Raw genomic sequence first — 55,446 nt, 5'->3', positions numbered from 1 at the left:
ATGGCTGGGAGCGAGATCGGCGGTAGCCGGCTCGCGCGCCGCCCATTCCGCCGGGTCGACCTTCACGGTGAGCGTGCCGGCGACGGCATCGACGCGCACGATGTCGCCCTCGCGGATCCGCGCGATGGCGCCGCCATCGGCCGCCTCGGGGGTGACGTGGATGGCGGCCGGCACCTTGCCGGAGGCGCCGGACAGCCGCCCATCGGTGACGAGCGCCACCTTCTGCCCGCGATCCTGCAGCACGCCGAGCGGCGGCATCAGCTTGTGCAGCTCCGGCATGCCGTTGGCCTTCGGGCCCTGATAGCGCACCACCGCGACGAAATCGCCGGTGAGCGTGCCGGCCTTGAAGGCGCGCTGCAACTCCTCCTGCGAGTGGAACACTTTTGCCGGCGCCTCGATGATGTGGCGCTCGGCGGCGATGGCCGAGGTCTTGATCACCGCGCGGCCGAGATCGCCGGAGAGCAGCTTGAGCCCGCCGGTCGCCTGGAACGGGCGCGAGGCCGGGCGCACCACGTTCTCGTCGCCGCTTTCCCGCGCGCCGTCGCGCCAGTCCAGCGTGCCCTCGGAGGTGAGCTTCGGCTCCAGCGTATAGGCATCGAGGCCAGAGCCCCACACCGTCTCGACGTCCCGATGCAGCAGGCCGTCCGACAGCAGCTCGCGGATGACGAAGGCCATGCCGCCGGCGGCGTGGAAATGGTTCACGTCGGCCTTGCCGTTGGGATAGACGCGGCACAGCAGCGGCGTGATGTCGGCGAGCTCGGAGAAATCGTCCCAGGTGAGCACGATGCCCGCCGCCGCCGCCATCGCCACCACATGCATGGTGTGGTTGGTGGAGCCGCCGGTGGCGTGCAGGCCGACAATGCCGTTGACGAAGGCCCGCTCGTCCAGCATGCGCCCGACCGGGCGATAATCGTTGCCCAGCGCCGTCATCGCCATCGCCCGCTCGGCGGCGGCGGTGGTGAGCGCGTCGCGCAACGGGGTGTTCGGGTTGACGAAGGAGGCGCCGGGCAGATGCAGGCCCATGATCTCCATCATCATCTGGTTGGTGTTGGCGGTGCCGTAGAAGGTGCAGGTGCCCGGCCCGTGATAGGCTTGGCTCTCGGCCTCGAGCAGCGCGTCGCGGCCGACCTTGCCCTCGGCGAAGAGCTGGCGGATCTTCGCCTTGTCGTCATTTGAAAGGCCCGAGGTCATCGGCCCCGCGGGGATGAACACCGCCGGCAGGTGGCCGAAGGACAGCGCGCCGATGACCAGGCCCGGCACGATCTTGTCGCAGATGCCGAGATAGACCGACGAATCGAAGGTCTGGTGCGACAGCGCCACCGCGGTCGACAGCGCGATGACGTCGCGCGAGAACAGCGACAGCTCCATGCCGGCCTCGCCCTGGGTGACGCCGTCGCACATCGCCGGCACGCCGCCGGCCACCTGCGCGACGCCGCCCGCCGCCCGCGCCGCGGCGCGGATGAGGTCCGGGTAGCGCTCATAGGGCTGGTGGGCCGAGAGCATGTCGTTATAGGCCGTGACGATGCCGAGATTGACGCCGGCGCCCTCGCGCAGCATCGCCTTGTCGCCCGGCCCGCAGGCGGCGAAGCCGTGCGCCTGGTTGGCGCAGCCGAGCTTTTGCCGGCTCGGCCCCTTCTCGGCGGCGGCGGCGATGCGGTCGAGATAACGCGAGCGGCTGTCGTGCGAGCGGCGGACGATGCGCTCGGTGATCTCGCCGAGGCGGGGCTTCACGCTGGACGATTGAACGGTTCCGGCCATGCGGATCTCCTCGGGACGTGACGGGTTCGGACGGCGGTCAGGGACACCAGAAGATGTCGGGCGCACGGGCCGCGCGCAGCACGGCACGTACCGGCATCTCCTCCACGGGCCCATCGGCCAGCGCCGCCTGCAGCACCGGACGCTTGGCCTCCCCCTCGATATGGAGCGCCAGGCCATCCGCCGCCAGCAGCACCGGCAGGGTGAGGGTGAGGCGCGGCTCGCCGGCGCCCGGCGCGCGCATCGGCAGCAGGCCGAGCGTGCCCTCCGGGTCCAGCGCCTCGGACAGGCGGTCGCCGCCGGGGAAGAAGGAGGCGGTGTGCCCGTCCTCGCCCATGCCGAGCACCGCGCAGGCCAGCGGCCAGTAGAGATCCTCCAGCGCCTCGTTGATGGCGAAGAAGCCGTCCTCCGGCGTCGGCGCGTCATTGGCGAGCGGCACGAAGCGCGCCGCCGCCGCCGGGCCCTTGAGCAGGTGCTCGCGCACCAGCCGGGCATTGGAGCGGTCCGAGGTCTCGCGCACCCAACGCTCGTCGACGAGGGTGATGCCGATCTTCGCCCAGGGCAGGTCGCGGCGCGACAGCGCCTCGAAGAAGCGGGTCGGCGTCCGCCCGCCGGACACGGCGAGGCTCGCCCCGCCGTCGCGGGCGACGCGGGCGGCGAGCTTGCCGGCGACGAAATCGGCCAGCGCCTCGGCGAGGGCGAGCCCGTCGGGGAACAGGCGAAGGGCAGGAGTGTCGGTCACGTCATCATCCTCTGCGGCGTCGCGCTCAGTCTTTCCCGGGCGGCCGCCTCACGCGCCGTCTTCCAGCCACGTCCGGCCGTCGCGCTCGATCAGCGCGATGGAGGCGGAAGGCCCCCAGGTGCCGGCGGTGTAGGGCCGCGGCGGCTCCTTGGCATTGCGCCAGGCGTCCAGGATCGGGTCCACCCACTCCCATGCCGCCTGCACCTCGTCGCGGCGCATGAACAGCGTCTGGTTGCCGCGCACCACATCGAGGATGAGCCGCTCATAGGCGTCCGGGTTCCTCACCTTGAACGCCTTGGCGAAGCTCATGTCCAGCGGCACATGGGTGAGGCGGATGCCGCCGGGGCCGGGATCCTTGATCATCAGCCACAGCTTCACGCCCTCGTCCGGCTGCAGGCGGATGACCAGGCGGTTGGATTCGATCGGCCCGACATTGGCGCCGAACACCGAATGCGGCACCGGCTTGAACTCGACCACGATCTCCGAGACCCGCGAGGCAAGGCGCTTGCCGGTGCGCAGATAGAAGGGCACTCCGGCCCAGCGCCAGTTGCCGACCTCGGCCTTGAGCGCGACATAGGTCTCGGTCTGGCTGCGCGAGGAGCCGAGCTCCTCCAGATAGCCCGGCACCGCGCCGCCCGCCGAGGCGCCGGCGCGGTACTGGCCGCGCACGGTGAGGGTGCCGGCGTTCTGGTCGTCTATGGGCTTCAGCGCGCGCAGCACCTTCAGCTTCTCGTCGCGCACCGCATCGGCGTCGAGCGAGGAGGGCGGCTCCATGGCGACGAGGCACAACAGCTGCAGCATGTGATTCTGCACCATGTCGCGCATGGCGCCGGCGGTGTCGTAATAGCCGGCGCGCTCCTCGACGCCGAGCGCCTCGGCGACGGTGATCTGCACATGGTCGATATGGGCGCTGTTCCACAGCGGCTCGAACAGCGCGTTGGCGAAGCGCAGCGCCATCAGGTTCTGCACCGTCTCCTTACCGAGATAGTGATCGATGCGGTAGACGCGGTCTTCCGGGAAGATGCGGCCGATCTCGGCATTCAGCGCCAGCGCCGAGGCGAGATCCTTGCCGATCGGCTTCTCGATCACCACCCGCCCGTCCTCGGCGAGGCCGTATTTGCCGAGCTTCTCGCAGATCGGCCCGAACAGCTCCGGCGCCGTGGCGAGATAATAGACCTTGATGCGCTCGCCTGCCGCCTTCATGCGCTCGGCGAGCTTGTCCCAGCCCTCCTCGCGCCCGGCATCGGCGGAGACATAGCTGATGCGGGCGAGGAAACGCTCCACCAGCTCCGGCTGCAGCTCGGCGGCCGGGATGTGATCGTGGAGCGCCTGCAGGGCGAAGGCGCGGAAATCCTCGTCGCTCAGCGGGCGCCGCGACACGCCGATGATCGTGGCCTCGGCCGGCAACTGCCCGTCAATGTCGCGATGATAGAGCGCCGGCAGCAGCTTGCGCCGCGAGAGGTCGCCGGTGGCACCGAACACGGCGATGACGAACGGCGCCACCGGAATAACGCGACTGGTCATGAAACGGACTCTCCCTCAACCTTCGCCGGCACGCCGCCGCGCAGCCGGAACGTGCACCGCCTCGTAGCAAAAACGATTCCGCGCGGCGACACCATCGCCGGCGGGCGCCATCCTGCTCCGCGCCGGATGCAGGGCCGTGACAGGAGCCGGGTCCCGGAACCGGCGTGGAAATGACCAGGCGCGCGCGGAAAAAGTTGCTGCGCCGCAACATCAACGGCGGCATTGCGCCGATAATCGGGCGGAAACAAGGCCGGGATTGCGACAAGCGGGCGATCCCGACGCGAAGCGGCGAAATCCACCGGACAACCGGCCTCGGCACACCTAACGCTGGGGAATACGCCGCAGGGGAATTGAAATATGTGAGCGGGCAATGGGTTACTTAATGGAATATGCCGGAACGGAATATAAATTATTACGTATACCAAGAACGGTATACCAGATGCCTGAATATTAAATATGTAATGCCTTCTTACCTTGCGTCGCACCACACGAAATTAGAATTATCTCTTGGCATTACAGGCATCTTGGTACAACTTATTCCAAGGACAGAATGGTGCGGAGACAAAAGCAAAGCAGCCGGCTGTCCCTGTGCCGCACCTCATGGGCTTCGACTTCGCGTCAACGTCGTCGACGCCCTGAAGACGAGCGGCTCCAAGTAAAAATTACCAAACAAGAAAGCCGTCAGAAACAGAACGGCAAGAGACCAAACCCCGTGGGAAGGAACGCCAAATGAAGAACTTGCATGCTCTCGGCCTCGGGACGCTGACCGCGCTCGGCCTGGCGGCGATGTCGATGGTGCCGGCGGCGGCGGAGTGGAAGCCGACCAAGCCGGTCGAGTTCATCGTCCCGGCCGGCACCGGCGGCGGCGCCGACCAGATGGCCCGCACGCTCCAGGGCATCATCGCCAAGCACGAACTGATGCCGACCCAGCTGATCGTCATCAACAAGTCCGGCGGCGCCGGCGGCGAAGGCTTCCTCGACGTCAAGAACTCGAAGGCCAACCCGCACAAGATCGTCATCACCCTGTCCAACCTGTTCACCACCCCGCTGGCGACCGGCATTCCCTTCAACTGGAAGGACATGACGCCGGTGGCGATGCTGGCGCTGGACGAGTTCATCCTGTGGGTGAACGCCCAGGAGCCCTACAAGACCGCGCAGGAATACGAGGCGGCGATCAAGGCGGCGCCGGACGGCACCTTCAAGATGGGCGGCACCGGCTCCAAGCAGGAAGACCAGATCATCACCGTCGCCGTCGAGAAGGCGCTCGGCAAGAAGATGACCTACATCCCCTACAAGGGCGGCGGCGAGGTGGCGGTGCAGCTGGTCGGCGGCCACGTCAACTCCACGGTCAACAACCCGATCGAGGCGGTGTCCCAGTGGCGCGGCGACAAGGTGCGCCCGCTCTGCGTGTTCGACAGCAAGCCGCTGCCCTACACCGACAAGATCCTCGGCGACCTGTCCTGGTCCTCGGTCCCGACCTGCAAGTCGGCCGGCCTCGACGTGGAATATGTGATGCTGCGCGGCATCTTCATGCCGCCGGGCGTCTCCGAGGAGCAGGTCGCCTATTTCGTCGACCTGTTCAAGAAGGTCCGCGAGACCCCCGAGTGGAAGCAGCTGATGAAGGACGGCGCCTTCAACCAGACCTTCATGGCCGGCGCCGAGTTCAAGGACTGGCTGACCAAGGCCGAAGCGACCCACAAGGGCCTGATGCAGGAAGCCGGCTTCATCGCCGCCGCCAACTGACGCCGACCCGTCACGGCCCGCGCCCCGGCGCGCGGGCCGCCTGACGACCCGGCGGCCCATCGACGGGACCACGGCTCCGGCGGATCCAACCTCCGGGGAAAACGGGTTCCGGCATCGATCGCCAGCAGCCCCGCCCGGCAAGCGCCGCCCGCCGGCGCCGCGCGCGGGACCATCGGCGGCGCAGAGAACATCGCGTCAAACGAGAATGCGCCGACCCGGCACCGGCGGGAGACATCCCGCCGGACGGTCGAATCGTGATCAGCATCGCGGAGCAAAACATGAGCGAACTACCCCATGGCGCCGGCACGGGACCGTCGCAGCGCAGTGCCGAGATCGGCGTCGCGCTGCTGACCCTGGCCTTCGGCCTCATCGTCGTCTACGGCAGCTACATCGTCGGTTTCGGCTGGGGGGCGGACGGCCCGCAGGCCGGCTTCTTTCCCTTCTATGTCGGACTGATCATCGCCGGCTGCAGCCTGATCAACCTGGTGAGCGGACTGCGCGAGGATGCCCGCGAGCTGTTCACCGAGTGGGGCCAGCTGAACCAGGTGCTCAAGGTGCTGGTGCCCACCACCATCTATGTGGCGCTGGTGCCGTTCCTCGGCATCTACCTGCCCTCGGTGCTGCTCATCGCCCTCTTCATGAAGTGGCTCGGCAACTACAACTGGGCGACCACCCTCGCCGTCGCGTTCGGCGTCCCGGCCTTCTTCTACGTCACGCTGGAGCGCTGGTTCCTCATTCCCCTGCCCAAGGGGCCCATCGAAGCCATGCTCGGGCTTTGACGTCACAAAAAAGCTGAACGAGGCCGGCCGCGGGGCCGCCTCCCAGGGGAAGCGCTCATGCTCGAGAATTTCACCTATCTCTACCACGGCTTCGGCATCGCCGCCGATCCGTTCAACATCCTCCTGATGGCGGTCGGCATCCTGCTCGGCGTCATCATCGGCGTGCTGCCGGGCCTCGGCGGCGCCAACGGCGTCGCCATCCTGCTGCCGCTCACCTTCTCGATGTCGCCGACCTCGGCGATCATCCTGTTGACCTGCATCTACTGGGGCGCGCTATTCGGCGGCGCCATCACCTCGGTGCTGTTCAACATCCCCGGCGAACCCTGGTCGGTGGCCACGACATTCGACGGCCATCCCATGGCGCGATCGGGACGGGCAGGCGAGGCGCTCACCGCCGCCTTCACCTCCTCCTTCGTCGGCGCCTTCGTCGCCATCGTCATGATCACCATGATCGCCCCGCTGGTCGCCCAGTTCGCGCTGCGCTTCGGCCCGGCGGAAAAATTCGCGGTGTATTTCCTCGCCTTCGCCTCCTTCGTCGGCATGAGCAAGGAAGCCCCGTCGAAGACCATCGTGTCGATGATGATCGGCTTCGCGCTCGCCGCGGTCGGCCTCGACATGGTGACCGGCCAGCTGCGCCTCACCTTCGGCTTCGAGGAGCTGCTCAACGGCTTCGACTTCCTCATCGCGGTCATCGGCCTGTTCGGCATCGGCGAAATCCTGCTGACCATGGAAGAAGGCCTCGAATTCCGCGGCAAGGCGGCGAAGATCGACGCCAAGGTCGTGTGGCACACCTGGAAGACGCTGCCGAAATACTGGATGACCTCCATCCGCTCCTGCATCATCGGCTGCTGGATGGGCATCACCCCGGCGGGCGCCACCCCGGCCTCCTTCATGGCCTACGGCATCGCCAAGCGGGTCTCGAAGAACGGCAAGAACTTCGGCAATGGCGAGATCGAGGGCGTCATCGCCCCCGAGACCGCCGCCCACGCCGCCGGCACCTCGGCCATGCTGCCGATGCTGGCGCTGGGCGTGCCCGGCTCGCCCACCGCGGCGGTGCTGCTCGGCGGCCTCCTGATCTGGGGTCTCCAGCCCGGCCCGATGCTGTTCGTCGAGCAGGCCGAATTCGTGTGGGGCCTCATCGCCTCCATGTATCTCGGCAACATCGTCGGCCTGATCCTGGTGCTCACCACGGTGCCGCTGTTCGCCTCGATCCTGCGCATCCCCTTCTCGATCATCGCTCCGGTGATCCTGGTGATCTGCGCCATCGGTGCCTACACGGTGAACAACAACGTCTTCGACGTGGTGATGATGCTGGTGTTCGGCGTCATCGGCTATGTGATGAAGAAGACCAACTACCCGCTGGCGCCGCTGGTGCTGGCCATCGTGCTCGGCGACGCCGCCGAGGAGGCCTTCCGCCAGTCGCTGCTGGCCTCGGGCGGCGCCATCAGCGTCTTCTGGTCGAACCCGCTGGTGTCCTCGATCATGGGCCTCGGCCTCGTCGCCGGCCTGTGGCCGCTCATCTCCAACCTGTTCAGCCGGCTGCGTACCCCGCAGCCCGCCTGATCCTGGAGACCGCAACCGGGCTCGCCGCGCCTTTCGCGCGGCGGGCCTTCGATCCGCCGGAACGGATCGGCCGCATGCCCCCCACGCCGTGACACGCCGACAAGGCGGCCGGCCGGCATGTCGGCGCCAGTCACGCATTCGGGGAGTGGGAGGCAATGCCAATGACCAACATCAACGACGCCGGGATCCACCGCTCGCGCGGCCCCGCCGTGCCAGCCATCCAGAAGACGCGAGCCGTACGATGAGCATCGAAACCAGCATCCAGCGCGTCGGAAGCGGCGCCGCCAAGCTCGCCGTGGCCCCGCTCGAAGACACCTCGACCTTCAAGAACCGCGCCTATGCGGCGCTGAAGGACGTCATCGTCTCGCTCAACATCTACGACCAGCCCCACGAGGTGCGACTCGACGAGCGCCAGCTCGCCCAGAGCCTCGGGGTGAGCCGCACCCCGGTGCGCGAGGCGATGGCGCAGTTGGAGCGGGAGGGCTTCGTGCACTCGGTGCCGCGCCGCGGCATCTATGTGGTGCGCAAGACCAAGCGCGAAGTGATCGAGATGATCCAGGTCTGGGCGGCGCTGGAAAGCCTCGCCGCCCGGCTGATCACCCAGCATGCCAGCGACGAGGAGATCGCCATGCTGCGGGCCATGTTCGCCACCTTCGAGGACGGCGCCCCCCACGCCAAGCTCGACGAATATTCCGAGGTGAACATCCAGTTCCACCAGACCATCATCGCCATGGGCGGCAACGGCATCCTCGTCAATCTCGCCGAGAACCTGTTCACCCATATGCGGATGATCCGCCGCAAGACCATCGCCGAGGAGGATCGCGCCGACCGCTCGATCCAGGATCACCTCGCCATCATCCAGGCGCTGGAGGCCCGCGACACCGACACCGCCGAGGTGCTGGTGCGCAACCATGCGCTCGGCCTCGCCGATCACGTCGCGCGCTACGCGACCTATCTCGAATAGCGGCCGCGCGCCGGGCGCAGGACGCCTCGCGTCCGGCGCCCGGCACTCGTCGTTTCCAAGTACTGCGCCCGGCGGGTTCCTCGACCTCGCCGGGCTTTTTTCATGCCGCCGGGCCTTTTCCGGCCGCGCGGTGTGTCCCGCCTGCACGCACGCGCCGGGATCGCGCCACGCCCATGCGGCGATGATTGCGCGGCCGCCGCAATTCCGATAGGCAAAAAGCGGGGTCGGCGAGCGGCCCCGCCTTATCCCCATCCCTTGGTTCGACCGGGGTTTCCGAGGCCTCGCCGCTGGAGCTTTGCGCCGGCATGCTGCGCAGTTTGACCGATTTCATCGCCGAGATCGCCGGCGGCACCCGCGAGCCGGCGTTCGCCGAGAACGATTATCGCCTCGCCGCCGCCGCGCTGCTGGTGCATGTGGTGACGATCGACGGCGTGATCGGCGACGCCGAGCTCGAAAAGCTCAAGCGCATCCTCGCCTTCCGCTTCAGCCTGAAGGAAGAGGAAGCCGAGCACCTGCTCGAGGCCGCCATCGCCCGCGACGCCGAGGCGGTGGACCTCTATGCCTTCACCAGCGTGCTGAACCGGGCGATGGACGAGGAAGGCCGCAAGCGGGTGATCGAGATGATGTTCGAGGTCGCCTATGCCGATGGCGGGCTGACCGAGTTCGAGGACAATCTCGTCTGGCGGGCGGCCGAGCTGCTGAACGTGTCCTCGCGCGACCGGGTGGAGATCCGCAAGCGCATCCGCGAGACCTCCGACGAGGCCTGACCGGCCGGACATCGGCGCCTTGCCCCGCAAATCACGTCGAAACGCTGGGTTTTGACGCCGGGCGCCTTGAAACCGCTCGAAAATCATGTCGTCATGGCTGACATATGCCGCAGCGCAGCGTTGCGGATTCGCGCCGACGACGAAAAGAATGGGTCAACTGCTCGCCTCCCGACCGGCCGCTTCCGACGTGCTGGTCGTCCTGCATCAGGAACATTCCTCGCCCGGCCGCGTCGGCCGGCTCCTGGTCGAACGCGGCTACCGGCTGGACATAAGGCGCCCCTGCCTCGGCGAGGCCCTGCCCGCCACGCTCGAACATCATGCCGGCGCCGTCATCTTCGGGGGGCCGCAGAGCGCCAATGACTGCCACGATTATGTGCGCGCCGAGATCGACTGGATCGGCATCGCGCTGAAGGAAGCCAAGCCCTATCTCGGCATCTGCCTGGGGGCGCAGATGCTGGCGCGCCATCTCGGCGCCCGCGTCGCGCCGCATCCCGAGGGACTGGTGGAGATCGGCTATTATCCGCTGCGCCCCACCCCCGCCGGCCGCGCCCTGCTCGACGAGGCGTCCCCGGCCCGCGAGATCGCGGACGAGACGGCAAGCGAGCCCGGCGGCGACTGGCCGAACCATGTCTATCACTGGCACCGGGAAGGCTTCGAGCTCGCCCGCGGCGCCGAGCTGCTCGCCAGCGGCGACGCCTTCCCCAACCAGGCCTTCCGCTACGGGCCCTCGGCCTATGGGCTGCAGTTCCACCCGGAAGTGACCCATCACATGATGTGCCGCTGGACGGTGCGGGGCAGCGAAAGACTGTCCCTGCCCGGCGCCCGGCCGCGCAACGCCCATTTCACCGACCGCCTGCAGCATGACGGGCGGGTGCGGCTGTGGCTGGAAAGCTTCCTCGATCGCTGGATCGGCAGCGGCGCCGATGCCTTCACCGCCCCGATGCAGGCTGCACAATGATGTCGAGCCGCCGCAGCTTGGCATAGAGCGCGCGGTCGCGGGCATAGGGCCACCAGTCGAACAGCAGAATCTCGACCGGCCGCCACAGCCCGACCCAGCCGGCGATGATGGCGCCCTCGCTCAGCAATTCGCCCACCAGCATGTCCTCCAGCGCCGAGCTGTTGATCAGCGCCGCGGCGCCGATGCACAAGGCGAGGAACGCCGTGCCGACCGCCAGCGTGCGCATCCCCTCGCGCCGGGTCTCCCTGAGCTTGCGCTCCGCATAGTCGCGATTGGTGTCGCAATAGCGCGCCAGCGCCTCGCCGATCCGCGGCGCCAGCTCGGCATTGGCCGGCGTCGGCACCACATGCAGCCGCACGCGCACCGGCCGGCGCCGCCAGCCGCGCTCGGCGGTCACCAGATCGATGAGCCGGTCGATGCCGGATTCGTCGATATCCTCGCCGGCGAAGGGGTCGACCTCCGGCGTGGCGAAGAAATTGCGCAGGTCGCGCAGTCTGATGTCGATCTCGATCGGCGCGGCATCCATCGGCGTACGGCTCGTGCTCAGATTACCTGCCACCGGTCATAGCAGCCGCCGGGCGCCGCGTCTGTGGCGGTATTCAGCGCCGCAGCGCCGCACGCAGCCGCGCCATGTCGGCCCGCAGGCGCTCCACCGCCCGGCGATCGAAGCCGGTGGCCTCGCCGATGGCCGCCGGCACCGAGGCGGCGCGGGCCTCCAGGGCCTGCCCCTCGCCGGTGAGATGCACATGCACCTGCCGCCCGTCCTCGAGGCTGCGGCGCCGCGTCACCAGACCCATCGCCTCCAGCCGCTTGATCAGCGGCGTCAGCGTGCTCGATTCCAGATCGAGGCGGCCGGCGATCTCGCCCACCGTCTGCCCGTCGGCACGCCACAGGCTCACCATGACCAGATATTGCGGGTAGGTGAGCCCCAGCGCCTCCAGCAGCGGCTGATAGGCGCGGTTGAAGGCGTGGTTGGCGGAATAGACGGCGAAGCAGAGAAAATCGTCGAGGCCGGCGCCCGCCGGGGCCGGCGGGTCGTTCCTCTGGTCCAGATGTCCCTTCATCGCGGTGGCCCTCGCTGGCGAAATGTCGCCCACCGCTAAAATAATCGCACGCGATCTAATCGCAAGCCATGAGGTTGCCCGAGCGCCGGAGCGGGCGCCGGACCGGCCTCATGCCGCCGCCGGCTCGATGGCGGCGTTGCCCGCCAGCTCGCTTTCCTCGGCCATCTGCGCCGCCCGCAGCCGGCGGCCGGCCGCGGCGTCGGCCCGCCGCTTCCACAGCTCATAGGCGACGGCGCCGACGAGGGTGGCGGCGACGATGATCACCGCCAGCGCGCTGATCGCCGGGGTGGAGCCCTGCCGCACCCGGCCGGCGAGCACGGTGGTCAGCGTCTTGTCGGAGAGGATGGCGAAGGTGGTGGTGTTGTAGTTCTCGAACGAGGACAGGAAGGCCAGCACCGCCGCCGAGAACAGGGCCGGCTGCAGGAAGGGCAGCAATATGTGGCGGAACACCTGCGGATAGGTGGCGCCGAGATCGAGCGCCGCCTCCTGCTGCGCCTGGTCGAAGCGCTGCAGGCGGGCGAGGATGATCAGCATGCAATAGGCGGAGATGAAGCTCGACTGGCCGATCACCGTGAGGATGATGCCGTCATAGAGGAACTTCATGCCGGTCAGCGTGGTGAATTCCCGCCAGAACACCACGGTGGAAATGCCGATGATGATCCCCGGGGTCAGCACCGGCGAGACCACGACGAGGTAATAGGCCGAGCGCACCCGCGGCTGGATCTGCGTCATCACGATGGCGCCGGCGAGCCCGACCGGCACCGAGATCGCCACCACCAGCAGGCCGATCCACAGGCTGGTGACGAGGCCGTCCATCAGGTCCTCGTCGGCGAAGAGCTGGGAGAACCAGTCCAGCGTCACCCCCTCGATCGGCCAGACCTGCGGGTATTGCGGGGTGTTGAAGGCGGAGACGCCCATCACCGCCAGCGGCCCGAGCAGATACAGGAAGAAGATCGCGACATAGACGGCGAAGGCGACGCGCTGGAGCGGACCGGATTTCATCGCGCGCTCTCCGTCATCGGGTGATCTCCCCCAAGCTCAGGCGGAACATCTTCAGCACCATCAGCACGAAGACGATGCAGGTGACGAGCAGGATGAAGGCGTAGGCCGCGCCCTGCGGCCAGTTGAACGCCTGGTAGAAGCGGTCATAGACGATGGGCGTGAACCACAGGGTGCGCGGGCCGGCGAGCACCAGCGGCGCGGCCAGCGCGCCGGCGCACAGCATGAAGACCAGCGTGCAGCCCGAGGCGATGCCCGGCTTGGCGTGCGGCATCACCACGAAGAGATGGATGTGCCACCAGGGCGCGCCGAGATCCCGCGCCGCCTCGATCTGGTTCCTGTCCAGGCTCTCGATGGCGCTGTAGAGCGGGAACACCATCATCAGGAGATAGGCATAGGACAGGCCCATATAGAGGCCGATGTCGGCGCCGAGGAAGTCGATCGGCTCGGCGACGAGGCCGGCGCCCAGCAGCAGCTTGTTGATGATGCCGCCGGAGGACAGCAGCACCCGGAAGGCGAAGGCCCGCAGGATCTCGTTCACCCAATAGGGAATGATCATGAGCAGCAGCAGGATGCGCAGCCGCGCCGCCCCGGCCGACTGCGCCATGTGGAAGGCGATCGGGTAGCAGAGGGCGAAATTGAACAGGGTGATGGCGATGCTCACCCCGATGGTGAGCGCGAAGGCCTTGAGGTGGATCCAGTTCCAGCTCGCCGTCGAGGTGGTGGAGCCGAACAGGAAGTAGCGGTAGTTCTCCAGCGTGAACACGTCCTTCGGCCCGCCCATCTGCGAGGGCGGCAGCTTCGGGCGGAACGACATGTCCACCATCGAGAACTGCGGAAGCACGATGACGAAGAACACCCAGAAGCCGACCGCCAGCACCAGGTAGAGCCCGACCGCGAGGCCGTTGCGCTGGAAGAAGCCCGGCCCGGTGGCGAGGCCCATGCGCCGCTCATAGGCGGACAGCGCGAAGAAGAACAGGGCGACCGCCAGCGGCAGCCCGAAGACGAGGGTGAGGCCGCCGGTCGCTCCCATCAGCGCCTCCCCTCAGCGGCTGGCCGGCCGGGCGAGCAGCAGCCCGTCCTGCGGCCGGAAGCCGATATGCAGCGTCTCGCCGCTAGCCGGCAGTACGCCGCCGCCAAGGGTGGCGGTGATCTTCTGGCCGGTGCGGACGCGCAGCGTCACATGGGTGACGCTGCCCTCATAGGCGACGTCGACCGCCTCGCCGTCGAAGCCGACCGTCGAGCCGTTCGGCGTGCCGGTGGGCACCAGCGACAGCGCTTCCGGCCGCACGAACAGCAGCGCCTCCTCGCCCGCCGACAGCCCCACCGGATTGCGCCCGACGAGCGCGCCGAGCGGCGTATCCAGCGTCGCCAGGCCGTTCTCCACCGCCGTGACGCGCCCGCGGATCTGGTTGTTCTCGCCGACGAAGGACGCCACGAAGGGCGTGCGCGGCTCGGCATAGACCGAGCGGCCATTGCCTACCTGCTCGATCACCCCGGCATTCATCACCGCGATGCGATCGGACATGGTCAGCGCCTCGCCCTGGTCATGGGTGATGTAGATGAAGGTGATGCCGACCCGCTTCTGGATGGCGCGCAGCTCGGCCCGCATGTGCTGGCGCAGCTTCAGGTCGAGCGCCGAGAGCGGCTCGTCGAGGAGCAGCACCTTCGGCTCCACAGCCAGCGCCCGGGCGATGGCGACGCGCTGCTTCTGGCCGCCGGAGAGCTCGGACACCTTCTTGTGGCCGTGCTCGGCGAGCGCCACCTGGATGAGCAGGTTCTTCACCTTCTCGTCGCGCTCATGGCGCGGCACGCCGCGCACCCGGAGGCCGTAGCCGATATTCTCCGCCACCGTCATCATCGGGAACAAAGCGAGGTTCTGGAAGATGAGGGCGGTCGGGCGCCTGTTGGGGCCGATGCCGCTCATATCCGCCCCGCCGATGCGCACCGTGCCCCGCGTGGGCTCGATGAAGCCGGAAATGGTGCGCAGGAGCGTGGTCTTGCCACAGCCCGAGGGGCCGAGGAAGGAGAAGAACTCCCCCGCCTCGATGGTGAGATTGGCGTCGCGGACGGCGATGAAATCCCCGAACGTCACATTGACGCCGTCGAGCTCCACGGCTGCGGCCATAGGGTCTCCGGTCTGCTCTCAAGGGTCCGCCGGATGGCGGAAGGGGCGGGGCGCGCGAGCACCCCACACACGGACCGAAGCCGGCTAACCGGCTTCGGCTGACGACAAGGCGCGATCAGGCCGACTTGAACTTCTCGGCATATTGGGTGCGCAGCTCGGCGTACCACGACGGCTCCGGCGGGCGGCTCCACAGCTTGGAGAGCGCGTCGCCCGGATAGGCCTCGGAGAAGTTCTTCTTGGCCACCTCGGACAGGAAGGCGTCGGCGCCCTTGACCACCGGGTTGTAGCCCGAGCCATCGGCCACCTGCGCCGAGACTTCCGGCGAGTGGATGTAGTTCAGCCACTCATAGGCCTGGTCGATGTTCTTGGCGCCCTTGGTGATCGCCCAGCCGTCGACCCAGGTGATGGCGCCTTCCTGCGGTGCCATGTAGGTGACCGGCTTGCCCTGCTTCTTCAGCGACAGCGGCGGGCCGTCCCAGGTCTGGCCGATGACGCAGCCATTCTCCATGAAGCCGGACTTGGTGTTGTCCGAGGAATCCCAGAACTGCTTGACCTGCGCCTTGTTGGCGATGGCGAATTCGAGGATCGGGTCGTAGATCTTCTTCATCGTCTCCTCGTCCTTGAACGCATCCAGCATGCGGTTGGACGGGAGCTTGCCGGTGGCGTCCATCCACAGGCCGATGCCGAGCAGCAGCGAGTGCGGGCGGCCCTGCATCTTGCCCTTGAATTCCGGCGCCCACAGCGTGCCGTAGCTCAGCTTGTCATAGGTGAGACCGGGCGCGAGGTCGGTGCGCCAGGAGATCGCCTCCGAGCCCCAGCAATGCGGCACGTGGTAGAGCTTGCCGTCCCAGGTCCACACGCTGGTGGAGGCTTCCAGCATCGAGGGCAGCAGGTTGTCGAGGTGCAGCTTGTTGGTATCGAACGGCGCGAGGACGTCGAGTTCCTTGAACTGCGGGGCGCGGTCGCGGGTCGGTTCGCACAGGTCGAAGCCCTCGCCGCCGGTGGCCTGCAGCTTGTTGATCTGCTCCTCGTTCTGCGAGAACGGGGTGGTCTTCACCTTGATGCCGGTCTTCTTCTCGAAATTCGGGATCACCGGGTTGGGCAGCTCGTCGTCCCAGTTGAGCAGCGAGAGCTCGCCGGAGGAGGAGAAGGCATCCTTCACCAGCCAGGGGCCGGAGGCCGCCACCGCGCCGGCGCCGAGCGCGCCCTTGAGCAGGGTGCGGCGGGTGAAGCCGCGCGCGGCGAGAAGGGTCAGGTTCGTCGAGTTGCGAAGGTCGGTCTGCTTCGTCACGTCCTTGTCCTCGCTCTGGGCCGCCTTTCTGGCGGACTGATGCGAGGGGATCAGCAGGAAGCGTGCCACGGACGCCGGCGGGTCTCGAATCACCCCTCGGCCGGGCGGAATTTTCCGCCGCGCCGGAAGATCAAGCGCGGGTTGATGTCGATTTCGGCAGGATCTCGCCGATGCATGCACGCGAATTGAGCGCAGATTGAAAAGCGACGAAATAATTTCGGTTTCGCCCGCGCCCGAAGCGCGCGCGAACCGAACGGCGGCTCAACCCGCGCGCGCCGCCTCGATCAGGGCGGCCGCCAGGCGGTGCAGATCGTCGCGATGGCCGCTGCGGCCGGCGGGGCTGTCGGTCGCCGAGGTCATGGCGAGGGTGAGGCCGCGCTCGGGGACGACATAGAGCATCTGCCCGCCATAGCCCCAGCCATAGGCGACGTCGGCGCCGGCGAGCGTGCGGCGGAACCAGCCATAGCCATAGCCGTCGCCGGTGAAGCGCGACTGGGTGCGCACGCGCCAGCTCTCCTCGATCCAGCCTTGCGGGAGGATGCGGGTGCCGTCCGCCGCGGTGCCGCCGCGCCGGTACAGCTCGCCGAAGGCCAGCAGCGAGGCGGGCCGCATCGCCATCTGGTTGCCACCGAAATAGATGCCCTGCGGGTCGCGATCCCACGACGTGATGGCGAAGCCTTGCACCGGGCCGAGCCACTCGCGCGCCAGGGCCAGCGTCGAGCGGCCGGTCTTGCGGGTGAGGATGGCGGAGATGAGGTGCGTGGAGCCGGTGGAATAGAGCATCGGCCCGCCGGGATCTTCTTCGAACGGCTCGGCAAGCGCCGCGCGCACCCAGTTGGGTGAGGCGATCCAGCGCCCGTAATTCGGCCCGGAGGTGCGCGCCAGCCCGGCCTGCATGGACAGGAGGTTGCCGAGGGTGACGCGGGCGAGGCGCGGATCGGGATCATCCGGCAGGTCGCGGGCGAGCAGCGGTGCGATGGGCTGGTCCGGGCCTTCCAGCACGCCCTTGTGAAACGCGATGCCGACCAGGGCAGACATCACCGATTTCGACGCGGACTTGATGTTGGCGGGGGCGGTGAGGCTGGCGCCGTTATAGGCGCGGGCGGCGGCGAGCCGGTTGTCATGCGCGATGTGGACGGTGCGCAGCGGATTGAGAGCGGCGGCGGAATCGAGGGCAGGGGTGAAGGGGGATGGGGTGGGAGCAGATGGCCCGGCGGGTTGCGCCAGGATGGCGCGTGGGATGAGCAGCAGGGCCGGGGCGGCGAGCAGGAGGGTGCGGCGGTTCATGCCGGGGAGGATAGGGCGGAATCATCAGAGGGGTGGTCACGATTGGGCGAAACGGGTATTCCCCCTATAGGAATCGTGTTATAGAACATAACAAGAACATAAAATTTTCACCGTTTGATGACTCGACGGGAGGCTTCGAATGACTCGCGACGCTAGGGAAATCGCCAATGCGATCCTTGATGTCGCCCAGGACAGCAAGATATATTTGACGAATCTGTCTCTGAATAAAATATTATATTTTACCCATGCTTGGTATATTGCAATTTATGATAAACCTTTAGTTGCATCATACTTTGAAGCCTGGCAATTCGGCCCTGTTCATCCTAAAATATACCAACAGCTTAGGGGGTTTGGAGACCGGACTATTGTCGTACGTCTGACGCGCGTTGACGCTGCAACCGGGGAGGATGCCCCTTATCCCGTTGCACTTTTGCGCGAAGAGCGGGAACATATCGAGAAGATGACTCGATTCTACGGCGCCAAGTCGGCCAGATGGCTGGTGAATGCGTCCCACGAGGTTGGGGCGCCATGGGATCAGGTATGGTTGGCATCTCAAAGCTCTGCCCAGCCGGGAATGAAAATTCCCGACGATATGACAAGGGATTATTATAGGGCGAAGCTGAAGAGGCGATTGTAGGACACTAGAAATGGCCGATCTATGCCGTACGCCGTCACTGCAACATGCTATTTGGCTCATAAAAAGCAACGTTGAAGACACTGTGCTCGAGATGCGGAAGCTCGACGCCGCACGGATTACCATATCGCTGAATCCTGCCAGGCACGCACTCAAGCTGCTAATGCAGGGCCATGATGTTGAGTGGGTGGCGAAGCAATTCTCACTGCTTTCCTACAAGAAAAATATCCAGCCAAATACCGACGTAGTTCGAGCATTCGCGCCCTACGCTGCAGAAAAATCGGTAGAGTGGTTCCGAGAGTTTCGTCCTGCGTCGTATCGAATTGGTCGAGGCGTATTCATACCGGTTCGACCTTCGGGTTATTGGTCCGAGGGCGGACGGCTACATGTCTTATGGGCGCAGTGCTGGAAAGGGCGCACGCTCGACCCGCTTCAACTCGCCATACTGAACACGATTTTATTGGATTCGGTCCTCGTTGACGATTTTCGAGGCGCACAATTTGAGTGGTTGGACCTGCGTGAGGTTACTCCCAAAAAGGGCAGGGAGCGGCACGTCATTTACGGAGACCAAATTGGAACGGTCTCCGAGGCGGAATTGAAATTCTACTTGGATATACTCCTGACGGCGTTCGAGCAGTTCTCTGCTGAGAAAACTGCGCGAAGCGCGGCCGAGAGAGCGGAGAAGAGAAAGAGTATCGGTCCTTCCGAGCTGCCTCTCTTTAGGTGAACGCCAAACAATCTGTTCACCCCCCACCCAACACCAGATCGTCCCGGTGCACCATGGCGCTCCTTCCCTCGAAGCCGGTGATCGTCGCGATCTCGTCGGATGAGCGTCCCCGGATCCGCTCGGCGTGGTCGTGGTCATAGGCCACCAGGCCGCGGCCGATCTCGGCGCCGTCGGGGCCGCGCAGCACCACCGCGTCGCCGCGGGTGAACTCGCCCTCCACCTTCTTCACCCCCGCCGGCAGCAGCGATGAGCCGCGCCTGAGCGCCGCCACCGCGCCGGCGTCGAGATGCAGCACGCCGCGCGGCTCCAGCGAGCCGGCGATCCAGCGCTTGCGCGAGGCCACCGGATTGGCCGGGGCGAGGAACCAGGTGCAGCGCGCCCCGGTCTCGATGGCGCGGATCGGGTTCTTCACCTTGCCCGAGCCGATCACCATGTGCGCGCCCGCCGTGGTGGCGATCTTGCCGGCCTCGATCTTGGTCTTCATGCCGCCGCGCGAGAGCTCGGTGCCGGCGCCGCCCGCCATCGCCTCCACCTCGGCGGTGATGCGCGGCACCACCGGGATCAGCGCCGCGTTCGGGTCGTCATTGGGCGGGGCGGTGTAGAGGCCATCGATGTCGGAGAGCAGGATCAGCAGGTCGGCGCTCGCCATGCCGGCGACGCGGGCGGCGAGCCGGTCATTGTCGCCATAGCGGATTTCCGAGGTCGCCACGGTGTCGTTCTCATTGATCACCGGAACTGCCTTGAGCTCCAGGAGCTTGTTGATGGTGGAGCGGGCGTTGAGGTAGCGCCGGCGCTCCTCGGTATCGCCCAGCGTCAGCAGGATCTGCCCGGCGGTGACGCCCTCATGCGCCAGCGCCTCCGACCAGGAACGGGCCAGCGCGATCTGGCCGATCGCCGCCGCCGCCTGGCTCTCTTCCAGCTTCAGCGGGCGCTTGGGCATCTTCAACAGGTTGCGGCCGAGCGCGATGGCGCCGGAGGAGACCACCAGCACCTCCTTGCCCTCGCGATGCAGCGCCGCCACGTCCTCCGCCAATGCGGCGAGCCAGGCATGGCGCAGCGCCCCGCGGGCGGAATCCACCAGCAGCGCCGAGCCCACCTTCACCACGATGCGGCGGAAGGAGGCGATCTGCGGCACCGCCGTCAGGCTGGCGGCAGACAGGGCGGCGGCGGTCGAATCAGCGGTGGTCGAATGCGAGGACATGGCGATCTCGGAGGCGAGCGGCGGAAAGCACGGGCTTATAGGCCAAAGCTCGCCCGCCGTCTCGCGCGGACGCCTTCAGCGCGAAGGGGCGCGGGGCGTCACGGTCGCCATGCCTCGTGCACCTCGTGCGAGGCCTCTTCCGCGCGGCTTTCGCCGATGACGAGGGCCAGCGCGCGCAAGGCCTGCGTCACGCCCTCGCCGGACTGGGCGGAGAGCACCAGCGGCTTCTTGCGGGCGGCGCGCTGCAGCCGGGCCACCTGCTGCTTCAGCTGCTCGGGATCCAGCGCGTCGGCCTTGGACAGCGCGACGATCTCCGGCTTGTCCTCCAGCCCGGCGCCATAGAGCTCCAGCTCCTTGCGCACCGTCTTGTAGGTCTTGCCGGCATGCTCGCTGGTGCCGTCGACGAGATGCAGCAGCACCCGGCAGCGCTCGATATGGGCGAGGAAGCGGTCGCCGATGCCCACGCCCTCATGCGCGCCCTCGATCAGGCCGGGAATGTCGGCCAGCACGAATTCGCGCCCGTCCACCCGCACCACGCCGAGGCCGGGATGCAGGGTGGTGAAGGGATAGTCGGCGATCTTCGGCTTGGCCGCGGTGGTGGCGGCGAGGAAGGTCGACTTGCCGGCATTGGGCAGGCCGACCAGGCCGGCATCGGCGATCAGCTTCAGCCGCAGCCAGATCCACCGCTCCTCGCCCTCCTGGCCGGGATTGGCCCGGCGGGGCGCCTGATTGGTGGAGGTCTGGAAATGCGCATTGCCGAAGCCGCCATTGCCGCCCTTGAGGAAGCGGATCCTCTGCCCGACCTCGGTGAGGTCGGCGAGCACGGTCTCGCCCTCCTCGTCCAGCACCTCGGTGCCGGCGGGAACCTTCAGCACCACGTCGTCGCCCTTGCCGCCGGCGCGGTTCTTGCCCATGCCGTAGCCGCCCTTCTTGGCCTTGAAGTGCTGCTGGAAGCGGTAGTCGATCAGCGTGTTGAGCCCGTCGACGCATTCGATCCACACGTCGCCGCCGCGCCCGCCATCGCCGCCGTCCGGGCCGCCGAACTCGATGAACTTCTCCCGCCGGAACGACAGGCAGCCCGCGCCGCCATCGCCGGAGCGGACATAGATCTTGGCCTGGTCGAGGAATTTCATCTCAGCACAGCTCGTTTCGTAAAAGCGCTCCCCGCACCGGCGAACGGGCGGGGAGCGCACCATCATAGCAAATCGCCGGCACAATGCCGCACGTTCAATGCGCCGCCTGCCGGCGCTTCACTGGACGTGCCGGGTCGGCGCCGCCGTCGCTCCCCAGGAGCGAAGCGAGGCCCAGAGCCGCTTCTCGAGACGGAACCGGTCGACGGGAACCGAGGCACCGATCGCGCGCACCCGCGTCAGCCCGACACCCGTCCACTGGAAGCCGCACTTCTCCAGCACCCGCCGCGAGGACGGATTGACCACCCGCGCCGCCGCGTTGAGCGCCGACAGGTTGCGGTCCTCGAAGGCATGGTCGAGCAGCGCCCGCACCGCCTCGGTGGCATAGCCGTAGCCCCAATAGGGCTCGCCCAGCCAGTAGCCGATCTCCGGCGCCGCCTCGTCGCGCGGCGCGAAGCCGCACATGCCGATGGGGATCGGCGGACCGAGCGGGTTGGAGCCGTCATTCTTCATGAACACCGCGAAGGTCGCGCAATCCCGCCCGACCGGCAGGTTGGCGACGAAGGCCGCCGCATCCGCCATGCCGTAGGGATGGGGAATGTTCGACGTCATCTCGGCTATGCGCCGGTTGTCGGCGAGCTCGGCGATCCAGGCCATGTCCTCGATTCGCGGGGCGCGCAGGAACAGGCGGCCGGTCTCGAGGACGGGGGTACTGCTCTCGGCAAGGGCCGACCGGAAGGTCGCTTCGACGATGGTCATGGCAGGCTCCAGGGTGCGTGGAACGACGAAGGGGAGGCGGTCTTCCTCGCCTCCCCTTCGGGCACCCGGAGCTTTGACGGTGGCTCCAGAAATCCTACCGGTCGGGCGAGACCGGTGGGATTTCAAGAAACCTCACCGGCTTTATTCGGCGGCCTCGGCGGCCGGAATCACGGATACGTAGGTTCGGTCATTGGCTTTATTGCGGAACTCGACGCGGCCTTCGACGAGGGCGAAAAGGGTGTGATCCTTGCCCATGCCGACATTGGTGCCGGGATGCCACTTGGTGCCGCGCTGGCGCAGAATGATGTTGCCGGAAATGACGGCTTCGCCACCGAACTTCTTCACGCCGAGACGACGGCCGGCCGAATCACGACCGTTGCGCGAGGAACCGCCTGCCTTTTTATGAGCCATGGTGCTCTCCTAAATCCTGCTTGCGGTCTCAGGCGCCGGTGATGGCGGTGATGCGGACCACGGTGAAGTCCTGCCGGTGGCCGATCTTGCGGCGCGAATTCTGCCGGCGGCGCTTCTTGAAGGCAATGACCTTGTCGCCACGGGTGTGGCGGACCACCTCGCCGGTGACGGCGGCGCCGTCGACGAGCGGGGCGCCGACCTTCGGGGCATCGCCACCGAGCATCAGCACCGGGAAGGTGACGGTGGCGCCGGCCTCGGCTTCGATCTTGCCGAGCGTGACCACTTCGTCGGCGGCAACGCGATACTGCTTGCCACCCGTCTTGATGACCGCGAACATGTTATGTCCTTTCGTTCGAGCCCGGACTCTGCCCATCGAAGGCGGGACCGGCTTCTTTCGGTCGGTTGCGGATAAGGCGCAGGACACACTTCCCGCGCCAAGCCCGGGCTCATAAGCGCTGAACCCGCTCAAGTCAAGGATCAAGGCCCTCTCCGGCATGACGGCCCGGCCTGAACCTTCATCGTCCTGCGGCGTTGTCTGCCAGCGAAGCCGGCCGCGGTGGACCGGCCGTGCAACCAGCGAGGACGAGATGAGCAGGAATCGGATCACCGGCGCGGCCCGCGACATGGCGAACGAAGTTGGCAGCCGGCTGCGCAGCGTCGCCAGCGGCGCGGGCCGGCCTTCCGCCGCCGAGCTCGAGGAGTTCTACGACGATGCCCTCGCCATGAGCCAGCGCACACGCGGGCAGGCGATGCACCTCGCCGACGACGCGCTCGCGCTCGGCCGCTCGGCCTATGGGCGCGGCATGAACGAATTGACCCGCCAGGCCGGCAGCCACCCCGTGGCGCTCATCCTCGCGGCGGGCATCGCCGGCGCCGCGCTCGCGTGGCTGTGCAGCTCCGCGACGCGACGCTGATCCGTCGCTTCGGCACGGCGGCCGTGCACGGATGAACGGCAGTTGGTTTCGGGCTCTTGTGCCCGGCCGCCTCCTCGGCTATTGAGCCTGCGCTCCACGACGCGGCGCCCGCCGTCGCGTCCCGTGCGCGGAGAGGTGCCGGAGTGGTCGATCGGGACGGTCTCGAAAACCGTTGTGCGTGCAAGCGTACCGTGGGTTCGAATCCCACCCTCTCCGCCAATCTCTTCCCCCCGCATCGTCTGTCCCCTCTCGCGGCATGGTTGATTTCCCCCGCGCCAGCCGCTTTGTAGCGGCGGGCTCACGCGCGGCCGGAGAGGGAAAGCTAATGTCGCTCATGGAACGGACGGCCACCGAGCTGTCGCAGCTGATCGCCTCGCGGCAGATCAGCCCGTCGGAGGTCATGGCGGCCTATCTCGCCCGCCTTCCCGTCAACGACGCCATCAACGCCATCGTCTCCCCCCGCGATCCCGACCAGCTGATGGCGGAGGCGAAGGCGCTGGACGATCGCCCGCCGGCCGGCTGGCTGCACGGATTGCCGCTGGCGGTGAAGGACCTCGTCGGCGTGCGCGGCCTCCGCACCACCTTCGGCTCGCCGCTGCATCGCGATTTCGTGCCGGAGAAGGACGACCTCGTCGCCGCGCGGCTGCGCGCCGCCGGCGCGATACTGGCCGGCAAGACCAACACCCCGGAATGGGGGCATGGCAGCCACAGCTTCAACCCGGTATACGGGGTGACGCGCAATCCCTACGACCTCACCCGCACGGCCGGCGGCTCGTCCGGCGGCGCCGCGGCCGCGCTGGCGGCGCGGCTGGTGCCGGTGGCCGACGGCTCCGACATGATGGGAAGCCTGCGCAACCCGGCCGCCTTCTGCAATGTCTACGGCTTCCGGCCGAGCTGGGGCCTCGTTCCCGCCGATGCCGAAGGCGACACCTTCATCGCGACGCTGGCGACCGACGGGCCGATGGCGCGCACGGTCGAGGACCTCGCCCGGCTGCTGGAGACCCTGGCCGGCGAGAACCCGCAGGTGCCCTTCGGCCGCCCCGCGGCCCCCTACGCGACCCGGCTCGACATCGACATGTCCGGCCTGCGGGTCGGCTGGCTGGGCGACTGGGGGGGCACCTATCGCTGCGAGCCGGGCATACTGGACCTGTGCCGGCAGGGGCTCGGCGTGCTGGAGAGCCTCGGCGCCCGCGTCGACGCCCTGGCGCCGCCCTTCCCGGCGGACGAGCTCTGGCAGGCCTGGATCCACTTGCGCGGCTTCCTCAACCACGCCGCGAAGGGGGCGCTACTGGCCGATCCGGCCAAGCGCGCCCTGCTCAAGCCGGAAACCGTGTGGGAGATCGAGTTCGGGCAGACGATCACGGCGGCGCAGGTCTATGCGGCCAGCCTCACCCGCTCGCGCTGGTACGCCCGGGCGGCGGCACTGTTCGCGCAATATGACGTGCTGGTGATGCCGTCGGCGCAGGTCTGGCCCTTCCCGGCCGACTGGCGCTGGCCGCAGGCGATCAACGGCCATGCCATGGACACCTATCATCGCTGGATGGAAATCGTGGTGCCGGTCAGCCTGATCGGCCTGCCTTCCCTCGCCGTCCCCTGCGGCTTCGGTGCCCAGGGCCTGCCGATGGGCATGCAGATCATCGGCGCCACCGGGGCCGACGCCAAGGTGCTGGCCATCGGGCACCACTATCACCAGGCGACCCGATGGCCGGAGCAGGGGCCGCCGCTGGCGGCGGCCTCCTGAGCGAGCGGCCGCGCCTACAGCGTCGAGGACACCCGCCACAGATCGGTGCCGCCCTCCTGGGCATGCCGGTCGATGGCCGCCAGCTCCTCCGGCGCGAAGTCGAGCGCCTTCACCGCGTCGAGCGAATTGTCCAGCTGCTCGACGGTGCGGGCGCCGATCAGCGCCGAGGTGACGCGCCTGTCGCGCAGCACCCAGGCGATCGCCATCTGCGCCAGCGTCTGGCCGCGCGCCTGCGCGATGTCGTTCAGCGCCCGGATGCGCGCCAGATTGTCCTCGCTCAGCATCGACGTCTTGAACGAACCCTGCTTCACCGCGCGGGCATCCTCCGGCACGCCGGACAGATATTTCGAGCTCAGCAGCCCCTGCGCCAGCGGCGAGAAGGCGATGCAGCCGGTGCCGAGTTCGGCCAGCGTGTCGAGCAGCTCCTCCTCGACCCACCGGCTCAGCATGGAATAATTCGGCTGATGGATGAACAGCGGCACCTTTTCCTCCTTCAGGATCGCCGCCGCCTTGCGCGTCAGCGCCGGCGAATAGGAGGAGATGCCGACATAGAGCGCCTTGCCCTGGCGATGGAGATGGGCGAGCGCGCCCATGGTCTCCTCCAGCGGCGTCGCCGGATCGACGCGGTGGGAATAGAAGATGTCGACATAGTCGAGCCCCATGCGCCGCAGCGACTGGTCGAGGCTGGCGACGAGATATTTCCGGCTGCCGCCGACACCGCCATAGGGGCCGGGCCACATGTCCCAGCCGGCCTTGGTGGAGACGATCAGTTCGTCGCGATGGGCGCGGAAGTCGCTCGCCAGCACGCGGCCGAACATCTCCTCCGCCGAGCCGGGAGGCGGGCCGTAATTATTGGCGAGGTCGAAATGGGTGACGCCGCGGTCGAAGGCCCGGCGCAGGATCGCCCGCCCGGTCTCGAACACGTCGGTGCCGCCGAAATTCTGCCAGAGACCGAGGGAGATCAGCGGCAGATCGATGCCGCTGGCCCCGCAGCGACGATAGGGCATCGCCCCGTCATAGCGGGAAGCGGCGGGCGTGTAGGTCATGGTCCAGCATCCTTCGGCTCGATGATCGGGAGCGAACCATAGTCGGCCGGGCCTTGCGGGCAATCGACCGAACTCTCAATCAGGCTTAATGCTACATTGAACGAGATTCATGCATCAGGGCGCGAGTCATCCGCAGGCACAGGAAGCGCGGGCGGCCGTTCAGGGACGGGCAGGCCGGAAGGTCCAGACCAGGTTGCCGGCATAGTGCCACAGCACCAGCAGACCGGTAGAGATCAGCTGCGCCGCCAGATAGGGCAGGCCGAGCCAATGGATGAAGCCCGCCATCATCAGCGCGTTGAGCACCAGCCCGCAGCCGGCCACCAGGAAGAAGCGCGGCGCCGCCTCGCGATGCGGGCGGTCGCTGCGGAAGGCGATGCGGCGGGCCAGCAGGTAGTTCACCACCCCGCCGGTGAGGAAGCCGGCGGTGGAGGCGACGACCGGATCGACGCCGGCCCCGCTCGCCAGCGCCACCAGCACCGCATATTGCGCCAGCGTGCCGAGCGCACCGAGCGCCGCGAACAAGAGGAAATGTCGCAGGCGGGCGATCAGCGGAGCGGCGGCAAGGTCCATCGCGGCGCCTCCGTCACGGCGCCTTGCGGGCCACGGTCGCCGAGCCGGGGCCGTTGAAGGAGACGGCGGGCGTTTCCGGGTCGGCATCGTCGTCCCAGGGAAGCGGATCGACGATGGGCGTGTGGCGGGCGCGCAGATCCACCACCATGGCGAGCGGCACCCCGAGCCGGCTGATGGTGCGATAGGTCAGGCCGGGCACCAGGTTGTCGCAGCCGACATTGCGGGCGGTGAGCAGGAAATCGGCATCGTCCCAGCTCTCGGTGAATTCGAGATGCGGGCCGAGGAAAGGCTGGATCTGGCCGTCCTCGGCGCAGATCGCCACCTTGTAGGGCCTGGCGGGGGGATGCGCCTCGATGCCGGTGCGCAGCGCGTTTGCCGCCTCGCGCATGGTGGCCGACCAATAGTCGCCCTCGAAACGGCCATCGGCGCCCCTGAGCCCGCCGACCAACTGGTTGTAGCCGACATATTCATAGGGATGCAGCGCCACGAAGGTCGCGGCATTGAAGACGAAGAGCCCGCCCGCCACCGCCGCGGTGGCAAGACCAAGGATCGGCGAGACCCGCAGCGCCCCGCGCCACAGGGCGGCGAGGCCGAGCGCGGCTGCGATGGTCGCCGGCGGGATCACGAACAGGAAATGGCGGATGCCGTTATAGAGCGGCGGATGCTCGGCCAGGGTGAAGGCGACCGGCACCGCCAGTGCCAGCACCAGCGGCAGGAAGACGAGGGCGCGCCGCCGCTCGCCGGCTTCCGCCCGGAAGAGCGCGGCGATACCGAGGGGAAGCGCGGCGATCAGGCCGAGAAGCGCGACGTCCGGCAGCTTGATCAGCAGATATTCGCTCATATAGGTGCCGGGCACCTCGCCGATCGGCACGGTGCGGCCATTGATCAGCGTCGAGAGATCGAAGCTGAAATGGCTGAAGGCCCCCATCGCCTCGAAGAGATTGGTCGGGGGCAGCACCGACCACGGCCAGGCGAGCGCCATCACCATCAGCGCGATCAGCCCGGCGGGAACGAGCCGCAGCACGAGGCGCAGCACGAGCCGCGGATCGCGATGGACCACCCCGCCCGCGAGCACCGTCAGGCCGAGATAGAAGATCGCGAACACCCCGCCGACCCGCAGCCCCAGCGCGCAGCCGACCGCGAGGCCGAGGCCGACCACCGTGCGCCAGGCCGGCAGGCCGGGCAGCGCCGCCGCGACGCAAGTGACGAAATAGAGGCTCCACGCCATGGCGGCCGCGAAGGGCACGTCCTTGGTGTGGGTGAACATCGCGCCGCCATACATGCCGGTGATGGCCAGCAGGGCGACCGCGAGGATGGCGGTCTTCTCGCCGGCGATCAGCCTCGTCCAGCGCCACACCGCCACCAGACCGGCAAGGCCGAAGCCGGCGGAGATCAGGTGGCGCAGGTCGTAGACCGGCAGGCTGACATAGGGCTCCAGCCCGGCGGCGATGAGGTCGAACAGGCCGCCATAGAGATAGAGGTTGATGTAGTGGAAGGCGCGGTCATCCTTGAAGCCGCTGCCGTACCACTGCCAGAGCAGCTGGCCGTAGGTGTGCTGCACCGGCTCGTCATTGCTGATGCCGTAGTCGCGGAACACCGCCAGCACCCAGGCGGTGAGGCCGGCGAACAGCAGCAGGCTCGCGAGGCGGGTGAGCGTCTGCGACTGCCAGGCGCGCGCGACGAGCGCAGCGAAGCGGCCGGCAAGGCGGGCCGGCGTCGGCCGGGAAACAGCGAGGGTCACGACTGGGTCTCGACCAACGGAACGAGGGGAAAGGCAGCCGGGACATAGCCGACTTCATCGGCGACGATATAGAGCGGGCGCTGTTTCACTTCCGTGAAGATGCGGCCGATATATTCGCCCATCACGCCGAGGCTGATCAGCTGCACGCCGGACAGGAACAGCGTCGACACCATGATGGTGGCGAAGCCCGGCGTCTTCACGCCGAAGAACAGCGCCTCGAAGATGAGATAGACGCCATAGAGCGCGGACAGCGCGGCGAGGCCGACGCCGATCAGCGACCACACCCGCAGCGGCACCATCGAGAAGGAGGACAGGCCGTCCACCGCATAGCGCAGCAGCCGGATGAAGTTGAAGGAGCTGACGCCGGCGGTGCGCTCGGCGACCTCGAAATCGACCTCCGCCTGCTGGAAGCCGACCCAGCTGGTGATGCCCTTCATGAAGCGGTTGCGTTCCGGCAGCGCGTTGATGGCGTTGACCACCCGGCGATCGAACAGCCGGAAATCGCCGGCGCCCTCGGGAATGTCCACCTCGCACATCAGCCGGAAGAACTGGTAGAAGCCCCGGCTGAACAGCCGGCGCGCCAGGGGATCCGTGCGGCGCGAGCGGCGCACCGCGGTGACCATCTGCGCGCCGCGGCTCCAGGCCTCGATCAGCTGCGGCACCACTTCCGGCGGATGCTGGAGATCGGAATCCATCAGCACCACGATGTCGCCGGTGGCGGCGCGCAGGCCGGCGGCCATCGCCGCTTCCTTGCCGAAGTTGCGGGCGAAGCGCAGCCCGCGCACGCCGGCGTCGTTCACGCCGATGGCGGCGATGCGGGCGAAGCTGTCGTCGCGGCTGCCATCGTCGACGAAAACGAATTCGCGGGCCAGGCTGGGATAGACCTCGAGCACACGGCACAGCCGCCGATGCAATTCTTCCAGGCTTCCGGCTTCGTTATACACGGGAATGACGAACGAAATCAGACGCGGCACGCGATTCTGCACCGTGCTTTCGGGCGCGCTATGAATCATCTGCGGAACTTTCCGGCTCAGACGGCAAATAGTCGTAAGCGGTCTTATTTGCTGCTTATTCCATAGCTAAGTATAAATCAATTGCGATATTTTTAGGGCCCAAGAAGTGACGGCATCCATACCTTACCCCATAGTAATCTGTGCCGATGACTTCGGTTTAAGCAGTGGCGTTTCCGCGGGCATCATCGAGCTGATTACCTTGGGGCGCCTGTCCGCCACCGGCGCCATGAGCGGCCTGCCGGGCTGGCGGCGCCATGGCGGCGAGCTGGCCCGCACGGTGCGGGAACATCCTGCCGATATCGGACTGCACCTTACGCTGACCGGCCAGCGCCCGCTTACGCAGGCGCAAGGTCTTGCCGCGAATGAACGTTTGCCGTCGATCGGCACCCTCACCCGCGCCGCCGTGAGCCGGACGCTGCCGCTGGAGGCGGTCCGCGCCGAGCTGCGGGCGCAGCTCGATGCCTTCGAGGACGTCTGGGGCGCTCCGCCCGACTTTCTCGACGGCCACCAGCATTGCCATGTCCTGCCGGGGATCCGGCGGGTGGTGATGGAGGAGCTCGCCCACCGCTATGGCGGTTCCCCCTGGCTGCGCTCCTGCGGCGAAACGCTGCACCGCGCCCGGCGCCGCACCGGCTTCGCCAAGGCGATGGTGATCGCCGCCTTCGACCGTGGCCTCGGCGCGCAGGCGGCACGGTTCGGCCTCGCCACCAATGACAGCTTCCGCGGCTTCTACGACTTCTCCGACCGCGTGCCCTACGCCCGGGTGTTCCGCGACAGCCTGAGCAACGCGACGAGCAGCGGCCGGGTGCTGGTGCACTGCCATCCCGGCCGGGTCGATGCCGAGCTCGTCGCGCTGGATCCGCTCACCACCCCGCGCGAGCAGGAACTCGCCTATCTCGCCTCGCCCGCCTGCGGCGACGCTCTTGCCCGCGCCGGCGTGCGGGCTGCGCGCTTCGCCGAGCTCCCGAAGGCATAGGCGCGCGCGCGGTCGCCGCTTGCCGTTTGCGCCGGACTGAGCGAGGTTTCCGGCCCCGCCCGGAGGCCCCGTCATGCTGCGCGCCGCAACCGCCCTGTTCCTCGCCCTTGCCGTTCCGCTGGCCCCCGCCCTGGCCCAGTCGCTGCGCGAGGGGGAGACCCTGAGCTCGATCACGGTGGCGCCGGTGGCCACGCCGCACCCGGTGCGCGGCGGCGACGGGCGGACCCACCTCGCCTATGAACTGTTCGTCGCCAATCCCAGCCGGCTCTTCGTCACCCTGGACAAGGTCGAGGCCGTCACGCCCGAAGGCACCGCCCTTGCCGTGATGGAGGGGGAAGCCCTGGCGGCGATGATGCAGCGTTTCGGCGGCGAGGGCCCGACCCTCGCCCCGGGGATGACCGCGACGCTGTTCATGGATGTCGCCCTGGCCAGCGAGACGGCGGTGCCGACGCGGATCGCCGCCCGCATCGGCGCCACCCGGCAAGCCGCCGACAAGGACGGCAAGCCGGTACCGATGCCGGCCGATACGCCGTTTCCCGCCCGCTACGGCTTCACCACCGCGCCCACCGCCATCGGCTGGCCGGCGGTGGCGGTCGAGGCGCCGTTGCGCGGCAAGGGCTGGGTGGTGGTGAATGGCTGCTGCGACAGCATCACCTCGCATCGCGGGGCGGTGATGGCCGTCAATGGCCTGTTGCGGGTGCCCGAGCGCTTCGCCATCGACTTCGTGAAGCTCGACGACGCCGGCCGCCTGTTCACCGGCGCCGAGGGCACGCTGGCGAGCTATGCCTTTTACGGGGTGCCGGTGCACTCGGTCGCCGACGGCACCGTGGTCAACCTCTATGACGAGGCGGAGGAACAGGTGCCCGGCCAGGCGGCCAAGGGCATCACCGCCGCCAATATCGGCGGCAACATGGTGGTGGTCGACATCGGCGACGGCCGCTTCGCCTTCTACGCCCATCTCCAGCGCGGCAGCCTGCAGCGGAACGGCTCCGGGCTGAAGCTCGGCGACCGCGTGAAGGCCGGCGATGTCATCGGCCTTCTGGGCAATACCGGCAATTCCTCGGCGCCGCACCTGCACTTCCATGTGATGGACGGCCCCTCGCCGCTCGACGCCGACAGCCTGCCCTATGTCTTCCGCAGCTTCACCGGCATGGGCGTGCTGCCGCCGGAAGAGGACGAGGCGCTCGAGAGCGGCCGGGCGCTGAAGATCGACACCGGACGGCTGGCCGGGCCGCAGACCGACGCCCTGCCGCTCAACGATCAGGTGGTCGATTTCGGCGAGTGAGGCGGAAAGAGCGCCGTCAGTTCCTCGGTCGTCGCGGGGGATGGCCGGATGCCGACATAGGCGGCGAGATATTTCACATATTCGAGCAGCAGCAGCCGCCCGGACGCCAGCACGCCGGAGAAGCCGGGGCGGGCGACGCCGGCGACGGGATAGGGCAGCAGCTCGATCTCCGGCATGGCGCGCCCCATCTCCACCAGTGCCCGCGGCATGTGCCAGCCGGAGGTGACGACGATCAGCGACCGGAAGCCGAGGCGATGCGCCCATTCCGCCGTCTCGATGGCGTTGCCGCGCGTATTGAGGGCGGAGCGGCCCAGCTCGGCGCAACAGTCCAGCACCGTCTGCGCCACCGGCACGGTACGGCCGATCTCGACCAGCGTGGTCTCGGGATGCACGCCGGTGATCAGCAGGCGCCGGCCGCGCTGCTCGGCAAGCAGGTTGGCGGCCTCCGCCACCCGGTCGGCGCCGCCGGTGAGCACCACGATGCCGTCGGCGGTGCGGCCGGTCCGGTCGGAGGGGCCGAGAATGCAGAACAGGAAGGCCGCGAAACCGGCCAGGAACGCCAGCACCATCGCGGCCAGCAGGCCGGCGGCGATGGTCGCCAGCCGGCGCACCCGGCTCGGGCGAGCCGCGCTTTCCCGATGGAACGGCGCTGATTCGCTCTTCGTCACGGATGAACCACCTAGCCGATACCGCGCAGCGTCCGGTAGACGGTGATACGCGAGGTCACCGCCGTGACCAGCGCCACCAGCACCGCGGCGCCGAGGATACCCCCATAGCCGCGCAGGTCGAGCGTCATCGCCCCGAGCAGCGTGTCGGCGGGCGTACCGGCGCCGATCCAGTGCGGCACGGTGGAGGCGAGGAAGAACACCGCCATCGCCGCCCCGCCGCCCAGCGCACCGCCCTTGAGCCCCACGGCGAGGAAATGGTGCTGGAACTCCGCGGCGATGAAGCTGTCCCGCGCGCCGACGAAATGCAGCACCTCGACGATGGAGCGCGCCGCGTCCACCGCCGCCCGGGTGGCGAACACCACGCACAGCACGGTCGCGATCCCCACCAGGCCCAGCACCGCGAGGCCGATCGTCACCACCGCCCGCGCGGTGGAGGACAGGCGCTGGGTCCATTGCCGGTGATCGTCGAAACTGGCGGAGGGCACCTGCTCGGCCAGCGCGGCGCGCAGCGCATCGGCGGCCTGCGGGCCCGCATCGGGAGCCAGCTTCACCACCACGAGGCGCGGCACCGGCAGGCTGGAGACGTCGAGCCCGGTCCCGAGCCACGGCTCCAGCAGCCGGGCCGTCTCGCCGGCATCGAGCGCCCGCGCCTCGACGATGCCGGGCGTGGCTCTGGCGACGCTCACCGCCTTGGCGAGCGCCGCCTCGACGTCGAGCCCGCCGCCGGGCTTCACCTGGATGGTGGTCTCGCGGGCGATGTCGGTGGTCCATTCCGACGCGACGGAGCGCACCGCCGCCACCGAGCCGATGGTGATGCCCGCCAGGAAGGTCATGATCGCCACCACCGCGACCAGCGCCCCGCCGGTGACGGTCGCCGACGGCACGATGGCATGACGGGAGCGCGGACGCCGCCCCTCCCCGGCCTCGGCGCCGCGACCGACGGGCAGCAGTGCCGTGAGGCGCGTCCACCATGCCGGCCGGGAGGCGGAAGCGGGTTCGGACATGTGGTGCGTGTCAGTCATAGACGGTCAGCCGCCCCTGATTGATCACCAGACGCCGGGCGTCGAACTGGTCCATCAACGCGATGTCGTGGGTGGCGATCAGCACCGAGGTCCCGGTCTTGTGCAGCTCGACGAACAGCCGCAGCAAACGGCGGGCCAGGCGCGGATCGACATTGCCGGTCGGCTCGTCGGCGAGCAGGATTTCCGGCCGGCTGATCAGCGCGCGGGCGATGGCGGCGCGCTGCTTCTCGCCGCCCGACAGCACCGGCGGCAGCACATGCATGCGCTCGCCGAGCCCGACCCAGCCGAGCAGCTCGGTCACCTCGGCGCGATAGCTCGCCTCCTCGCGCTCCTGCACCCGCAAGGGCAGCGCGACGTTCTCATAGGTGGTGAGGTGGTCGAGCAAGCGGAAATCCTGGAACACGATGCCGATGCGCTGGCGCAGCGCCGCTACCTCATCCGGCCCGAGTGCGGCGACATCGCGACCGAAGACGTTGATGAGGCCGCGCGTCGGGCGCAGCGACAGGAACATCAGCCGCAGCAACGTCGTCTTGCCGGCGCCGGAAGGGCCGGTAAGAAACTGGAAGGAATGCGGGGGAATGCCGAAGGTGACGTCCCTCAGCACCTCGGGCCCCATGCCGTAGCGCAGCCCGACATTCTCGAAGCGAACCAATCTGCGAATCCCTCGGACACGAACAAGTGCCGCCGGCGGCGACGATGCCGGCCTTGTCCTAACATAGAGTGTGCATCCGTGTCGGGAAGGCGCTACGGCTGCCCCCGTCTGGACGCGGGACGGGCAGCCGGTCCATCCTGCCGACCTTGAGCGAATTCGACCAGCAGGAGACATCATGAGCGAAGCGGACACCGGAGAGCAGGCGGCCTCGCCGAGGATCGATGTGCTGTTCGACGCCGAAACCATCGCCGCCCGCAACCGCGCGCTCGCCGACGAGATCGTGGCCGCCAAGCCGGAGAAGCTGGTGGTGATCGCGGTGCTGAAGGGCAGCTTCGTCTTCGCCGCCGACCTGATCCGCGCCATGCACGACGCCGGCCTCGCCCCGGAGGTCGAGTTCATCACCTTGTCGAGCTATCGCGATTCGCAGGTCTCCGCCGGCTACGTCACCGTGCTGCGCGACATCGACAGCGAGGTGAAGGGCCGCGACGTGCTGCTCATCGACGACATCCTCGAATCCGGGCGCACCCTCGCCTTCGCCAAGGACCTGCTGGCCGCACGCGGCGCCCGGCGCGTCATGGTATGCGTGCTGCTGGAGAAGCCGCACAAGCGGGCGGTGCAGATCGAGGCGGATTTCGTCGGCTTCCAATGCCCGGATTATTTCGTGGTCGGCTACGGCATGGATGTCGCCCATGCCTATCGCCAGCTGCCCTATATCGGCCATATCCCCGACGGCGAGATCGTCTGATCCCCTGGGGCCGGGCGCTCAGCCGCCGGCCCCGCCGGCCAATGCGACCGGCTCGGCGCCCAGATGATGCCGGCACTCGCCGTGATCGGCGAGGATCTCGATCACCCGGCATTCCCCGACATGGCCGTGCGAGCAGCCCTCCACCATGCGCATGAGCTCGGCCCGCAGCGCCTCCAGGCTGGCGATGCGGCGCTCCACCTCGGCGAGCCGGTCGCGGGCGATGGCATCGGCGGCGGCGCAGGACTGTTCCGGCTCGTCCTGCAGCTTAAGCAGGGTGCGGATCGCCTCCACCTCGAAGCCGAGCTCGCGCGCGTGGCGAATGAAGGCGAGGCGACGCACGTCGCCGGCGTCATAGGTGCGGCGGTTGCTGCCGGTACGCGGCGGGCTCGGCAGCAGCTCGATGCTTTCATAATAGCGGATGGTCGGCACCTTGACCCCGCTCGCCTTCGCGGCGGCGCCGATGCTGAGATTGGGCATCGCGAAAATCCCCGAAATCGCCTCTTGATCCTCTAGTCGCTAGAGGATGTAGCGTCGCCTCCGCTGATGGACAAGGAGGCGTGCATGTCGGCGCTCAAGCAACGTTATCGCATCGAGGGTATGGACTGCGCGTCCTGTGCGTCCAAGATCGACACCGCCGTGCGCCGGGTGCCGGGTGTCTCGGAGGTGGCGGTCTCCGTCACCGCCGGCACCATGACCGTCGAGCATAGCGGCGCCGACCTGATGCTGGTGGAAAAGCGGGTGAGCGGGCTTGGCTACGGCATCGCGCCTCTGTTTCGCCCCGCAGAAGGGCCGACGACACAGTCTCATAATGATGGCCGTGATCATGCTTGCGGTTGCGGGCATGACCACACCCATCAACACGCTGCACATGATCACGCCGGCCATCGGCACGGTTCCGATGGGGATCACGACCATGCCGGCCATGATCACGATCATCACGACCACGCTGGGCACGGGCACGATCACCGGAGCCCCCCCGCCATCCCCGCCCGGGCGGCCGACGGCCATGTGCATGCGATGGAGGCCGGCTCCTGGTGGCGCAGCGGCAAGGCGCGGCTGACGCTGGCCTGCGGCGCGGCGCTGGTCCTCGCCTATGCCGCCGGGCATCTCTGGCCGGACTATGATCGCCTGATCTTCACCGTCGCCATGCTGGTCGGGCTGGCCCCGGTGGCGCGCCGCGCGGTGATGGCGGCCCTGGCGGGCACGCCCTTCTCCATCGAGATGCTGATGACCATCGCCGCCGTCGGCGCGGTGATCATCGGCGCCGCGGAAGAAGCGGCGATGGTGGTGTTCCTGTTCCTGGTCGGCGAGCTCTTGGAAGGCGTCGCCGCCGGCCGCGCCCGCGAGTCCATCCGCGCGCTCACCGCTTTGGTGCCCAAGGTCGCGCGCCTCGTCGAGAACGGCACGACGCGCGAGATCCCCGCCGAGCGCATCGCCATCGGCGATACCATCCTCGTCCGGCCCGGCGAGCGCATTCCCGCCGACGGCGCCGTGCTGGAGGGCGCGAGCTCGGTGAACGAGGCGCCGGTGACCGGCGAGAGCGTTCCCGTCGCCAAGGCGCCGGGCGATCCGCTCTTTGCCGGCACGGTGAATGGCGAGGCGGCGCTGACCATGCGCGCCACCGCCACCAGCGCCGACAACACCATCGCCCGCGTGGCGCGCCTCGTCGAGGAGGCGCAGGAGAGCAAGGCGCCGACCGAGCGCTTCATCGACCGTTTCTCGCGCTGGTACACGCCCTTCGTCGTGCTGCTGGCGGCGCTGGTCGCCGTGGTGCCGCCGCTGCTGTTCGGCGCCGCCTGGGACGAATGGATCTACAAAGGCCTCGCCATCCTGCTGATCGGCTGTCCCTGCGCGTTGGTCATCTCCACCCCGGCCGCCATCGCCGCCGCTCTCGCCGCCGGTGCCAAGCGCGGCCTGCTCATCAAGGGCGGCGCGGTGCTGGAGAAGCTGCGCGAGGTGAACGCCGTCGCCTTCGACAAGACCGGCACCCTCACCGAAGGCAAGCCGCAGGTCACGGATATCGTTGCCTTCTCCGGCGATGAAGCCGGCGTACTGCGCCTTGCCGGCGCGCTGGAGGCCGGCTCCACGCATCCGCTCGCGGTCGCCATCCTCGCCGCCTGCGAGGCCAGGCAACTCGCCTTGCCCGCGGCGCGGCAGGCCGTCGCCATCGGCGGCGAGGGCGTGACGGCAACGGTGGAGGGGCGGGCGCTGTTCCTCGGCTCTCCCGTCGCGGCCGCCAAGCGGGCGCCGATGCCGGCCGAACGGCTCGCCGCCATCGAGGCGCTGAACGCCGACGGCAAGACCGTCGCGGTACTGGTGGCGGACGGGGCGGCACTCGGCTTCCTCGCCATGCGCGACGAACCCCGCGCCGATGCCGCATCGGCTCTCAAGGCACTGGCGGATCAGGGAATTCGTACGGTGATGCTCACCGGCGACAATGCCCGCACCGCGCGGGCCGTCGGCCGAGATCTCGGCATCGAGGTCCGCGCCCAGCTGATGCCGGCGGACAAGCAGCGGATCGTCGGCGAGCTGAAGGCGCAGGGACTGACCGTCGCCAAGGTCGGCGACGGCATCAACGACGCGCCGGCGCTGGCGGCCGCCGATGTCGGCATCGCCATGGGCGGCGGCACCGATGTGGCGCTGGAAACCGCCGATGCCGCGGTGCTGCATGGCCGCGTCGCCGATGTCGGCGCGATGATCGCGCTGTCGCGGCGGACCATGGCCAATATCCGCCAGAACATTACCATCGCCCTGGGGCTGAAGGCGTTCTTCCTCGTCACCACCATCGCCGGCATCACCGGCCTGTGGCCGGCGATCCTCGCCGATACCGGCGCCACCGTGCTGGTGACGGCCAATGCCTTGAGGTTACTCAAAGGGCGTTAGCCGTTGGCCGTCTGCGTGCTTCGAGGCTCGCTTCGCTCGCACCTCAGCATGAGGAAGGTGGGTTGGGGGGTGGCGGAGCCGTCCTCATCCTGAGGTGCCCGGCCAAAGGCCGGGCCTCGAAGGACGCAGAACGGTGCCGTCTCACCCCTTCGCCAGCAGCTTCAGCCAGCGCTTCGCCTGGGCGCGGACATTCTTCGGCGCGGTGCCGCCATAGGAGACGCGGCTCGCCACCGACTTGGACACCGACAGCACCCCGAACACCTCCTGGGTGATCCGCGGCTCGACCGACTGCATCTCGGCAAGGCTAAGCCGATGCAAGGGCAGGCTTTTCCCGCTCGCCAGCGCGACGATGCGGCCGGTGACGTGGTGGGCCTCGCGGAACGGCAGGCCGAGTACCCGCACCAGCCAGTCGGCGAGATCGGTGGCGGTGGAATAGCCGGAGCCGGCGGCGGACTTCATCTTCGCCTCGTCCGGCACCATGTCGCGCACCATGCCGGCGGTCGCCGCGACCATCAGCGACAGGGTGCCGAGCGCGTCGAAGGCGCCTTCCTTGTCTTCCTGCATGTCCTTGGCATAGGCGAGCGGCAGGCCCTTCATCACCATCAGCAGGCCCGAGAAGGCGCCGGCGATGCGGCCGATCTTGGCGCGCACCAGTTCGGCGGCGTCCGGGTTTCGCTTCTGCGGCATGATCGACGAGCCGGTGGTGAAGCGATCGGACAGCTTGAGCAGACCCACCAGCGGCGAGGTCCAGATGACGATTTCCTCAGCAAAACGCGTGAGATGCATGGCGCAGATCGACGCGGCCGCCAGCGCCTCCAGCACGAAATCGCGGTCGGAGACGGAATCGAGCGAATTGGCGGTCGGCCGGTCGAAGCCGAGGCTTGAAGCGGTGGCGAAACGATCGATCGGGAAGGAGGTGCCGGCCAGCGCGGCGGCGCCGAGCGGGCATTCGTTGAGGCGGGCGCGGGCGTCGCGCAGGCGGCCCCGGTCGCGGCCGAGCATCTCGACATAGGCCAGCAGATGGTGGCCGAAGGTCACCGGCTGGGCGGTCTGCAGATGGGTGAAGCCGGGCATCACCGTGCCGGCATGCTCAAGCGCCTTCTCGCTAAGTGCCTGCTGCAGATCCGTAATCTGCGTATCCAGCGTATCGATGGTGTCGCGGACATAGAGGCGGAAATCGGTCGCGACCTGGTCGTTGCGCGAACGGGCGGTGTGCAGGCGGCCGGCGGGGGCGCCCAGCAGGGTCGCCAGCCGGGATTCCACATTCATATGAATGTCTTCCAGCGAGCGCTGGAAGGTGAAATTGCCCGCCTCGATCTCTGACAGGATCGTGTCTAGACCCTCGGCGATCTTTTCGGCATCAGAGGCCGTGATGATCCCCTGCGCGGCCAGCATGGAGGCATGTGCCTTGGAACCGGCGATATCCTGTGCGTAGAGACGCTGGTCGAAGCCGATGGAGGCGTTGATCTCCTCCATGATCGCGTCCGGCCCGGTCTCGAACCGGCCACCCCACATCTTGTTGCTCATGCTGACTTTTTCTCCGCGAGGACGGCCATGACCGAACGACCCGACCCCATCGATCCGGCACCTTCCGGGAACCGGCGCGGGCGCGGGGGACGGCTTGCCCTTTATGCCGCGCTCGCCCTCGTCCTGGGCGGCGCCGCCGGGTTTGCTGGCGTATACGGGATCGGAGGGGGGCTGCGCAACGCCGACGCGCCGGCCGGCGCCGCCGGTCCTGTCCGCGTGGCCGCCGGAGAGGCCGGTGGGGTGGACGATCAGGCCAGCCCGGCGGCCGGGGAGGCCGGTCAGTGCAGCCGGGCGGGCGAGGTCGCCCGCAAGCTCTCCGACCTCGCCAAGGGGGAGCTCGCCGCCTTCGCCCCGACGCTGAAGCCGACCCGCATTCCCGACCTCGCCGTGATCGCCCCCGACGGCACCGCCACCCGGCTCGGCGGGATCGGCGGCGACGGGCTGCGGCTGGTGAACATCTGGGCGACCTGGTGCGTGCCGTGCCGCACCGAGATGCCGGCGCTCGACACGTTGCAGGCGGAACGCGGCGGCAACGGCTTCGAGGTGGTCGCCATCAACATCGACACCCGCGACGGCGAGAAGCCGAAGCGCTTCTACGAGGAGACGGGGATCCGCAACCTCGCCCTCTACACCGACCCCAAGGCGAAGGCCTTCCAGGACCTGCGGGCGGTGGGGCGCGGCTTCGGCCTGCCGACCACCATGCTGATCGACGCCGAGGGCTGCGAGATCGGCCATATTGCCGGGCCGGCGGAATGGGCGAGCCCGGAGGCGCTGGCGCTCATCGACACCGCCAAGGCCGCCTACGCGACCCGCTGACGCGGCCCCGCCGCGATGGACCGGCGCGGGTTCCTCGCCTTTCTCGGCCTGCTGGCGGGCAGCGGCTTCCACGCCGCCGCCGCCGAAGCGGGGCCTGCGGAGCCGGCCCCGTCGCCGCAGCGGGTCGTGTCGCCGCAGCGGGTGCTGCCGCTATGGCCCGACGAGCCGCCGGGCGGCGGAGGGCCGCGGGGCGAGGCCCGGCGCGATCGCCGCGGCGCGGTGCGGCAGCTCGCGCGGCCGACGCTGACGCTGTTCCGCCCCGACCGCCCGTCCGGGACGGCGGTGCTGATCGCCTCCGGCGGCGGCTATCGGCGGATCGAGGACGGCAAGGAGGCGCTGCCGGCGGCGCGCTGGCTCGCCGCACGGGGCCACGCCGCCGCCGTGCTCGACTATCGCCTGCCCGGCGAAGGCTGGGGCGCCGGGCCGGCGGCGCCGCTGCAGGATGCGCGACGGGCGCTCGGCCTGCTGCATGCCGGCGCCGCGGGGCCGGATATCCGCCGGATCGGCGTGCTCGGCTTCTCCTCCGGGGCGCATCTGATGGCGCTCGCCGCCGGAGCGGTCCCGATGGGCGCCTATCCCGCCGTCGATGCCGCCGACACGACGCCGGCGCGGGCGGATTTCGCGGCGCTGATCTATCCGGTGCTCGATCTCGGCGACGGCATGCGCCCGACCTCGGCGCAGCGCCGGATGGTCGGCCGGCATCCGCCGCCGGAGCGGGCGGCGGCGTGGTCGGCCACGACCTATGTCGATGCCCGCTACCCGCCGACCTTCCTCGTCCAGGCCGCCGACGACCCGGTGAGCGACCCGCGTCAGGCACCGCTCATGGCGCAGGCCTGCGCGCGGGCCGGGGTGCCGGCGGAACTGCATGTGCTGGCGAGCGGCGGCCACGGCTTCGGCATGGGCGAACCCGGCACGGACGCCGCGCAATGGGCGGGCTGGCTCGCCGCCTTCATCGCCGGGCTGCCGCGCTGACGGCCGGCGAGCAAGACGATCCCCCCACCGAAAGGCAGCGCCGGCCGAACGCCCCCGCTGAAACGTGTGGCGCCGCCGCCGGCCGGCTGGTATCTCCGGCGGGGATGCGGCGGCAACGGCCCGCGCGCCCCGCCCGCCGACGCCGTGCCGATACCGCCGACCGCGTGGCCTGCCCGGAGAATTCCATGTCCAGCCCATCCGTCCGCCCCGGTCCGCCGCCCGGCGTCGCGCCGATGGGACCGCTCGATTGGGGCCTCTTGGTATTGCTCTCGGCGATCTGGGGCGGGTCGTTCTTCTTCGGCAAGATCGCCATCGCCGAGATCCCGCCGCTGACCATGGTGCTCGCCCGCGTCGCCATCGGCGCCACGGTGGTGTGGCTGATCGCCCGGCTGCGCGGCATTTCCATGCCGCTCGACGCCGGGCTCGTCGCCGCCATGGTGGTGATGGCGCTGTTGAACAATGTGGTGCCGTTCTCGCTCATCGCCTGGTCGCAGCAGCATCTGCCGAGCGGGCTCTCCGCCATCCTCAATGCCGCGACGCCGCTGTTCACCGTGCTGGTGGCGCAGGCCTTCACCCGCGACGAGAAGCTGACCCCCGGCCGGCTCGCCGGCGTGCTGCTCGGCTTTGCCGGGGTGGCGGTGATGATGGGCCCGGCGCTGCTCGGCCGGCTGGGCGGGCACGAATTGCCGGCGCAGCTCGCCGCCATCGGCGCCACGATCTCCTACGGCCTCAGCGCCGTCTATGGCCGGCGCTTCCGCGGCCTGCCGCCGCTCGGCGTGGCGGCGCTGCAGCTCACCTTGTCCAGCCTGATGCTGCTGCCGGCGGTCATGATTCTCGATGCGCCCTGGCGGCTGCCGGTGCCCTCGGCGCATGTCCTCGGCGCGCTGATCGGGCTCGGCGTGCTGTCGACCGGCATCGCCTACATCATCTTCTTCCGCATCCTCGGCCGGAACGGGGCCACCAATATCTCGCTGGTGACGTTCCTGGTGCCGGTGAGCGCGGTGCTGCTCGGGGCGCTGGTGCTGGGCGAGGCGCTGGAACCGCGCGAATTCATCGGCTTCGCGCTGATCGCGGTCGGGCTGGCGGCGATCGACGGCCGGCCGGCAAAGATGCTGTTCGGACGGCGGGGATAGCGGCGGAGGAGGCGCGGGACACAGAACCACCGCGCGAAGCCCCCCTCACCCCAGCCCTCTCCCCCACGGGGAGAGGGAGCTGCCCTTTCCGGCAGCGACGGACCTCGCGGGGGAGAGGTCGGCTTCCGGCCGGCGGGGGATCGGCGCTATTCAGGAGATGGCCGATTCGGCCCAATGCTGCACGCCAGCGCTCCGCGCATGCGCCCAAAGCATGTGCCGCAAGCCAGTGCCCAAGGAGGATCCTGCCTTGACCCATGCCACGCCCCAGCCCGCCCCCAACCCGCCGTCCCGCAACCTGCTCGGTGTCCACGCTCTCGTCTGGGTCGGCGACACCTCGCGCGAGGGCATCGAATTCGCCGTGACGCGCACCGCCGAGACCGGCTACGACCTGCTGGAGCTCTCGCTGCACGGGCTCGACGGGCTCGACACCGCCCATGCCCGCTCGACCATCGAGGCGGCCGGGCTGAAGGTCGCCTGCTCGCGCGGCCTCTCCCTCGATGCCGACGTCTCGCATGAAGACCCCGCCGTGGTGGAGCGCGGCGCGAAACTGCTGAAATCCTCCATTGAGAAGACCGCCGCCATGGGCGGCACGGTGCTGACCGGCGGGCTGTTCTCCGCCTTCTGCAAATATGCGAGGCCGGTGAGCCCGCGCGGGCGCGCCAATGCGGTGGCGGTGCTGAAGGACCTGTCCAAGGACGCGGCGGCGCTCGGCGTCACCCTCGGCCTCGAAGTCGTCAACCGCTACGAGACCCATGTGATCAACACCGCCGCGCAGGCGCTGGTGCTGGCCGACGAGATCGGCGCCGACAATGTGATGGTTCATCTCGACACCTACCACATGAACATCGAGGAGGACGATTTCGTCCGCCCGCTGCACCTGGTCGGCGACCGGCTGGGCTATGTGCATATCGGCGAGAACCATCGCGGGCCGCTCGGCTCCGGCCATATCGACTTCACCGGCTTCTTCCACGCGCTCGACGACATCTCCTATGCCGGGCCGATCACCTTCGAGAGCTTCTCCTCCGCCGTGGTGGCCGAGCAGCTCTCCGGCGACCTCGCCATCTGGCGCAACCTGTGGGCCGATGGCGAAGCGCTGGCCCGGCAGGCCATCGCCTTCACCCGGGCGCAGATCGAGGCGGCCCGCGCCCGGCCGAGCTCGCCGCGGCGCGGCTGAGCCGCCGGACGCGGCGCGCCCATGGAAGCGGACACCCGCCGATGAAAAGCCCTCCCCAGCGGTGGGGCGCCGGGGAGGGCAAGTGAGACGGTCGTCTCGGAAGCCGGCCGCCTCCCCAAAGGGATCGCCTCAGAACTGCGCCGTCTCGGTCGAGTCCTGCATCGCCGTGGTGGCGCTCATGCCGTTGGTGAGCGTGGTGGCGATGGCGTCGAAATAGGAGGTGCCGACCTCGCGCTGGTGGCGCGTGGCGGTGAAGCCCTCCGCCTCGGCGGCGAACTCCGCCTCCTGCAGCTCGGAATAGGCGGCCATGCCGTCCTGCTTGTAGCGGCGGGCGAGGTCGAAGGTGGTGAAGCTCACCGAGTGGAAGCCGGCCAGGGTGATGAACTGGTACTTATAGCCCATCGCGCCGAGCTCGGCCTGGAAGCGCTTCATCGCCGCCCGGTCCATGTATTTCGCCCAGTTGAACGAGGGCGAGCAATTATAGGCCAGCATCTTGCCGGGATGGTGCTCGTGCACCCCCTCGGCGAAGCGGCGGGCATCGTCGAGGCTCGGGGTCGAGGTCTCGCACCAGAGCAGGTCGGCGTAAGGCGCATAGGCCACCGCGCGGGCGATGCCGGCCTCGAAGCCGCCTTTCAGCCGGTAGAAGCCTTCCGCCGTGCGCTCGCCGGTGATGAAGGGCGCATCGGTCTCATCGATGTCCGAGGTGATGAGCCGCGCCGCCTCGGCATCGGTGCGCGCCATGATCACCGTGGGCACGCCGAGCACGTCGGCGGCGAGGCGGGCGGCGTTCAGCGTGCGGATGAACTGGCGGGTGGGCACCAGCACCTTGCCGCCGAGATGGCCGCACTTCTTCTCCGAGGCCAGCTGGTCCTCGAAATGCACCGCCGCCGCACCGGCCTCGATCAGCGCCTTGGTGAGCTCATAGGCGTTGAGCTGGCCGCCGAAGCCGGCCTCGGCATCGGCGATGATCGGCACGAGATAGTCGGTATTGCCGTCCGCCTTGCCCTCGCAGCGCTCCAGCGTCTGGATCTGGTCGGCGCGCAGCAGCGCCTTGTTGATGCGGCGGACCACCGCCGGGACGCTGTCGACCGGGTAGAGGCTCTGGTCCGGGTACATGTCGCCGGACGAATTGCCGTCGGCGGCGACCTGCCAGCCGGAGAGATAGATCGCCTCCAGCCCGCCCTTCACCTGCTGCACCGCCTGATTGCCGGTATAGGCGCCGAAGGTGGGCAGGAAATCGCGGTCGTGCAGCAGCTCCCACAGCCGGCGGGCGCCGTGCTGGGCCAGGGTGTGCTCGATGCGGAGCGAGCCCGCGAGCTTTTCCACATCGGCCGGCGCATAGGTGCGGGAGATGCCGCGCCAGCGGTCGGGCGCCCAGTGCGGCGCGGGGAAGGGCTGGTTGGGATCGGGACGGGCGGTGTCGAGCATGAGAGCCTCGGTAAAGCCTTTACAGAACGGGGGCGGAAGATGGGGAGGGCGAGGATGAGCCGGGCGGGCGGCGGCACGGACATCGGCCGTACCGCTGGCGCCGGCGGCGCCGTTTAAGCGTGCCGCCCGGCTGTTCTCTCGCCCGCGCCCTAGCGGCCGGCGCGGCGCATATAGGTGGCGGCCACCATCGGCCGCATGCCCATCTCCTCGCCGAGATGCGCGGCGAGCGGCGAGCCCTCCGGCAGGCGGAAGCTGTGGCGCCCCATGCGGTGCAGGATGGAGAAGCCCTTGGCGGCGAGGCCGTCCTTGGCATAGACGCGCCCGACTTCCTCGGCATCCTGGCCGATGATGGTGATGAACTCGTCGCTGTCGTTGCGATGACGGTGGGTGCGGTGATCGTGGGTCGACATGGTCGCGCTCCGTGTTTGCTGATGTAAAGATTTGACCACTCGACATCGCAAAGCAAGATATATAAGAAAATCATGGTGTTAAGCTGAAAATGCCTGTAAAGTTCTCTTCAGCGGATTGTAAAGCGAGCAAAGCGCGATGGCGGCGGACGATCCCCAGGTCGGCGGGCGCATACAGAGGCTGAGGCGCCAGCGCGGCGTCTCCCAGGCCGAGCTGGCGAGCGCGCTCGGCATCTCCGCCAGCTATCTCAACCTGATCGAGCACAATCGCCGGCGCATCACCGTGCCGCTGCTGCTCAAGCTCGCCTCCTTCTTCGGCATCGAGCCCGGCGAGCTGGTGGAGAATGACGAGACCCGGCTGCTCGGCGACCTGATGGAGCTGTTCGGCGACGACGTGTTCGCCGATTCGACGCTGACCAACCAGGATGTGCGCGACCTCGCCAATTCCAACCCGGCGGTCGGCCGCGCGGTGGTGCGGCTCTACGACCGCTACCGCGCCCTGCGCGGCGTGCGGGCCGGCAGCGCCGGAGCGGCCGGGCCGGCGGAAGCGGAGCCGGCGACGAGGGGCGGGCAGGGCTCCGGCGGCCACCCGGCCACCGACGCGGTTTCCGACTTCGTCCAGGCCAACGCCAACCATTTCCCGACGCTGGAGGCCGCCGCCGAGCGGGTCCGCAACGACATCGACGCCGAACCGGATTCGCTGGATTACGGGCTGCGCAACTACCTGTTCAACGTGTTCGGGCTGAACTGGCGTACCGCCAACCTGCCGGCCGGCATCGCCCGGCGCTACGACCCCGAGCGGCGCGAGATCCTCACCGCCGAGGTGCTGGAGCCGGCCTCGGCCGCCTTCGCGGTGGCGCACCAGATCGGCCTGTTTGCCGCCGGGGCGGAAATCGAGCGGCTGATCGAGGACAGCGACCTGCCGGCCGACGCACCGGTGGTGGCGCGCAACGCCCTCGCCTCCTATTTTGCCGGCGCATTGATCATGCCCTACGAGCCGTTCCTCAAGGCCTGCCGCGAGACGCGCTACGACATAGAACGCATCCAGCGCCGGTTTCGCGCCAGCTTCGAGCAGGTGTGCCACCGCATGACCTGCCTGCAGCGGCCGGGGCAGATGGGGGTGCCGCTGCATCTGGTGCGCACCGATATAGCCGGCAACATATCCAAGCGCTTCTCGCTCTCCGGCATCCATATCTCCCGCCATTCCGGCGCCTGCCCGCGCTGGAACGTCTATTCCGCCTTCCTGCACCCGGAGCGGATCAACGTGCAGATCAGCCAGATGCCGGAGGGGCAGCGCTATTTCTGCATCGCCCGCTCCTATGCCCGCGGCGGGCACGGCTACCAGGCGCCGCGCCGGCATTTGTCGATCGGGCTGGGCTGCCACATCGCCCATGCCGGCAGCCTGGTCTATTCGGACGGCATGGACCTCGCCGACCCTGGCCAGACCGTGCCGATCGGGGTGGGCTGCCGCATCTGCCCGCGCCTCGATTGCGAGCAGCGGGCGCACCCGCCGGCCGACCACCATTTCACCATGAACGAGCGCGACCGGGCGGAGAGCTTCTACGCGCCCGGACGCTGGGGAAGCTGACGGCGGCAGGCCCGGCGGCGGTCACGGCAAAGGGACTTGCGGGATCGGCCGCGGCGGAGGAGCATGGCGCGTCTTTCGCCGGTCCATGAATACCGCCGGCGAGGACGCGAACCGGGAGGCGACCATGGCGACGACGCATGTCGAGCTGAGGAGCATGCCGGGCACCCAGGCCGCCACCGGATGGGTCGGCGGCCATACGGTGACGGTGGACCGGGCGGAGGGGGTAGCCGGAGGCGCGGGCCTCGGCTTCAACGGCAACCAGCTGCTGGCGCTCGCCATCGGCGGCTGCTTCTGCAACGATCTGCATACCACCGCCCATGCGATGGGGGTCATCCTCACCGAGGTGGCGGTGAGCGTGGAAGTGGATTTCGCCGGCGAGCCGCCCATGGCCGTCGGCGCGCGCCTCACCGCGCAGGCGAGCGCCCTGCCGCGGGACGTCGACATGCAGCAACTGATCGACCGGGCCTTCGCGGCCTCGGCGGTCGGCAATTCGCTCCGCCGCGGCGTGCGGGTGGAACTCGCGGCCGCCTGACGGCGGCGGCCGGTGCCGCTGTCCGGCCGGCCGACGCCCGGCCGGACGGGAGGGAATGACCGACCCGCCGGGGATCCGTTCGGCCGGCAAGACCGCCGCCGTCCCGACCGCACAAGCTCCCGGGGAAGCGCGGAGCCAGCCGCGCCGGCCATCCCGGGAGCGCGTGCGCCGGCACATCGGGGCACATGGTGTCGTCGCGCATCCGCGGGAGATCCGACCGGCAGGCCGGTAGCCGCGCCGGCCATCCCGGGAGCGTGCGCGCATCGCGCCACCTGCGGTCGGGGCGTGTCGCCTCATCGCCTGTCCGCCGGTTGTTCCCCGGCCGACGGCCGCTACGATGACCGCCCGGCGCCCCGCGGCGGCAGGCCGAGGACTGCGCTGGCGCACCGGACGGCAACGGAGGATCGAGCCCATGGCGACGATGACGGTAGAACTGCGCAGCGTTCCCGACACCCGGGCCGCGATGGGCTGGGCCGGCGGCCACACGGTGACGGTGGATCGCGCCGAAGGCGTCGCCGGCGGCAACGGGCTCGGCTTCAATGGCGGCCAGCTGCTGGGACTCGCCATTGGCGGCTGCCTCTGCAACGACCTGCACTACGCCGCCGCGCAGCTCGGCATCGAGGTGACGGAAGCGGCGGTGAGCGTGGAGATCGACTTCGAGGGCACGCCGCTGCTGGCGACGGCGGCGCGGGTGAAGGCGCGGATCGCGGTGCAGCCGGAAGACGCCGATGCCGGCCTGGTGCTGCGCCGCGCCTGGGAGATGTCGACGGTGTCGAACTCGCTGCGGCGCGGCGTGCCGGTGGAACTGGCCGGCGGGTAAGGGGGCGGGCGCGCGCCCCCGCTCCCGGGCCCGATCGGCAAGGCGGCGACGTCACACCGGGACGACGACGCCGGCGAGCGGCCGCAGCGCGATCACCTGCGAGCTTTCGATAGGCTCCGGCAGCCGGGCGAACAGCCCCGCTATATGCGGGGCCGCGAGAGGCTGGTCGGCATGCTCGAGCCGTTCGGGCGCCTGGAGGCGGATGCCGAGCGGCGCCGGGAGCTGGCGCGGGCCTGCGCCGAGCTGTTCTACCACGGCACGAGGCCGCCTCCCGGCTGAAACCGGGAGGGCCGCGTCAGGGCCGATCCGGCCGCCTTCAGCGGGTCGGGACCGGCTTCTCGCCGCGATAGTCGTAGAAACCGCGCTGGGTCTTGCGGCCCAGCCAGCCGGCCTCGACATATTTCACCAGCAGCGGGCAGGGGCGGTACTTGGAATCCGCCAGCCCCTCATGCAGCACCTGCATGATCGACAGGCAGGTATCGAGGCCGATGAAATCGGCCAGCTGCAACGGCCCCATCGGGTGGTTGGCGCCGAGCCGCATGGCGGTGTCGATGGCGTCCACCGAGCCGACGCCCTCATAGAGGGTGTAGATCGCCTCGTTGATCATCGGCAGCAGGATGCGGTTGACCATGAAGGCCGGGAAATCCTCCGACACCGCATAGGTCTTGTTCAGCCGGGTGACGAAGCCCTTGGACAGCTCGAAGGTCTCGTCCTCGGTGGCGATGCCGCGCACCAGCTCGACGAGCTGCATGATCGGCACCGGGTTCATGAAGTGGATGCCGATGAAGCGCTCCGGCCGGTCGGTGGTGGCGGCCAGCCGGGTGATCGAGATCGAGGAGGTGTTGGTGGCGAGGATCGCCTCCGGCTTCAGATAGGGGCAGACGGTGGCGAAGATCTTGCGCTTGATCTCCTCCTTCTCCACCGCCGCCTCGATGACGAGGTCGGCGTCGGAGAGGTCGCCGACATTGTCCGAGCCGCCGATGCGGGCGAGCGCCGCCTGCTTCTCGGCGTCGGAATACAGCCCCTTCGACACCTGCCGGGTCATGTTGCCGTTGATGGTGGCAAGGCCGGACTTGATGCGGTCGGCTTCCAGATCGTTGATGATGACCTCGTAGCCGGCGAGCGCGCACACATGCGCGATGCCGTTGCCCATCTGTCCGGCACCGATGATGCCGACGCGCTTGATCTCGAAACCCATCACCTTCGCCCGTTGCCGCCGCCGTCCATGGGGGGGCGGGATACCCACTATAGCCCGCTCCCCGTCTTTTGCCTCAGCTGTTTGACTTTACCTTGGCGATTTCCGCCGTCAGTTCCGGCACCACCTGGAACAGGTCGCCGACCAGGCCGTAATCGGCGACCTGGAAGATCGGCGCCTCCTCGTCCTTGTTCACCGCGACGATGACCTTACTGTCCTTCATGCCGGCGAGATGCTGGATGGCGCCGGAAATGCCGAGCGCCACATAGAGCTCGGGGGCCACCACCTTGCCGGTCTGGCCGACCTGCCAGTCGTTCGGCGCGTAGCCGGCATCCACCGCCGCGCGCGAGGCGCCGACGGCGGCGCCCAGCACGTCGGCCAGCGGCTCGACGACGCTGTGGAAGTTCTCCGCCGAGCCGAGCGCCCGGCCGCCGGAAACGATGACCCGCGCCGCGGTGAGCTCGGGACGCGCCATCTGGGCGATCTCCTCCGACACGAAGGTCGCGCCCTTCGCCTCGCCGGCGGCAGCGGCCTCGCGGATCGGCGCCGCGCCGCCCTCGCCCGCCGCGGCGAAGCCGGCGGTGCGGATGGTCAGCACCTTCTTGCCGGATGCGCGCACGGTCTGGATGGCGTTGCCGGCATAGATCGGCCGCTCGAACGTGTCGGGCGCCACCACGGCGGTGACGTCGGAGACCTGCATCACGTCGATCAGCGCGGCGATGCGCGGCAGCACGCTCTTCCACACCGCGGTGGAGGGCGCGACCAGCGCGTCATAGTCGGCGGCCAGCGCCACGCCGAGCGCGGCCACCGGCTCGGCCAGGCGATGGGCATAGGCGGGGGCGTCGATCAGCAGCACCTCGGCGACGCCCTCGAGCCGGGCGGCGGCCTCGGCGGCAGGGCGGGCGTTCGCGCCCACCACCGCGACGGTGACGGGGGCGCCGAGCGCGAGGGCGGCGGTGAGCGCGCGAGCGGTGACCGGGTTCAGATGCGCGTCGTCATGTTCGGCAAACAGCAGCGTCGCCATCTCAGATCACTCCCGCTTCGTTCTTCAGCTTGTCGACCAGCTCGGCCACCGAGGCGACCTTGACGCCGGCCGAACGCCCGCCGGGCTCGACGGTCTTGAGCACTTCGAGCCTGGGAGCGATGTCGACGCCGAGATCGGCGGCGGTGGTTTCGGCGATCGGCTTCTTCTTCGCCTTCATGATGTTGGGCAGCGAGGCGTAGCGCGGCTCGTTGAGGCGCAGATCGGTGGTGAGGATCGCCGGCAGGGCGAGCGCGAGCGTCTGCAGGCCGCCGTCGATCTCGCGGATCACGGTGGCGGTCTCGCCCTCGATCGTCACCTTGGAGGCGAAGGTCGCCTGCGGCCAGGCGAGCAGCGCCGCCAGCATCTGGCCGGTTTGGTTGCAGTCGTCGTCGATGGCCTGCTTGCCGAGGATGACGAGGCCGGGGCCTTCCTGAACAACGATGGCCTTCAGCAGCTTGGCGACGGCGAGCGGCTCGACGGCGGCGTCCTCGGTCTTCACCCAGATGCCGCGATCCGCGCCCATGGCCAGCGCGGTGCGGATGGTCTCCTCGGTCTTCGCCGGGCCGACCGACACCGCGATCACCTCGGTCGCCTTGCCGGCTTCCTTGAGGCGGAGCGCTTCCTCGACGGCGATCTCGTCGAACGGGTTCATCGCCATCTTGATGTTGGCGAGCTCGACGCCGGAGCCGTCCGGCTTGACGCGAATCTTGACGTTGTAGTCGACGACCCGCTTCACGGGCACGAGGATCTTCATCAGCCGGATCTCCCGCCGCCCGCGACCGGCGGGATCGGCAGTCTCGAACGTGAGGAATGGCGCCGCGCGCGACAGGCGCGACCCCGCGAGGCGCCGGGGAAACTATGGACAGCCCCCCGGCCTGTCAACGTAACGATTCGACGAAAGGGAACCCGCGCGAACCCTTTTGCCGCTTATGGAATTCTGAAATTTCCAAAACAGCCGCGGGCCCGCGCGCCCTCCCGGCGCGGGCGGCGATCAGATGGGCGGATGGCCGTCCGGGGTGCCGTCGCGGGTCGTCACCCAGAGCGGCACGCCGGGCCGGCGCAGGAACACCACCAGCACCGCGCCGGCGGCGAGCCCGCCGACATGCGCCCACCAGGCGGTATCGGCCTCGCCGGCGCGCAGGGCGTTCCACATCTGGAAGGCGATCCAGGCGCCGAGCGGCCAGATCGCCGGCACCCGGATCGGGATGCGCATGAACATCAGCACCCAGATGCGTACATTGGGATGCAGCATCAGATAGGCGCCGACCAGGCCGGAGATCGCCGCCGACGCCCCCACCAGCGGCGAGGACGAATCCGGCACCGCCAGGGCGTGGGCGAGGCCGCCGGCGACCCCGCAGGCGATATAGAAGACGAAATAGCGGGCATGGCCGAGCGCATCCTCGACATTGTCGCCGAACACCCAGAGGAAGGCCATGTTGCCGGCCAGATGCAGCCAGCCGCCATGCAGGAACATGTAGGAGATGAGCGTCAGCTCGGCCGGCAGCCGCTCATATTCGGCCGGCAGCACCGCCGCATGCGTCACCACCGCCGGGATGGCGCCGTAGCCGAACACCGAGGCGACGTCGATCTCCGCCTTGTAGCCATGCTGCACCAGCACGAAGATGGCGATGTTCACCGCGATCAGCGCCCAGGTGACATAGGCGTGGGTGATGCCTTCGAGCGGGTTGTCGTCGTTGATCGGCAGCAGCATGGGATCGGGCGATTCGGGCGCGGGCACCGGCGCTCCGCGAGGGCAGAATGCCGCGTCGCGACGCCGGGCGCCACAAAACTCGTCGCGACGGCTCAGCCGGCACGCAGCGTCATGGAAGGGCGGCCGGCGAGGCGGGACCACCAGTCGGCGAGGGCGGGGACGTCGCCGAGCAGGGCCGCGCCCTCCGGGGCCTTGACGAAATAATCGATCATCGGCGCCACATGCAGATCCGCCAGCGACAGGGCCGCCCCGGCGAGCCAGGGCCCGTCGCCCATCACTTCCGCCAACGCCCCGATGCACAGGCGCGCCGTCGCCAACGCGGCGTCGACGGCCGCCTCGTCGGCGATGCCGCCGCGCGCGGGCTTCTCCACTCGCTCGACATAGACGCCCCAGACGAGGGCCGGATAGGCATAGGCGTCGGCAATGCCGATGAGCTGGTTCATCCGCGCCCGGCGGCGCGGATCGACCGGCTGCAGCGCCGGCCCGTCAAAGGCCTCGTCGACATAGCGGGTGATGGCGCCGGTCTCGTAGAGGCGGAAGCCGTCATGCTCGAAGGCCGGGATGCGCCCGAAGGGATGGCGCGCCAGATAGCCGGGCGGCAGGCCTTCCTCCGCGAAGACGTCGACCGGCACGCGCTCGCAGGCGACACCCTTCTCGGCCAGCACCAGCCGGACGATGCGCACATAGACGCTGTAGTCGGCGCCGAACAGCCGCGGCAGGTCGGTCATGGCGGACCGGCTAGTCACGCCCCGCCGCCGGCACCCACAGCACGTCGCCGCCGGCGGCCGCATTGGCGGCGCGGCTCATGACGAACAGCAGGTCGGACAGGCGGTTGGCGTATCTGATCGCCGCCGACGAGACGACCTCGCTTTCGCGGCCGGCGAGCTCCACCATCAGCCGCTCGGCGCGCCGGCACACGGTGCGGGCGACGTGCAGATGCGCCGCCGCCGGCGTGCCGGCCGGCAGCACGAAGGAGCGCAGCGGCTTCAGCCCGGCGTTCAGCGCGTCGATGTCGCGCTCCAGCCGGTCGACCTGCGAGGCGACGATGCGCAACGGCTCCCAGCCCCGGTCGACGCCGTCGTCGGGGGTGGACAGATCGGCGCCGAGATCGAACAGGTCGTTCTGGATGCGCGCCAGCATGGCGTCCATGTCGGGATGGGCGGCGAGGTGCAGCCGGGCGACGCCGATCAGCGCATTGGTCTCGTCCACCGTGCCATAGGCGGCGATGCGCAGATCGTGCTTCGGCCGGCGCTCGCCGGAGCCGAGCGCGGTGGTGCCGTCGTCGCCGGTGCGGGTGTAGATGCGGTTGAGCACGACCATGGCCGGGCCTCAGCCCTGGTGCATCAGGATGATGGTGGCGAGCACGAAGCACAGCGCCACCGCCTGCAGCAGCACGCGCCACTGCATCAGCTGCTGCGAGCGCAGCGGCGAGCCGCCCCGCACCATGTTGGCGAGCCCGAGGATCAGCACCACCGCCACCGCCCCGAGGGCGATGGGCAGCACCACGAATTTGGCGATGAAGAGGATGTCCATATCCGGCCTCGTCTGGCCTCCCGCGGCGGCGGCGCGCCGCAGAGAGGCGTCCGCTCAGTTCATCGCCACAATGGCAGCGTTCAGCGCTGTCGCATAGCACAGCCAGAGGAGATAGGGCGCCAGCAGCCACGCCGCGGTGGTGTCGAGACGGGCGGAGGCGGCGATGGCGGCGACGACCGCGCCGACCAGCAGCACGATGACCGCCAGCGCCGCCGCCGGCGCCTCGAGGCCGAAGAAGACCGGCGACCACAGCGCATTGAGCGCCAGCTGCACGAAGAACAGCCCCACCGCCAGCCGCCGGGCGGGCGAGGGCCCATGCAGCTGCCACAGCCGCCACAGCGCCACCGCCATCAGCACGTAGAGCACCGTCCAGACGACGGGAAACACCTCGCCGGGCGGGGTCCAGCCGGGCTTGGCCAGCGCCGCATACCAGGTCGGGATCTTCGGCGTGGTGGCGAGCGAGCCGATGGCACCCACCGCCAGGCACAGGCCGACGCTGACCACGAGGCGGAAGAAGGAAAGCGTCTTCAAGGGCGGTCCTCCGGGGTGCGGCACCCGTCGCCGGCACGCGCCCATTACGAAGGAGGGGCGGGCCAGGATCAAGCCGTCCCTGCGCGCCGGGGATTGAGAGCCGCGCCCGACATCCCACAGACGGGCCCGGCGGGAGCGCCCGTCAGGCGGCGAGGTGCCGTTCGATCTCCTCCACCGGCAGATGCACCATGTCGCGGCGGACCTCGCCGATCAGCGCCTGCTGCACCGCCCGCCCATAGAGCGGCCGCAGGATGCCCAGGGCCCGCGGCGCCGCCACCATCACCAGCGAATCGGCTTCGCCGGCGGCGAGGAGCGTCTCCAGCCGTCCGGCGACCTGACGCAGGAAGGCGGCCTCGGCCTCTTCGTGGAAATCGGTGGTCTCCACCGCCGAGCGGGCCGTTCCCACCGACTGGTGCACGCGGCCGGGAGCATCGGTGCCCTGGGCGGCGGTCGGCGGATTGTCCTGCTCATGCACCTCGCGGGTGCGCAGATTGGGGGCGGCCGCGTCGCCCTCGTTGCGCAGGATCAGCGCCCGGCGCCCGTCGCAGACCGCGACGAGGACGCCGGCCGGAAGGCGGATCTTGTCAGGATGGGTCATGTGCCGGGGCTCCTCACGCTCGCCGGCGCCGCCGTCCGGCAAGGCAGGAGGCGGCCCGGCCCGGGTCAAGGCGCGAGGGGCGGCGAAAGTTCCCCCTCGCTCGCCGCGCCTAATAGGCGGCTTCCCGCGCGCGGCGGATCGAGGCGTTCAATTCGCCGCCGTAAACGAAGATCGAGGCGGTGGTGTAGAGGAACACCAGCGCGATCATCACCGAGGCGAGGCCGGCATAGGTGGTGACGTAGTTGCCGGCGAAGGCGGCGAGGTAGCGCCCGAAGGCGGCGCCGGCGCCGAGCCACAGCGCCAGCGTGACGAGGATGCCCGGCGCCACGTCCGACAGCCGCCGCCGCCCGGCCGGCAGCCACATATGCGCCACCACCAGTGCCACGATGAGGATCACCGAGGTGGCGGCATAGCGCAGGAAGGTGACGACCCAGCCGAACGGCTCCAGCGCCGGCACCCAGTGCACCACGCCGAGCCACAGCACCGGCCCGAGCACCACCAGGAAGGACAGCGCCAGCAGCCCGGCGGCGCCGACCAGCACATAGCCGATGGATTCCAGCCGCAGCCAGTACCAGGAGCGCATCTCCTTCACGCCATAGGCGCGGTTGAGGCCGATGCGCAGGCTCTCGATGCCGTTGGAGGAGAAGTAGATGGCCAGCACCACGCCCACGGTGAGCGCGTCGGTGCGCACATGGGTGAGCACCGAGGAGATCTCCCGCCCGATGGGAGCGGCCACCTGCGCCGGCCAGGCCTCCAGCATCAGCTGCACCGTCTC

58 protein-coding genes and 1 tRNA gene (2 of these 59 cut by a window edge) are annotated in these 55,446 nt (G+C 68.9%); 22 read left to right on the top strand and 37 right to left on the bottom strand.

The features are described 5' to 3' along the window. The 3 genes in view from edd to zwf are tightly spaced (at most 48 nt apart) and all read right to left on the bottom strand, a layout consistent with a single transcriptional unit that may run on beyond the window. Nucleotides 1-1,758: the 5' portion of a phosphogluconate dehydratase gene (gene edd / locus KHC19_RS11750; protein WP_213352528.1), read on the bottom strand. It extends 87 nt beyond the left edge of the window; 1,758 of the gene's 1,845 nt are visible here — the first part of the coding sequence; the start codon lies at nt 1,756-1,758; its stop codon lies off the left edge, out of view. 37 nt (nt 1,759-1,795) lie between these two features. Beyond that, the gene (gene pgl / locus KHC19_RS11745; protein WP_213352527.1) at nt 1,796-2,497 is read right to left on the bottom strand and encodes a 6-phosphogluconolactonase; all 702 of its coding nucleotides are present in this window, start codon (nt 2,495-2,497) and stop codon (nt 1,796-1,798) included. Between the two features lie 48 nt (nt 2,498-2,545). Further along, the gene (zwf, locus tag KHC19_RS11740) at nt 2,546-4,021 is read right to left on the bottom strand and encodes a glucose-6-phosphate dehydrogenase (protein ID WP_213352526.1); all 1,476 of its coding nucleotides are present in this window, start codon (nt 4,019-4,021) and stop codon (nt 2,546-2,548) included. A gap of 729 nt (nt 4,022-4,750) precedes the next feature. Between zwf and KHC19_RS11735 the strand changes: the two genes are divergently transcribed. The 6 genes from KHC19_RS11735 (at nt 4,751) to KHC19_RS11710 (ending at nt 10,795) form a co-directional block, all read left to right on the top strand. Continuing rightward, the gene (locus KHC19_RS11735; RefSeq protein ID WP_213352525.1) at nt 4,751-5,764 is read left to right on the top strand and encodes a Bug family tripartite tricarboxylate transporter substrate binding protein; all 1,014 of its coding nucleotides are present in this window, start codon (nt 4,751-4,753) and stop codon (nt 5,762-5,764) included. Nucleotides 5,765-6,042: 278 nt separating this feature from the next. After that, on the top strand, nt 6,043-6,543 hold the full coding sequence (locus tag KHC19_RS11730; protein WP_213352524.1) for a tripartite tricarboxylate transporter TctB family protein: 501 nt from the start codon (nt 6,043-6,045) through the stop codon (nt 6,541-6,543). Nucleotides 6,544-6,600: 57 nt separating this feature from the next. Next, nucleotides 6,601-8,106, top strand: a complete 1,506-nt coding sequence (locus KHC19_RS11725) for a tripartite tricarboxylate transporter permease (protein WP_213352523.1) — start codon at nt 6,601-6,603, stop codon at nt 8,104-8,106. Nucleotides 8,107-8,347: 241 nt separating this feature from the next. Next, nucleotides 8,348-9,070 (top strand): GntR family transcriptional regulator, encoded by a 723-nt coding sequence (locus KHC19_RS11720; RefSeq protein WP_213352522.1) that lies wholly within the window; start codon nt 8,348-8,350, stop codon nt 9,068-9,070. A 305-nt stretch (nt 9,071-9,375) separates the two neighbouring features. Then, complete coding sequence (locus KHC19_RS11715) at nt 9,376-9,837, top strand: tellurite resistance TerB family protein (protein ID WP_213352521.1); 462 nt, start codon at nt 9,376-9,378, stop codon at nt 9,835-9,837. Between the two features lie 148 nt (nt 9,838-9,985). Further along, nucleotides 9,986-10,795 (top strand): glutamine amidotransferase, encoded by an 810-nt coding sequence (locus KHC19_RS11710; protein ID WP_213352520.1) that lies wholly within the window; start codon nt 9,986-9,988, stop codon nt 10,793-10,795. On the opposite strand, the gene KHC19_RS11705 is transcribed toward KHC19_RS11710, so the two are convergent. The 7 genes from KHC19_RS11705 to KHC19_RS11675 all read right to left on the bottom strand — a co-directional run bounded on the left by KHC19_RS11705 (nt 10,767) and on the right by KHC19_RS11675 (nt 17,564). Then, a complete protein-coding gene (locus KHC19_RS11705) occupies nt 10,767-11,321 on the bottom strand; it encodes a hypothetical protein (RefSeq protein ID WP_213352519.1) in 555 nt (184 codons plus the stop codon). The two genes, KHC19_RS11710 and KHC19_RS11705, sit on opposite strands and share 29 nt — an antisense overlap. 73 nt (nt 11,322-11,394) lie before the next feature. After that, nucleotides 11,395-11,859: a MarR family winged helix-turn-helix transcriptional regulator gene (locus KHC19_RS11700; protein ID WP_213352518.1), complete on the bottom strand. Its 465-nt coding sequence runs from the start codon at nt 11,857-11,859 to the stop codon at nt 11,395-11,397. A 108-nt stretch (nt 11,860-11,967) separates the two neighbouring features. Next, nucleotides 11,968-12,861 (bottom strand): ABC transporter permease, encoded by an 894-nt coding sequence (locus tag KHC19_RS11695; RefSeq protein ID WP_213352517.1) that lies wholly within the window; start codon nt 12,859-12,861, stop codon nt 11,968-11,970. Nucleotides 12,862-12,874: 13 nt separating this feature from the next. Further along, a complete protein-coding gene (locus KHC19_RS11690; RefSeq protein ID WP_213352516.1) occupies nt 12,875-13,891 on the bottom strand; it encodes an ABC transporter permease in 1,017 nt (338 codons plus the stop codon). A 12-nt stretch (nt 13,892-13,903) separates the two neighbouring features. Beyond that, nucleotides 13,904-14,986 (bottom strand): ABC transporter ATP-binding protein, encoded by a 1,083-nt coding sequence (locus KHC19_RS11685; RefSeq protein ID WP_213352515.1) that lies wholly within the window; start codon nt 14,984-14,986, stop codon nt 13,904-13,906. A 115-nt stretch (nt 14,987-15,101) separates the two neighbouring features. Next, nucleotides 15,102-16,277, bottom strand: coding sequence for an extracellular solute-binding protein (locus tag KHC19_RS11680; RefSeq protein WP_343207700.1), 1,176 nt, complete (start codon nt 16,275-16,277; stop codon nt 15,102-15,104). 261 nt (nt 16,278-16,538) lie between these two features. After that, nucleotides 16,539-17,564: a serine hydrolase domain-containing protein gene (locus KHC19_RS11675; protein ID WP_213352514.1), complete on the bottom strand. Its 1,026-nt coding sequence runs from the start codon at nt 17,562-17,564 to the stop codon at nt 16,539-16,541. Between the two features lie 139 nt (nt 17,565-17,703). On the opposite strand from KHC19_RS11675, the gene KHC19_RS11670 reads away from it, so the two are divergent. Beyond that, a complete protein-coding gene (locus KHC19_RS11670; RefSeq protein ID WP_213352513.1) occupies nt 17,704-18,201 on the top strand; it encodes a Panacea domain-containing protein in 498 nt (165 codons plus the stop codon). A gap of 10 nt (nt 18,202-18,211) precedes the next feature. Further along, on the top strand, nt 18,212-18,925 hold the full coding sequence (locus KHC19_RS11665; RefSeq protein WP_213352512.1) for a hypothetical protein: 714 nt from the start codon (nt 18,212-18,214) through the stop codon (nt 18,923-18,925). Between the two features lie 16 nt (nt 18,926-18,941). On the opposite strand, the gene proB is transcribed toward KHC19_RS11665, so the two are convergent. The 5 genes from proB to rplU all read right to left on the bottom strand — a co-directional run bounded on the left by proB (nt 18,942) and on the right by rplU (nt 22,763). Next, the gene (proB, locus tag KHC19_RS11660) at nt 18,942-20,126 is read right to left on the bottom strand and encodes a glutamate 5-kinase (protein WP_246548713.1); all 1,185 of its coding nucleotides are present in this window, start codon (nt 20,124-20,126) and stop codon (nt 18,942-18,944) included. A 98-nt stretch (nt 20,127-20,224) separates the two neighbouring features. Next, nucleotides 20,225-21,259 (bottom strand): GTPase ObgE, encoded by a 1,035-nt coding sequence (gene obgE / locus KHC19_RS11655; RefSeq protein ID WP_213352511.1) that lies wholly within the window; start codon nt 21,257-21,259, stop codon nt 20,225-20,227. Nucleotides 21,260-21,376: 117 nt separating this feature from the next. Then, nucleotides 21,377-22,015 carry a GNAT family N-acetyltransferase gene (locus KHC19_RS11650; RefSeq protein ID WP_213352510.1) on the bottom strand — a complete coding sequence of 213 codons (639 nt, stop codon included), beginning with the start codon at nt 22,013-22,015 and terminating at the stop codon, nt 21,377-21,379. Between the two features lie 141 nt (nt 22,016-22,156). After that, nucleotides 22,157-22,426 (bottom strand): 50S ribosomal protein L27, encoded by a 270-nt coding sequence (rpmA, locus tag KHC19_RS11645; RefSeq protein WP_213352509.1) that lies wholly within the window; start codon nt 22,424-22,426, stop codon nt 22,157-22,159. A 28-nt stretch (nt 22,427-22,454) separates the two neighbouring features. Continuing rightward, nucleotides 22,455-22,763, bottom strand: coding sequence for a 50S ribosomal protein L21 (rplU, locus tag KHC19_RS11640; RefSeq protein ID WP_213352508.1), 309 nt, complete (start codon nt 22,761-22,763; stop codon nt 22,455-22,457). A 250-nt stretch (nt 22,764-23,013) separates the two neighbouring features. On the opposite strand from rplU, the gene KHC19_RS11635 reads away from it, so the two are divergent. The 3 genes from KHC19_RS11635 (at nt 23,014) to KHC19_RS11625 (ending at nt 25,081) form a co-directional block, all read left to right on the top strand. Continuing rightward, complete coding sequence (locus tag KHC19_RS11635; RefSeq protein WP_213352507.1) at nt 23,014-23,340, top strand: hypothetical protein; 327 nt, start codon at nt 23,014-23,016, stop codon at nt 23,338-23,340. A 129-nt stretch (nt 23,341-23,469) separates the two neighbouring features. Next, nucleotides 23,470-23,559, top strand: a tRNA-Ser gene (locus KHC19_RS11630). A 106-nt stretch (nt 23,560-23,665) separates the two neighbouring features. Next, nucleotides 23,666-25,081, top strand: a complete 1,416-nt coding sequence (locus KHC19_RS11625; RefSeq protein WP_213352506.1) for an amidase — start codon at nt 23,666-23,668, stop codon at nt 25,079-25,081. A 14-nt stretch (nt 25,082-25,095) separates the two neighbouring features. On the opposite strand, the gene mgrA is transcribed toward KHC19_RS11625, so the two are convergent. The 4 genes from mgrA to KHC19_RS11605 form a co-directional block, all read right to left on the bottom strand. Continuing rightward, entirely contained in the window at nt 25,096-26,127 is a 1,032-nt protein-coding gene (gene mgrA, locus KHC19_RS11620) for an L-glyceraldehyde 3-phosphate reductase (RefSeq protein WP_213352505.1), read from the bottom strand. Between the two features lie 159 nt (nt 26,128-26,286). Then, complete coding sequence (locus KHC19_RS11615) at nt 26,287-26,697, bottom strand: GtrA family protein (protein ID WP_213352504.1); 411 nt, start codon at nt 26,695-26,697, stop codon at nt 26,287-26,289. Between the two features lie 13 nt (nt 26,698-26,710). Next, nucleotides 26,711-28,438, bottom strand: coding sequence for an ArnT family glycosyltransferase (locus KHC19_RS11610; RefSeq protein ID WP_213352503.1), 1,728 nt, complete (start codon nt 28,436-28,438; stop codon nt 26,711-26,713). After that, nucleotides 28,435-29,412, bottom strand: coding sequence for a glycosyltransferase family 2 protein (locus tag KHC19_RS11605; protein WP_343207699.1), 978 nt, complete (start codon nt 29,410-29,412; stop codon nt 28,435-28,437). Before KHC19_RS11605 ends, KHC19_RS11610 begins: the two co-directional genes overlap by 4 nt. Before the next feature lie 145 nt (nt 29,413-29,557). On the opposite strand from KHC19_RS11605, the gene KHC19_RS11600 reads away from it, so the two are divergent. Further along, nucleotides 29,558-30,427 (top strand): ChbG/HpnK family deacetylase, encoded by an 870-nt coding sequence (locus KHC19_RS11600; protein ID WP_343207698.1) that lies wholly within the window; start codon nt 29,558-29,560, stop codon nt 30,425-30,427. Between the two features lie 73 nt (nt 30,428-30,500). After that, nucleotides 30,501-31,712, top strand: coding sequence for a M23 family metallopeptidase (locus KHC19_RS26210; RefSeq protein ID WP_213352501.1), 1,212 nt, complete (start codon nt 30,501-30,503; stop codon nt 31,710-31,712). Here the strand turns inward: KHC19_RS26210 and KHC19_RS11590 are convergent. Genes KHC19_RS11590 through ftsE form a run of 3 tightly spaced genes read right to left on the bottom strand, consistent with a single transcriptional unit; the run spans nt 31,688 to nt 34,054 of the window. Further along, nucleotides 31,688-32,380 (bottom strand): YdcF family protein, encoded by a 693-nt coding sequence (locus KHC19_RS11590; RefSeq protein WP_343207697.1) that lies wholly within the window; start codon nt 32,378-32,380, stop codon nt 31,688-31,690. The two genes, KHC19_RS26210 and KHC19_RS11590, sit on opposite strands and share 25 nt — an antisense overlap. Nucleotides 32,381-32,391: 11 nt before the next feature. Beyond that, nucleotides 32,392-33,384 (bottom strand): cell division protein FtsX, encoded by a 993-nt coding sequence (locus KHC19_RS11585; RefSeq protein ID WP_213352500.1) that lies wholly within the window; start codon nt 33,382-33,384, stop codon nt 32,392-32,394. Between the two features lie 10 nt (nt 33,385-33,394). Continuing rightward, nucleotides 33,395-34,054: a cell division ATP-binding protein FtsE gene (gene ftsE, locus KHC19_RS11580; RefSeq protein ID WP_213352499.1), complete on the bottom strand. Its 660-nt coding sequence runs from the start codon at nt 34,052-34,054 to the stop codon at nt 33,395-33,397. Nucleotides 34,055-34,229: 175 nt separating this feature from the next. On the opposite strand from ftsE, the gene hpt reads away from it, so the two are divergent. Then, nucleotides 34,230-34,799 (top strand): hypoxanthine phosphoribosyltransferase, encoded by a 570-nt coding sequence (gene hpt, locus KHC19_RS11575; protein WP_213352498.1) that lies wholly within the window; start codon nt 34,230-34,232, stop codon nt 34,797-34,799. 18 nt (nt 34,800-34,817) lie between these two features. On the opposite strand, the gene KHC19_RS11570 is transcribed toward hpt, so the two are convergent. Further along, nucleotides 34,818-35,276 carry a MerR family transcriptional regulator gene (locus tag KHC19_RS11570; protein WP_213352497.1) on the bottom strand — a complete coding sequence of 153 codons (459 nt, stop codon included), beginning with the start codon at nt 35,274-35,276 and terminating at the stop codon, nt 34,818-34,820. Between the two features lie 84 nt (nt 35,277-35,360). On the opposite strand from KHC19_RS11570, the gene KHC19_RS11565 reads away from it, so the two are divergent. Next, entirely contained in the window at nt 35,361-37,682 is a 2,322-nt protein-coding gene (locus KHC19_RS11565; RefSeq protein ID WP_213352496.1) for a heavy metal translocating P-type ATPase, read from the top strand. Nucleotides 37,683-37,823: 141 nt separating this feature from the next. Here KHC19_RS11565 and argH read toward each other — a convergent pair whose 3' ends face one another. Next, a complete protein-coding gene (argH, locus tag KHC19_RS11560) occupies nt 37,824-39,209 on the bottom strand; it encodes an argininosuccinate lyase (RefSeq protein ID WP_213352495.1) in 1,386 nt (461 codons plus the stop codon). A gap of 27 nt (nt 39,210-39,236) precedes the next feature. Here argH and tlpA point away from each other — a divergent pair, with 27 nt between their 5' ends. The 4 genes from tlpA (at nt 39,237) to KHC19_RS11540 (ending at nt 43,304) form a co-directional block, all read left to right on the top strand. Then, nucleotides 39,237-40,025: a thiol:disulfide interchange protein TlpA gene (tlpA, locus tag KHC19_RS11555; RefSeq protein ID WP_213352494.1), complete on the top strand. Its 789-nt coding sequence runs from the start codon at nt 39,237-39,239 to the stop codon at nt 40,023-40,025. A 15-nt stretch (nt 40,026-40,040) separates the two neighbouring features. Next, the gene (locus KHC19_RS11550) at nt 40,041-40,997 is read left to right on the top strand and encodes an alpha/beta hydrolase (protein ID WP_213352493.1); all 957 of its coding nucleotides are present in this window, start codon (nt 40,041-40,043) and stop codon (nt 40,995-40,997) included. Nucleotides 40,998-41,182: 185 nt separating this feature from the next. Beyond that, a complete protein-coding gene (locus tag KHC19_RS11545; protein WP_246548711.1) occupies nt 41,183-42,130 on the top strand; it encodes a DMT family transporter in 948 nt (315 codons plus the stop codon). A gap of 247 nt (nt 42,131-42,377) precedes the next feature. Further along, a complete protein-coding gene (locus KHC19_RS11540; protein WP_246548709.1) occupies nt 42,378-43,304 on the top strand; it encodes a sugar phosphate isomerase/epimerase family protein in 927 nt (308 codons plus the stop codon). A gap of 129 nt (nt 43,305-43,433) precedes the next feature. Here the strand turns inward: KHC19_RS11540 and aceA are convergent, their stop codons facing one another. After that, entirely contained in the window at nt 43,434-44,732 is a 1,299-nt protein-coding gene (gene aceA, locus KHC19_RS11535; protein WP_213352491.1) for an isocitrate lyase, read from the bottom strand. Between the two features lie 149 nt (nt 44,733-44,881). Continuing rightward, on the bottom strand, nt 44,882-45,142 hold the full coding sequence (locus KHC19_RS11530) for a hypothetical protein (RefSeq protein ID WP_213352490.1): 261 nt from the start codon (nt 45,140-45,142) through the stop codon (nt 44,882-44,884). A gap of 136 nt (nt 45,143-45,278) precedes the next feature. Here KHC19_RS11530 and KHC19_RS11525 point away from each other — a divergent pair, with 136 nt between their 5' ends. The 3 genes from KHC19_RS11525 to KHC19_RS11515 all read left to right on the top strand — a co-directional run bounded on the left by KHC19_RS11525 (nt 45,279) and on the right by KHC19_RS11515 (nt 48,079). After that, on the top strand, nt 45,279-46,727 hold the full coding sequence (locus KHC19_RS11525) for a helix-turn-helix domain-containing protein (RefSeq protein WP_213352489.1): 1,449 nt from the start codon (nt 45,279-45,281) through the stop codon (nt 46,725-46,727). 124 nt (nt 46,728-46,851) lie between these two features. Continuing rightward, a complete protein-coding gene (locus tag KHC19_RS11520; RefSeq protein WP_213352488.1) occupies nt 46,852-47,259 on the top strand; it encodes an OsmC family protein in 408 nt (135 codons plus the stop codon). Nucleotides 47,260-47,671: 412 nt separating this feature from the next. Further along, a complete protein-coding gene (locus KHC19_RS11515) occupies nt 47,672-48,079 on the top strand; it encodes an OsmC family protein (RefSeq protein ID WP_213352487.1) in 408 nt (135 codons plus the stop codon). A 51-nt stretch (nt 48,080-48,130) separates the two neighbouring features. On the opposite strand, the gene KHC19_RS11510 is transcribed toward KHC19_RS11515, so the two are convergent. The 11 genes from KHC19_RS11510 to KHC19_RS11460 all read right to left on the bottom strand — a co-directional run. Further along, on the bottom strand, nt 48,131-48,334 hold the full coding sequence (locus tag KHC19_RS11510) for a hypothetical protein (RefSeq protein WP_213352486.1): 204 nt from the start codon (nt 48,332-48,334) through the stop codon (nt 48,131-48,133). A 61-nt stretch (nt 48,335-48,395) separates the two neighbouring features. Continuing rightward, entirely contained in the window at nt 48,396-49,277 is an 882-nt protein-coding gene (locus tag KHC19_RS11505) for a 3-hydroxybutyryl-CoA dehydrogenase (RefSeq protein WP_213352485.1), read from the bottom strand. A gap of 73 nt (nt 49,278-49,350) precedes the next feature. Next, nucleotides 49,351-50,298 (bottom strand): electron transfer flavoprotein subunit alpha/FixB family protein, encoded by a 948-nt coding sequence (locus KHC19_RS11500; protein ID WP_213352484.1) that lies wholly within the window; start codon nt 50,296-50,298, stop codon nt 49,351-49,353. Between the two features lies 1 nt (nt 50,299). Next, nucleotides 50,300-51,052, bottom strand: coding sequence for an electron transfer flavoprotein subunit beta/FixA family protein (locus tag KHC19_RS11495; protein ID WP_213352483.1), 753 nt, complete (start codon nt 51,050-51,052; stop codon nt 50,300-50,302). A 237-nt stretch (nt 51,053-51,289) separates the two neighbouring features. After that, entirely contained in the window at nt 51,290-52,009 is a 720-nt protein-coding gene (locus tag KHC19_RS11490; protein WP_213352564.1) for a rhomboid family intramembrane serine protease, read from the bottom strand. Nucleotides 52,010-52,101: 92 nt separating this feature from the next. After that, complete coding sequence (locus KHC19_RS11485; RefSeq protein ID WP_213352563.1) at nt 52,102-52,737, bottom strand: glutathione S-transferase family protein; 636 nt, start codon at nt 52,735-52,737, stop codon at nt 52,102-52,104. 10 nt (nt 52,738-52,747) lie between these two features. Then, a complete protein-coding gene (locus KHC19_RS11480; protein ID WP_213352482.1) occupies nt 52,748-53,329 on the bottom strand; it encodes a cob(I)yrinic acid a,c-diamide adenosyltransferase in 582 nt (193 codons plus the stop codon). A gap of 9 nt (nt 53,330-53,338) precedes the next feature. Next, nucleotides 53,339-53,542 carry a twin transmembrane helix small protein gene (locus KHC19_RS11475; RefSeq protein WP_213352481.1) on the bottom strand — a complete coding sequence of 68 codons (204 nt, stop codon included), beginning with the start codon at nt 53,540-53,542 and terminating at the stop codon, nt 53,339-53,341. Nucleotides 53,543-53,596: 54 nt separating this feature from the next. Continuing rightward, nucleotides 53,597-54,073 carry a TspO/MBR family protein gene (locus KHC19_RS11470; protein WP_246548708.1) on the bottom strand — a complete coding sequence of 159 codons (477 nt, stop codon included), beginning with the start codon at nt 54,071-54,073 and terminating at the stop codon, nt 53,597-53,599. A gap of 142 nt (nt 54,074-54,215) precedes the next feature. Next, on the bottom strand, nt 54,216-54,671 hold the full coding sequence (locus KHC19_RS11465) for a baeRF12 domain-containing protein (RefSeq protein WP_213352480.1): 456 nt from the start codon (nt 54,669-54,671) through the stop codon (nt 54,216-54,218). Nucleotides 54,672-54,780: 109 nt separating this feature from the next. Continuing rightward, nucleotides 54,781-55,446: the 3' portion of a YihY/virulence factor BrkB family protein gene (locus tag KHC19_RS11460; protein WP_213352561.1), read on the bottom strand. Its footprint extends 168 nt past the window's final position; only the last 666 of its 834 coding nucleotides appear in the window; the start codon falls outside the window, past its right edge; it ends in the stop codon at nt 54,781-54,783.

It is taken from the genome of Ancylobacter oerskovii (genome assembly GCF_018390555.1).
In the GTDB taxonomy this organism is placed as follows: domain Bacteria; phylum Pseudomonadota; class Alphaproteobacteria; order Rhizobiales; family Xanthobacteraceae; genus Ancylobacter; species Ancylobacter oerskovii.
The sequence above is the reverse complement of the archived record's forward strand: the minus strand, read 5'-3'. Positions and strand labels throughout refer to the sequence as shown.

Coding starts and splice junctions, on each gene's coding strand:
- zwf (WP_213352526.1), bottom strand. CDS start 4,021: ATGACCAGTCGCGTTATTCCGGTGGCGCCGTTCGTCATCGCCGTGTTC.
- KHC19_RS11735 (WP_213352525.1), top strand. CDS start 4,751: ATGAAGAACTTGCATGCTCTCGGCCTCGGGACGCTGACCGCGCTCGGC.
- KHC19_RS11730 (WP_213352524.1), top strand. CDS start 6,043: ATGAGCGAACTACCCCATGGCGCCGGCACGGGACCGTCGCAGCGCAGT.
- KHC19_RS11725 (WP_213352523.1), top strand. CDS start 6,601: ATGCTCGAGAATTTCACCTATCTCTACCACGGCTTCGGCATCGCCGCC.
- KHC19_RS11720 (WP_213352522.1), top strand. CDS start 8,348: ATGAGCATCGAAACCAGCATCCAGCGCGTCGGAAGCGGCGCCGCCAAG.
- KHC19_RS11715 (WP_213352521.1), top strand. CDS start 9,376: ATGCTGCGCAGTTTGACCGATTTCATCGCCGAGATCGCCGGCGGCACC.
- KHC19_RS11710 (WP_213352520.1), top strand. CDS start 9,986: ATGGGTCAACTGCTCGCCTCCCGACCGGCCGCTTCCGACGTGCTGGTC.
- KHC19_RS11705 (WP_213352519.1), bottom strand. CDS start 11,321: ATGGATGCCGCGCCGATCGAGATCGACATCAGACTGCGCGACCTGCGC.
- KHC19_RS11700 (WP_213352518.1), bottom strand. CDS start 11,859: ATGAAGGGACATCTGGACCAGAGGAACGACCCGCCGGCCCCGGCGGGC.
- KHC19_RS11695 (WP_213352517.1), bottom strand. CDS start 12,861: ATGAAATCCGGTCCGCTCCAGCGCGTCGCCTTCGCCGTCTATGTCGCG.
- KHC19_RS11690 (WP_213352516.1), bottom strand. CDS start 13,891: ATGGGAGCGACCGGCGGCCTCACCCTCGTCTTCGGGCTGCCGCTGGCG.
- KHC19_RS11685 (WP_213352515.1), bottom strand. CDS start 14,986: ATGGCCGCAGCCGTGGAGCTCGACGGCGTCAATGTGACGTTCGGGGAT.
- KHC19_RS11675 (WP_213352514.1), bottom strand. CDS start 17,564: ATGAACCGCCGCACCCTCCTGCTCGCCGCCCCGGCCCTGCTGCTCATC.
- KHC19_RS11670 (WP_213352513.1), top strand. CDS start 17,704: ATGACTCGCGACGCTAGGGAAATCGCCAATGCGATCCTTGATGTCGCC.
- KHC19_RS11665 (WP_213352512.1), top strand. CDS start 18,212: ATGGCCGATCTATGCCGTACGCCGTCACTGCAACATGCTATTTGGCTC.
- proB (WP_246548713.1), bottom strand. CDS start 20,126: ATGTCCTCGCATTCGACCACCGCTGATTCGACCGCCGCCGCCCTGTCT.
- obgE (WP_213352511.1), bottom strand. CDS start 21,259: ATGAAATTCCTCGACCAGGCCAAGATCTATGTCCGCTCCGGCGATGGC.
- KHC19_RS11650 (WP_213352510.1), bottom strand. CDS start 22,015: ATGACCATCGTCGAAGCGACCTTCCGGTCGGCCCTTGCCGAGAGCAGT.
- rpmA (WP_213352509.1), bottom strand. CDS start 22,426: ATGGCTCATAAAAAGGCAGGCGGTTCCTCGCGCAACGGTCGTGATTCG.
- rplU (WP_213352508.1), bottom strand. CDS start 22,763: ATGTTCGCGGTCATCAAGACGGGTGGCAAGCAGTATCGCGTTGCCGCC.
- KHC19_RS11635 (WP_213352507.1), top strand. CDS start 23,014: ATGAGCAGGAATCGGATCACCGGCGCGGCCCGCGACATGGCGAACGAA.
- KHC19_RS11625 (WP_213352506.1), top strand. CDS start 23,666: ATGTCGCTCATGGAACGGACGGCCACCGAGCTGTCGCAGCTGATCGCC.
- mgrA (WP_213352505.1), bottom strand. CDS start 26,127: ATGACCTACACGCCCGCCGCTTCCCGCTATGACGGGGCGATGCCCTAT.
- KHC19_RS11615 (WP_213352504.1), bottom strand. CDS start 26,697: ATGGACCTTGCCGCCGCTCCGCTGATCGCCCGCCTGCGACATTTCCTC.
- KHC19_RS26210 (WP_213352501.1), top strand. CDS start 30,501: ATGCTGCGCGCCGCAACCGCCCTGTTCCTCGCCCTTGCCGTTCCGCTG.
- KHC19_RS11585 (WP_213352500.1), bottom strand. CDS start 33,384: ATGTCCGAACCCGCTTCCGCCTCCCGGCCGGCATGGTGGACGCGCCTC.
- hpt (WP_213352498.1), top strand. CDS start 34,230: ATGAGCGAAGCGGACACCGGAGAGCAGGCGGCCTCGCCGAGGATCGAT.
- KHC19_RS11570 (WP_213352497.1), bottom strand. CDS start 35,276: ATGCCCAATCTCAGCATCGGCGCCGCCGCGAAGGCGAGCGGGGTCAAG.
- KHC19_RS11565 (WP_213352496.1), top strand. CDS start 35,361: ATGTCGGCGCTCAAGCAACGTTATCGCATCGAGGGTATGGACTGCGCG.
- argH (WP_213352495.1), bottom strand. CDS start 39,209: ATGAGCAACAAGATGTGGGGTGGCCGGTTCGAGACCGGGCCGGACGCG.
- tlpA (WP_213352494.1), top strand. CDS start 39,237: ATGACCGAACGACCCGACCCCATCGATCCGGCACCTTCCGGGAACCGG.
- KHC19_RS11550 (WP_213352493.1), top strand. CDS start 40,041: ATGGACCGGCGCGGGTTCCTCGCCTTTCTCGGCCTGCTGGCGGGCAGC.
- KHC19_RS11545 (WP_246548711.1), top strand. CDS start 41,183: ATGTCCAGCCCATCCGTCCGCCCCGGTCCGCCGCCCGGCGTCGCGCCG.
- aceA (WP_213352491.1), bottom strand. CDS start 44,732: ATGCTCGACACCGCCCGTCCCGATCCCAACCAGCCCTTCCCCGCGCCG.
- KHC19_RS11530 (WP_213352490.1), bottom strand. CDS start 45,142: ATGTCGACCCACGATCACCGCACCCACCGTCATCGCAACGACAGCGAC.
- KHC19_RS11525 (WP_213352489.1), top strand. CDS start 45,279: ATGGCGGCGGACGATCCCCAGGTCGGCGGGCGCATACAGAGGCTGAGG.
- KHC19_RS11520 (WP_213352488.1), top strand. CDS start 46,852: ATGGCGACGACGCATGTCGAGCTGAGGAGCATGCCGGGCACCCAGGCC.
- KHC19_RS11515 (WP_213352487.1), top strand. CDS start 47,672: ATGGCGACGATGACGGTAGAACTGCGCAGCGTTCCCGACACCCGGGCC.
- KHC19_RS11505 (WP_213352485.1), bottom strand. CDS start 49,277: ATGGGTTTCGAGATCAAGCGCGTCGGCATCATCGGTGCCGGACAGATG.
- KHC19_RS11500 (WP_213352484.1), bottom strand. CDS start 50,298: ATGGCGACGCTGCTGTTTGCCGAACATGACGACGCGCATCTGAACCCG.
- KHC19_RS11495 (WP_213352483.1), bottom strand. CDS start 51,052: ATGAAGATCCTCGTGCCCGTGAAGCGGGTCGTCGACTACAACGTCAAG.
- KHC19_RS11490 (WP_213352564.1), bottom strand. CDS start 52,009: ATGCTGCTGCCGATCAACGACGACAACCCGCTCGAAGGCATCACCCAC.
- KHC19_RS11485 (WP_213352563.1), bottom strand. CDS start 52,737: ATGACCGACCTGCCGCGGCTGTTCGGCGCCGACTACAGCGTCTATGTG.
- KHC19_RS11480 (WP_213352482.1), bottom strand. CDS start 53,329: ATGGTCGTGCTCAACCGCATCTACACCCGCACCGGCGACGACGGCACC.
- KHC19_RS11475 (WP_213352481.1), bottom strand. CDS start 53,542: ATGGACATCCTCTTCATCGCCAAATTCGTGGTGCTGCCCATCGCCCTC.
- KHC19_RS11465 (WP_213352480.1), bottom strand. CDS start 54,671: ATGACCCATCCTGACAAGATCCGCCTTCCGGCCGGCGTCCTCGTCGCG.